The sequence below is a fragment of the Rossellomorea sp. DA94 genome (assembly GCF_029834455.1).
GTDB classification, from domain to species: Bacteria; Bacillota; Bacilli; order Bacillales; family Bacillaceae_B; genus Rossellomorea; species Rossellomorea vietnamensis.
This window is the reverse complement of sequence record NZ_CP122397.1, coordinates 3,988,780-4,046,450: the sequence shown is the minus strand read 5'-3', so window position 1 is coordinate 4,046,450 and position 57,671 is coordinate 3,988,780. Positions and strand designations below refer to the sequence as shown.

The following is a 57,671-nucleotide window of genomic DNA, read 5'->3' as shown; positions in this document are numbered from 1 at the left end:
TGTGGAATTTTTCGGGGATGAAATCGACAGGATCCGTGAAGTGGATGCCCTCACCGGCGAAATCATGGGTGACCGTGATCATATCGCGATTTTCCCGGCTTCCCACTTCGTAACCCGTGAAGAGAAATTACAGGTTGCCATCAAGAATATTGAAAAAGAGCTGGAAGAACAGCTGGCGATCATGAAGGAAGAGAACAAGCTACTGGAAGCTCAGCGGCTGGAACAGCGAACCCGGTATGACCTGGAAATGATGAGGGAAATGGGGTTCTGTTCTGGGATCGAGAACTATTCCCGCCATCTGACATTGCGACCGGCAGGATCGACACCCTATACGCTTCTGGACTATTTCCCGGATGACTTCCTGATCGTGGTGGATGAGTCCCATGTGACGCTTCCTCAGATCCGGGGGATGTTCAATGGGGACCAGGCCCGTAAAAAAGTGCTCGTGGACCATGGATTCCGTCTGCCTTCAGCAATGGACAATCGTCCCCTTCGCTTTGAAGAGTTCGAGAAGAAAACCCAGCAGCTCCTCTATGTTTCAGCAACTCCTGGACCATACGAGTTGGAGCATAGTCCTGAAATGGTCGAACAGATCATCCGGCCGACGGGACTTCTTGACCCCGTCATCGAGGTACGTCCGATCGAAGGCCAAATAGACGATCTTTTGGGTGAGATCAATGAACGGATCGAGAAAAACGAACGTGTCCTCGTGACGACTTTAACGAAGAAAATGTCAGAGGATCTCTCTGCCTATCTGAAGGAAATCGGGATCAAAGTCCAATACCTCCATTCTGAAATCAAGACGTTGGAGCGTATTGAAATCATCCGGGATCTTCGTTTAGGGAAATACGATGTTTTAGTCGGGATCAACTTACTCCGAGAAGGTCTGGATATACCTGAAGTATCGCTTGTTACCATATTGGATGCTGACAAGGAAGGCTTCCTGCGTTCGGAACGTTCCCTGATCCAGACAATCGGCCGTGCAGCCCGTAACAGTAACGGAAGAGTCATCATGTACGCAGATAAAATCACCGATTCGATGCAAAAGGCACTCGATGAAACCGAGCGTCGCCGGACGATACAGCAGGAGTACAATGAAAAGCACGGCGTGACCCCGACGACGATACAAAAAGAAATCAGGGATGTCATCAGGGCGACTCATGCCGCTGAAGAAGCAGGGGTTTATGAAGGAGAACAGACAAAAGTTTCGAAAATGTCTAAACCGGAGCGACAAAAACTTATTGCTAGCCTGGAAGTGGAAATGAAGGAAGCAGCCAAGGCACTGGACTTCGAACGTGCAGCACAGCTTCGTGATACCATTCTTGAGCTCAAGGCGGAAGGATGAACGAATTATGGCGCAGGATCAAATAATCGTACAAGGAGCAAGGGCTCATAATTTAAAAAATATAGATATCAACATCCCAAGGGATCAACTGGTGGTATTGACCGGACTATCTGGTTCGGGTAAATCCTCCCTTGCCTTTGATACCATTTATGCAGAGGGACAGAGACGATATGTCGAATCCCTTTCTGCTTATGCCCGTCAATTCCTCGGTCAGATGGATAAGCCCGATGTCGATGCCATCGAAGGGTTATCACCAGCGATTTCCATCGATCAAAAAACGACGAGCCGCAATCCCCGTTCAACAGTTGGGACCGTAACGGAGATTTATGATTATCTTCGTCTGCTGTTTGCGAGGGTCGGAAAACCGATCTGTCCGAATCACGGGATCGAAATCACCTCCCAGACGATCGAACAGATGGTGGACAGGGTCCTTGAGTATCCTGAAAGAACGAAGCTGCAAGTACTTGCACCCGTTGTTTCGGGCAGGAAAGGCACCCACGTAAAGACATTGGAAGACATCAAGAAGCAGGGGTTCGTACGTGTTCGCATCAATGGTGAGGTACAGGACCTTGGTGAAGAAATCTCTTTGGAGAAAAATAAAAAGCACTCCATCGAAGTGATCATCGATCGGATCGTTGTGAAGGAAGGAGTGGCAGCACGCCTCTCAGACTCCCTTGAAACGGCACTGAGACTGGCAGATGGTCAGGTGATCATCGATGTCATCGGGGAAGATGAGCTTCTATTCAGTGAACATCATGCCTGTCCATACTGTGGATTTTCCATCACGGAACTTGAACCAAGGATGTTCTCGTTCAATAGTCCATTCGGGGCTTGTCCAAGCTGTGACGGACTGGGGACCAAGCTTGAGGTGGATAAAGAACTCGTCATCCCCAATTGGGACCGTACCCTTGATGAGCATGCGATTGCCCCGTGGGAACCGACAAGTTCTCAATATTATCCATCCCTGCTGAAAGCGGTCTGTGATCATTATGAGATTCCCATGGACATCCCCGTAAAGGATATCCCGAAACATCAGATGGATAAGATCCTTTATGGATCCGGTAAGGATGAAATCTATTTCCGTTACGAGAACGATTTCGGCCAGGTCCGGGAGAACTATCTTCGTTTCGAAGGGGTCATTCCGAATGTGGAAAGACGCTACCGTGAAACGAGCTCGGATTATATCAGGGAGCAGATGGAAAAGTACATGGCGCAACAGGATTGTCCTGCCTGCAACGGCCATCGTTTGAAAGAAGAGAGCCTCGCCGTGAAGGTGGATTCCCTTCATATCGGCGAAGTGACGGCTTTTTCGATTGAAGAAGCAGAGCAGTTCTTCCAAAAACTCCAACTCTCCGAAAAAGATATGAAGATTGCCAACCTGATACTCAGGGAAATCCGTGAACGACTTGGTTTCCTTGTAAATGTAGGTCTTGAATACCTGACACTCAGCCGCGCGGCAGGGACGCTTTCTGGCGGGGAGGCACAGCGGATTCGCCTGGCTACTCAGATCGGTTCCCGTCTGACAGGGGTTCTTTATATCCTGGATGAACCGTCCATCGGATTGCATCAGCGGGATAATGATAGACTGATTGATACATTAAAGAATATGCGTGAAATCGGTAATACGTTGATCGTTGTAGAGCATGATGAAGATACGATGATGGCGGCAGATTATCTGATTGATATTGGTCCTGGAGCCGGGGTTCATGGTGGGGAAGTCGTTTCAGCCGGAACGCCACAGGAAGTGATGGATGATTCGAACTCTTTGACCGGTCAGTATTTATCAGGGAAGAAATTCATCCCCCTTCCTCAGGAAAGACGCAAGCCCGACGGCCGTTACCTGGAAATTGTGGGTGCGAAGGAAAATAATCTGAACAACGTCAAAGTCAAGCTTCCTTTAGGGATCTTCTCAGCTGTGACCGGGGTATCAGGATCAGGGAAGAGTACACTGATCAATGAAATCCTCCACAAGTCACTGGCTCAAAAGCTTCATAATGCGAAATCAAAGCCTGGTGAGCATAAAGAAGTGAAGGGCATAGAGCATCTGGATAAAGTCATTGATATCGATCAATCACCGATCGGCCGTACGCCGAGGTCCAACCCGGCTACGTACACAGGTGTGTTCGACGATATCCGCGATGTATTTGCCACTACAAATGAAGCAAAGGTCCGTGGTTATAAAAAAGGCCGCTTCAGCTTTAACGTCAAGGGTGGCCGCTGTGAAGCATGTCGCGGAGACGGGATCATCAAGATTGAAATGCACTTCCTGCCGGATGTTTACGTACCGTGTGAAGTTTGCCACGGAAAACGATATAACCGCGAAACCCTTGAAGTGAAATACAAAGATAAAAATATCTCCGATGTCCTTGAAATGACCGTCGAAGATGCAGTGAAATTCTTTGAAAATATCCCTAAGATCAAGCGTAAGCTGCAGACCATCTTTGATGTGGGTCTAGGCTACATCACATTGGGGCAGCCGGCCACCACGTTATCGGGTGGGGAAGCCCAGCGTGTGAAACTGGCGTCTGAATTGCATCGCCGTTCGACAGGGCGGTCTCTCTACATCCTTGATGAGCCGACGACTGGACTTCATGTCGATGACATCGCCCGTCTCCTTGTCGTCCTTCAACGACTAGTTGAAAATGGGGACACGGTCCTTGTCATCGAACACAATCTCGATGTCATCAAGGCAGCCGACTACCTTGTCGACCTTGGCCCGGAAGGCGGGGACAAAGGCGGCAAAATCGTCGCAACAGGCACCCCTGAAAAAGTGGCCGAAGTACAAGGCTCCTACACAGGTAAATACCTGAAACCCGTCCTCGAACGCGATCGGGAACGGATGAAAAAGAAAATCCGCGAAAAAGAAGAAGTCACAAATTAATTCAAAAAGAGAGATGCATCGAGCATCTCTCTTTTTTCTAAGAATGAATAAGGAAGTGAGTTTTCATTTCATCTTTATTTTAGTAGGGAAGGGGAGGGGTCTTGTTACATGATGGTTCATGGCTGAGTTTAGGTTAGAAAAACAAGCTTGGAAAATTGATTGAAGCGGAAGGTGCTCGACTCCTGTGGGAAAAGCGGGAAAGTTGAGACCCCGCAGGGCGAAGCCCGAGGAGGCTCAACTCACGCCCCACGGAAAGCGAGCACCTGCAGCGGAAATCAACTACCACTCACTTCATTAAGAGTGTCTGAGATTGTATCATCTAAAATAAACAAAACACCTCTCCATACCTACCCAAACTCAGCCTCCAGATGGAGTCTAGGCACACTTCCCATATGAGAAAATAAGATTATAACAAATGCATTGAAACTTTTTGCCCAGCGTATCGTAAATAATAGTAGAGGAGATGATGAAGATGGAGACCAATAAGGTACTGTCCGCTCTATGCTATTTTAGTATATTTTTTGCCGGCTTCCTTTTCCCCCTGATCGTCTATTTTGTATCAGACAATCCACACGTGAAAAAGGACGCCAAATCAGCGTTTTTATCTCATTTGTTACCGGTCATAGCGGTTCCCCTTGTGTTCGCAGGGTTGGTTATGGATATGGGGGTTTTCGCAAGTGGGGCAGGATTGCCTGTCTTTACCGTCATCATGATCGGTTTAGCCATATTACTTAGTGTTGTCGTGGTCATTTGGAATGTGTATAAGGGCATCAAAGTACTTTTATAATCAATAAAGGGGATGAAAGAGTATGAATGAAGAACGCAAACGCATTTTGGATATGTTGGAAAATGGAACGATATCGGCACAGGAAGCAGTGGCATTATTGGAAGCACTTGAAGAAAAGCCGCATACATCGAAACCGAAAAAAGAGAAGGATTTCCTTGATGAGTTTGTATCAATTTTTCAAGATGAAAAAAAAGATGAAAAAGAGCACTCATCCCATTCAGGAAATCCGAAAGATAAGCTCCTTGATTTCATGAATTCGGCCCTCTCTAAGATCAAGAATTTCGACTTCGACTTTCAATGGAATCAGTCGGTGGAATTGTCCCATGTCTATCAGCAGCCGAATACGGAGTTTGAAAAAATCGATATCGATGTGGCCAATGGGAAGGTGGAATTGATTCCTTGGGATGGTGAGGAAGTCCGGGTGGAATGTGAAGCCAAGGTGTATCGCACGGAAGACCATGAAGAAGCGAGAAAGCAGTTCATGGAGAATACGTCCTTTGTCATCGACGGGGATACGCTTTATTACTCGACGCAATTAAAGTGGATGAAGGTGGACTCCAAGCTATATATCCCGAAACACCAGTATAAAAGGATTTCTGTCCGTTTATTCAATGGTGGGTTAAAAGCGGGGGAATTAGAGGTTCAGGACCTCCGTGCCAAGGCAGCCAATGGGAAGATCCAGATCGATCGTCTGACTGCGAAGAAAGCGGAAGTCGAAACATCCAACGGTGCAATTTCCATTTTGAACGCGAAAGCGGATCACGTGGAGGCGGAATCCATTAACGGCAAGGTGCATGTTGAAGGGGATATCTCTTACTCAGACGTTCAATCCCTGAATGGAAATATCGTATGTGCCCTGACCGGAGAGAAATCCGATACGGTACATGCAAAAACAGTGACGGGGAATATCGATTTGTATGTTCCTGAAAACATCAACATTTCCGGAGAAGCTAAATCGAATTTCGGTAGTTTCAAGGTCGAACTGCAGGGTATTGATGTATTAGAGGAAAAAAATGAAGTGGTGCAAAAGTCGATCCGTTTCAGCCGTAAGACTGATTCAGCGGATAAGCTTCATCTTTTTGCGGAAACAAAAGCGGGATCTGTCCTCATAAAAAAACATGAACAGAAGAATGTTAATAAGGACAACGCATAAGATGAGAAAGAAGGAATAACGATGAAAAAACGATTAGCACGATCAAGGTCTGACCGTAAGCTTGCCGGGGTGATTGGTGGATTGTCCCGTTATGTAGGGATTGATTCAACGATCCTTAGGGTGATCTTCATCATCCTGCTCATTCCAACGGGGTTTTTCCCACTGGCTGTCGTATATGGTTTATTGGCCTTCGTGCTGCCACATGAGGAGGAAGCCATCAGATAATGAGATGGATTATTGGAATTTTAATCAATGCAGTGATCTTTATTGCATTAGCCGGCTTTTTTGACGGTTTTGAAGTGTCCGGGATCGGAGCGGCGATTGGAGCGAGCTTTATCCTGTCGATTCTGAATGTGCTCGTGAAACCGATTTTAATCATCCTGACATTGCCGGTCACGATTTTATCATTGGGACTGTTTTTATTTGTCATCAACGCCATCACGTTATTACTGACGGATGGACTGATGGGAAGCAGTTTTGAACTATCAGGTTTTGGCATGGCCTTCCTGGCATCGATCATTTTGTCACTTGCCAATCTGGTCATCCAGAAAGCGGTGCTCGACCCGATGAAGGAAAAATGAATACAAAAGGACTCCGGTTTTCTCTAGCCGGGGTTTTTTTATGTTCAAAAAAGGGTTTCTTATTTTAAAATAGAAATACTTGGAAAGGGAGTGAGGTTCTTATGAAAAAGACAACTGGTGTAATCAAGGGATATGGGGAAATCGATGTACCGTACACACGATTATCCCAGGGAGAAAACGCTGAAGGGATCGCCATCCTCTTGCCGGGACTCGGTTATACCGTGCAGGCACCTTTGCTTCATTATTCAACAGGCATATATCTGGAAAAGGGATTTGACGTGCTGCATGTTAACTATCAATATACTGGTGCGGACTACGAAAGATTTTCTGTGGAAGAGGTGGACGATGCCTTAAAGCACGATGTGAATAAGGTCATCGATGAAGTGTTGCAGGATCATACTTATCCACATATTCACATAGTGGCCAAGTCGTTCGGGACATTGGCTTTAGGGGCTGAATCAGCGAGGGAGTCCCTGCAGGAGGCCAAGTTCATCTGGTTGACCCCCTTACTGAAAGAGGATGAAATCTTTCAGGCCATGTTGGATAGTAAGCAGGAGGGACTTTGTATCATCGGGGATGGGGATCGTCATTATGATGAGGGGCGATTCAAAGAACTCAAAGCGAATCCCCGCCTGGAGATACATCTGATCAAAGGGGTCAATCACAGCCTTGAGCATGACTTCAATGTCCTCGATTCGATCTCCACACATAAAGAGATCATGTCCATCATCAAAGTATTTTCAGAAGCGTAGCCGGGGCTGCGCTTTTCTTCATTCGTTTGACTAAGCAAGCCTCCTTGCGCTTTTCTCCATTATTGCTAAAATAGGTTAGAGTACGCTTATAAATATGAAGCGAGTGTAATGTGAAGGAGGAGCTGCTTGTGGCTAAAGTTCGCACAAAAGATATCGTCGAGAAGTTTAAATTGGACCTTGTCGGCGGAGAAGAGGGTTTACATAGACCGATTACGACGAGTGATATTTCCCGTCCTGGACTTGAAATGGCCGGATATTTCAACTACTATCCCGCTGAACGCATTCAATTACTGGGAAAGACCGAATTATCCTTCCTGGAATTGTTGGATGAAGCAGAACGCAAGCGCAGGATGGAAGCGCTTTGTACAGACATCACCCCGGGTATCATTATTTCGAGAGATCTGGAGATTCCGGATGAGCTGGTGGAAGCGGCGAATCGTTATGATGTGCCTGTCATGCGTTCATCGATGAAAACGACACGTTTTTCTTCAAGACTGACGAATTACCTGGAAAGTAAGCTTGCTCCTACAACGGCCATTCACGGTGTATTGGTCGACATCTATGGGGTCGGTGTATTGATCACGGGTAAAAGCGGCGTCGGGAAAAGTGAGACCGCCTTAGAACTTGTGAAAAGAGGGCACCGCCTTGTGGCCGATGATTGTGTGGAAATCAGACAGGAAGACATGGATACGCTGATCGGCAGCTCTCCTGAGTTAATTGAACACCTCCTTGAGATCCGTGGACTCGGCATCATCAATGTGATGACGTTGTTCGGTGCCGGAGCAGTGCGAAGCTACAAACGGATCACCCTGTGCATCAATCTTGAACTGTGGGATAAAACGAAACAGTACGACCGTCTAGGACTGGAAGAAGAGAAAATGAGAATCATCGATACGGATATTACGAAATATACCGTGCCGGTCCGTCCGGGACGAAATCTTGCCGTCATCATCGAGGTGGCTGCCATGAACTTCCGCCTGAAACGAATGGGCGTCAATGCAGCCGAACAATTTACCAACCGTCTGGCTGATGTGATTGAAGACGGTGAGAATGAAGATATCTAAGCTTTACATATAATAAAAAAGGAGAGACACAATGAACGAGAATATTACGCCAATCGATCCCATTGCCATTTCCCTCGGTCCGATCCAGGTACACTGGTATGGAGTCATCATCGGACTTGGAATTGCACTGGGTCTATATTTAGTCATTCGTGAAAGCAAGCGATTAGGTCTTCATCCCGATACCTTCATCGATTTGCTCGTCTGGGCGATTCCCATCGCCATTATCTGTGCCAGGATTTATTATGTGGCTTTTGAATGGGACAATTATTATGCCGACCATCCGGGGGATATCATCAAAGTATGGAATGGCGGGATTGCCATCCATGGTGCGTTGATCGGATCGGTCATTACGACTCTTGTTTTTGCGAAAATCAAAGGTTTGTCTTTCTGGAAGCTGACGGATATCGCGGCACCAAGCATCATCCTCGGTCAAGCGATCGGACGCTGGGGGAACTTTGTGAACCAGGAGGCCCATGGTGGTGAAGTGTCACGCTCATTCCTTGAAAGTTTGAAGCTTCCTGAATTTATCATCAATCAAATGTACATCGACGGGGCGTATTACCAGCCTACCTTCTTATATGAATCTCTTTGGAGTTTCGCAGGGTTGATCCTGCTACTTGTCCTGAGAAGAAAAGCAGACTGGCTGCGTCGGGGAGAATTGTTCCTCGTCTATGTGATCTGGTATTCAATCGGGCGATTCTATGTAGAGGGGCTGAGGACTGATAGCCTGATGCTCGGATCTTTACGGTTCGCTCAAGTGATTTCCATCGTCCTGATCATTGCTGCGATTGCTGTGTTCTTTTACAGAAGAAAAGCGGGTCTTGCCCAAAAGGCATACGATGAAAAGACAGATACAGTGAACGCATAACAAAAAGGGAGAGGGAACTATGTGGATGTCATCTTTGAAAAATGGCGGACTTACGGGATTGAAAACAACGTGGTCCCTGGGGAAAGTCATTTTTCCTATCACGCTGATCGTCTTTTTGCTGCAATACACACCGGTCCTGCCGTGGATCATGGAGAAGATTTCGCCATTCATGAAGCTTCTCGGCCTTTCGGGTGATGCTGCGATTCCACTGGTCCTGGGGAATTTCCTTAACCTATATGCAGGGATCGGTGGGATTTTGTCCCTTGATTTAACGGTGAAGGAAGTCTTCATCATTGCGGTGATGCTGTCTTTCTCGCATAATCTGTTCATTGAATCGACGGTGGCGTCAAAAGTGGGCGTGAAGATCTGGCTAATTGTTACGGTAAGGATCGGACTTGCTCTCCTGTCTGCCATCATCATCAACCTCGTATGGAGCGGGGGATCTGATATTGCTAAGTACGGGATGATGCCCCCTCAGCAGGCGGAGCCCGATGGATGGGGAGAAATCGTCTTGCTTGGCCTTGAAAAAGCAGGATTCGGTGTCCTGCAATTGGCCCTTATCGTCATTCCTCTGATGATCATCATCCAGGTGATGAAAGACTTGAAATGGATGGACGCATTTTCCCGCTGGATGTCCCCAGCTACACGGGCCCTCGGGATGAATGAGAATACGTCGACGACGATGGTGGCTGGTCTCGTCATAGGTCTCGCCTACGGGGCGGGTGTCATGATCCAGGCGGTCAAGGAAGACGGGGTCAGTAAGAAAGATGTCACCATCGCTTTCCTCTTTTTAGTGGCATGTCACGCAGTGGTGGAGGATACAGTGATCTTCATCCCCCTTGGCATACCTGTACTGCCACTTCTTTTGATCAGGCTGGTGACCGCGATCCTGTTAACCATGCTGGTCGCTTATATCTGGAATAAAGTTGATGCCAAGAAAGAAAAGGAGCTGCATTATGAGCAGGATTACAACAATTCTATTTGACTTAGATGGGACATTGATCAATACGAATGATCTGATCATTTCATCCTTTATGCATACATTAAATCATTATTATCCCGGGCAATACGGGGAAGAAGACGTTCACCCATTTATGGGGCCGCCTCTTGAAGAGTCCTTCGGAGGGTTGGATCCCGATAAGATGGAAGAAATGTGCGCTCACTACCGCGCCTACAATCACGAGCATCATGATTCCCTCGTGACAGAGTTTGAGGGAGTCTATGAAACCGTGAAGACCCTTTACGACAATGGATACAAATTAGCGATCGTGTCGACGAAGGTCCGTGATGTGGTATTGAAGGGATTGGATCTGATGAATCTTCATCCGTTCTTTGAGGTCATCATCACCCTGGATGAAGTGGAGAACGCGAAGCCCCATCCGGAACCGATCGAAAAAGCATTGGTGGCATTGGGATCTTCCCCTGGTGAAGCCATCATGATCGGAGACAACCACCACGACATTTTAGCCGGAAAAAATGCAGGCGTCCTGTCGGCAGGCGTTGCCTGGAGTGCCAAGGGAAGAGAACATCTGGCCCATTATGAACCTGACTTCATGCTTGAAAACATGAGGGATTTATTAGCGATTGTGGGAGCCCCGACTGCATGAGACGGACGACCCGCTATCCTGTTGAAGGAGCAAATTCCCTCTGGCACGTCTACAAAACCGTACCATTCGGGAAGGTCGTCAAAAATTTCATCGTCATCCAACTCGCCCGTTACACCCCGTTTCTGGGGATGAAGAATTGGCTGTATAAAACGTTTCTCCGGATGAAGATCGGAGAACACACGTCATTCGCCCTGATGGTGATGCTGGATGTGATGTTTCCGGAGAAGATTTCCGTTGGGCGGAATACGGTGATCGGTTATAATACGACGATCCTTGCCCATGAGTATTTGATTAAAGAGTACCGACTGGGTGAGGTGGAGATCGGATCGGAAGTGATGATCGGTGCCAACACGACGGTTTTACCGGGAGTGAAGATCGGCGATGGTGCCATCGTGTCAGCAGGAACCCTCGTACATAAAGACGTGCCGGCAGGGGCCTTCGTCGGTGGGAACCCGATGAAAGTCATCTACACGAAAGACGAGCTGGCCGACCGATGGCGGGAAGATGCCATCTATGGGTTGAATAAAGAAGAATAAGGGAAAAGGCAAAGATAGAGTGGATTCTGTCTTTGCCTTTTTTTTTATTATGAAAATGGCAGATAAACCAGCAACCAATTCACCCCTCAAAAACGGTTGACGAATAAAAAAAGAAACGCTACACTACAAATAACTTTATTTTATTAGCACATTAGCGAACTAAAGGATTTCTGAATAATCGAGAAGTAGTAACAATCCCTCACTAAGGGAAAAATAGATGAATTAATACGCCAAAGGTGGTTCTTATGACTAAGTTATTTATGTTCGAGAAGCCATTGGGAATGAGAGATACATTTCCTGATTTATATGAGATCAAAGATCAGGCGAAGAAGAAAATGGAACAGGCCATGAAGCTGTGGGGGTACCGGTTCATCGAAACCCCGAGCCTGGAGTATTATGAAACCGTCGGGGAAGCATCGGCCATCCTCGATCAACAATTATTCAAGCTATTGGATCAACAGGGGCATACACTGGTGCTCAGGCCGGATATGACAGCCCCGATCGCGCGGGTTGCAGCGTCAAAGCTATTAAAAGAAGAAGCTCCTCTCAGACTTGCCTATTCGAATTCAGTCTTCAGGGCCCAGCAGCGGGAAGGCGGACGGCCGGCAGAATTTGAACAGGTGGGGATCGAATGCATCGGGGATGATTCCGTCAGTGCCGATGCCGAAGTGATTGCCCTTATGGTGTCGGTCCTCAAGGAAGCAGGCTTGGAGCATTTCAAGATTTCCATCGGGCATATCGGGTTCGTACAGGAACTGTTCACTCAAATCGTCGGAACCGAAGAACGGGCAGACACATTAAGACGATATTTATATGAAAAAAATTATGTCGGCTATCGTCAGCATGTGAACGAACTGGCCCTGTCATCCATCGATAAGGAGCGGCTGTTCAGGTTCCTGCAGTTACGGGGATCTGAAGACGTGCTAGGTGAAGCACATAGCCTCCTCGAAGGAGGAAAGGGACTCGGAGCACTTGAACAGCTGAAAGATCTGTGGAGTATTTTAAAAGATTATGAAGTGGAGAAATATGTGAAATTCGACTTGAGCCTTGTCAGCCATATGAGCTATTATTCCGGCATTTTATTTGAAGTGTACGGGGAGAATGTCGGGTTTGCCATCGGAAATGGCGGTAGATACAATAAGCTGCTTGAAAAGTTCGGTAAGAACTCCGGGGCGACAGGCTTCGGGTTACGCCTTGACTACGTACTGGAAGCCATGCAGGTTGAATTATCTTCCACCCTTCAGCAGTGTGTACTGTTCAGTGATGAGCGCAGGAAGGAAGCCATCGGCCTGGCGCGTGACTTGAGGAATGAAGGGGTAGAGGTTGTACTGCAGAACTGGAAGGGTGTAGGTGATGTGGACGAGTTCACGAAGGGGTTCAGCAACGTCCACTTCGTCGTGGGACAGGATCGGAAAGGCGGTGAGACATCATGAGTTCATTAACCATTGCCATGCCTAAAGGCAGGATATTTGAAGAAGCAGTGGAACTATTAAGGAAGGCCGATTACAACCTTCCACCTGAATTCGATGATTCACGAAAGCTTATCATCGAAGTGCCCGAAGAGGATCTGCGTTTCATCCTAGCGAAACCGATGGATGTCCCGACCTATGTGGAACATGGAGTCGCTGATCTGGGAATTGCGGGGAAGGACGTCATGCTTGAAGAAGAAAGGGACGTATACGAGCTCCTCGATTTGCGAATCAGCGGATGCTATCTGGCGGTAGCGGGACTGCCGAACACGAAGATGAGTGATGTAGCGCCGAAGATCGCGACAAAATATCCGAATGTCGCTTCATCCTATTTCCGGGAGCAGGGGGAGCAGGTGGAAATCATTAAATTGAACGGTTCCATCGAACTCGCCCCATTGATTGGGCTGGCCGACCGCATCGTCGATATCGTATCCACGGGGCGGACGCTGAAAGAAAACGGTCTGGTCGAATACGAAACCATCGTCGGCATCACCTCACGCCTCATCGTCAACCCCGTCAGCTACCGGATGAAAGACGAAAAAATCGAAGACCTCGTCACCCGGCTGACACGCATCATCGGGTGACGAGGGACGGACCTCATTTGTTCGAGTCCGGAATGTAGTGTTGGCAGCAATTAAGAAGCTTTTGGGACGGAATATCGGTGGAAAACGAGGTCCGTCCCTCTAAATAGAGATTACATAGGGAAGCTGGTCCTGATGACAGGTCCGTCCCTCTTGAAGGTTGGTGAATTCTGTGAAGATTATTAGGGATATTAGCAGGGCGTCGATTAAGCGCTCTGTGGATAGTGGTACGGAGGAGCAGCGCAGGGCGGTCCAGGGGATCATTGCTTCTGTGAAGCAGGATTTAGACAATGCCGTACGTGAGTATACAGAGAGATTCGATAGAGTCCATTTGGATAACTATAAGGTATCTGAGCGTGAGATAGAGGAAGCTTTCTCCGCTCTCGATCCGGAAATGGTCTCCATCATTGAAGAAGCGGCGGATAATATCCGTGCCTTCCATGAACAGCAAAAGAGGTCATCGTGGTTCACAACGGATGAAGATGGAACGATGTTAGGTCAAAAGCTCACACCCCTTGACTCAGTTGGTGTGTACGTTCCCGGTGGAACTGCAGCCTATCCATCATCGGTCTTGATGAATGTACTGCCGGCAAAAGTGGCCGGAGTAAAAAGAATTACAATGGTTTCACCCCCAGGCAAGGATGGGACATTATCTCCGGGGGTTCTCGTGGCCGCGAAGGTAGCAGGAGTGGAGGAAATCTTTAAGGTCGGTGGTGCTCAAGCCGTTGCCGCACTTGCATACGGGACGGAATCCATCTCGCCTGTGGATAAAATCACGGGACCGGGGAACATATACGTTGCCCTGGCGAAACGGGAAGTGTTCGGTGATGTGGATATCGATATGATCGCAGGACCGAGTGAAATCGTGATCCTGGCCGACGGAAATCAGCGGGCCCATGAAATCGCGGCAGACCTTCTTTCTCAGGTAGAGCATGATGCCCTTGCTTCAGCCGTCCTCGTGACCAATTCATCAGTTCTTGCGGAAGAGGTATCCGCAGAGGTTGAGCGTCAATTGGCTACTCTTCCTCGTGAGGAGATTGCCCGTCAATCCATCCTCGACCATGGTGCCATTTATGTGACGAGAGATTTAGAGGAAGGAATTGAGCTCGTCAATGAGCTCGCCGCCGAGCACCTGGAAATCTTGACGGATAAGCCCTTTGAAACGATGGCGAAAATCCGCCACGCCGGAGCGATCTTCCTCGGACGATACAGCTCAGAACCAGTCGGGGATTATTTTGCAGGACCGAATCATGTTCTTCCGACGAACGGGACAGCCCGTTTCTCAAGTCCGTTGAATGTGGATGAATTTATGAAGAAGACCAGTGTCATCTCCTATAGTGAAACGGCACTGAAGAAAAACTACGAAAAAATCGCGAAACTTGCCCGGTTAGAGGGCCTAGAAGCCCACGCGAGGGCAGTGGAGATTCGATTCGATAAAGAAAAATAGGGAAGAGGGACGGACCTTCCCGTGGGAGGTCCGTCCCTCCAAAAAAGGAGGACATCATGGTGAGAAGTGCAGAGATTGTGCGTAAGACGAATGAGACAGATATCCGGTTGAGTTTTGGCATCGATGGGGAAGGGAATTCGAGGATCGAGACAGGGGTCCCGTTCATGAGTCATATGATGGATCTGTTCACGAAGCATGGACAATTCGATTGTACGATTGAGGCAAACGGGGACACGGAGGTCGACGATCACCACACGACAGAGGATATCGGCATCTGCCTCGGACAGGCATTGCTTGAATCACTCGGAGACAAGAAAGGCATCAAGCGTTATGGATCGGCCATGGTCCCGATGGATGAAGCCCTGGCCCAGGTCGTGGTGGACCTGAGTAATCGCCCTCACCTTGAATTCCGTGCAGAACTTCCGAGTCAGAAAGTGGGGACATTCGATACTGAGCTAGTTCATGAATTCCTTTGGAAGCTGGCCCTTGAAGCAAGGATGAACCTTCATGTCATCGTGCATTACGGTCATAATACCCACCATATCATCGAAGCGATCTTCAAAGCACTGGGACGCGCCCTGGATGAAGCAACCACGATTGATCCCCGGGTAAAAGGGGTACCATCAACGAAAGGAATGTTATGATTCATGATCGGAATTGTGGATTATGGAATGGGAAATCTGTTCAGTGTCAGTAAAGCACTGGAACGATTGAACGTCCCTTACTTTATAAGTGATGTACAAGAAGAGCTATTGAGTGCCGATGGGTTGATACTGCCCGGGGTCGGGGCATTTAAGGATGCCATGAGTCTTCTTGAAACCACCCATCTGAAAGGAACCATCCTGACGTTTGCAGAAAGCGGCAAGCCGCTCCTTGGCATTTGTCTGGGCATGCAGCTCCTATTTGAGGAAAGCAAGGAAAATGGAACGACGAAGGGATTGGCTCTGCTGCCCGGGGAAGTGCTTCGCATCCCGAAAGAGGATAGGGAAGGGAATGCCTATAAAGTGCCTCACATGGGCTGGAATCTTCTCCGTTTCCAGAAAAACTCCACCCTTTTAGAAGGATTAACGGAAGGCTATGTATACTTTGTGCATTCTTATTATGTGCATGAAGGATCAGAAGACGTGATTGCGGCAAGCGCTGAGTATGCAGGAGTGGAAATCCCTGCCGTCGTGAGCCGTGCCAATATATACGGCATGCAGTTCCACCCTGAAAAAAGCGGCGGGCTTGGCATGCAGTTGTTAGAAAACTTTACAAAGCGAGTAAAGGAGAGGGTCTCATGAGTTTTACGATTTATCCAGCCATCGATATGCGGGGCGGGAAATGCGTACGATTGGTGCAAGGGGATTATAATCAGGAAACGGTTTACGGAGACTCCCCGTTCGATATGGCCAAGAAATTCGCCGATGAAGGCGCAGAGTGGATCCATATGGTGGACCTTGACGGGGCAAAGGAAGGCTCCCGGATCAATGATGAATTTGTGATTGCCGTTGCAGAAAAACTCGATGCCAAGGTTCAAATCGGGGGAGGCATCCGATCCAAAGAGGATATCGAACACTATTTAAGCAGGGGTGTCGATCGGGTCATCATTGGAAGCGTTGCTGTATCCAACACGAAATTAGTGAAAGAATGGCTACGGGAGTATGGTGATAAAATCGCCATCGGGCTTGACGCGAAGGATGGCTATGTGGCGACCCATGGCTGGTTGGAAACCTCTGCTCTTAAAGCCGTCGATCTTGGTAAGGAACTTGCTGATGCCGGTGCGGAAACATTCATTTTCACCGATATTGCCACAGACGGAATGCTATCTGGTCCCAATGTTGAAGCAGTTGTGGATCTTGCCCAACAAACGGGGAAATCAGTGATTGCGTCTGGAGGCATTAGCTCACTGGAAGATCTAAAGACGTTAAAGGAATATGAATCCCGGGGAGTATCAGGTGCCATTTGCGGGAAATCCCTTTACACAGGGAAATTCACTGTCAGTGAGGCTGTAAACGAGGTGAGGTCATGTTAACGAAACGTATCGTCCCATGCCTAGACGTAAAGGACGGCCGGGTGGTAAAAGGCATCCAGTTCGTGGAACTGCGGGATGCAGGGGACCCCGTTGAACTTGCCAAGGTATACGATGAGCAAGGTGCGGATGAACTGGTGTTCCTGGATATATCCGCATCACACGAAGGACGGAAAACCATGGTCGAGGTCGTTCAACATGTGGCAGCGGAATTGGCGATTCCTTTCACAGTGGGTGGAGGGATCAATTCGGTGGAAGATATGAAAGCGATCCTCCGGGCAGGGGCGGACAAGGTCTCCCTGAACACGGCAGCTGTGCTTAGGCCTGAGCTGGTCCGGGAAGGGTCCGATTACTTCGGCTCCCAATGTATCGTAGTGGCGATTGATGCCAAATATGACGAAGGAACCAACGGGTGGAAGGTTTACACCCACGGAGGCAGGAAGCTGAAAGACCTTGATGCCGTTGAATGGGCGAAGGAAGTAGAAGCCCTCGGAGCGGGGGAAATCCTACTGACGAGCATGGACAGCGATGGGGAGAAGAAAGGGTTTAACCTGGCTCTTACGAAGGCAGTCAGCGAAGCGGTATCGATTCCCGTGATTGCTTCCGGCGGTGCCGGGAATGCCGCCCACTTTAAAGACGTGTTCACAGAAGGGAAAGCCGATGCGGCCTTGGCAGCTTCCATTTTTCATTATAAAGAAACGAGTGTAGAAGAAGTAAAAAGCTACTTACGGAAAGAAGAGGTGCACGTACGATGACAAACACTGATTGGATTACATCCGTGAAGTATGACGACAAAGGCCTTGTGCCCGCCATCGTACAGGATGCTGCAACGAAGGATGTACTCACATTAGCCTATATGAATGAAACATCACTGAAAAAAACCGTTGAGACCGGGGAAACATGGTTCTATTCCCGGTCACGCCAAGAACTTTGGCATAAGGGTGAAACGAGCGGGAATACACAAACGGTCGAGAATATCACGTGGGATTGCGACCGGGATGCCCTTCTGGTCCTCGTCTCGAAGGAAGGTCCTGCCTGCCATAAGGGTGAGGACAGCTGTTTCCATGAAAAAGTCTTTGGTGAGGAGAAATCATCAAAAGAAAATATCCTTCTCACCCTTGAAAAACTGATCGGAAATCGTGAAATCGAGCGTCCGGAAGGAGCGTACACAACCTATCTTTTTGAAGAAGGTGTGGACAAAATCCTGAAAAAAGTAGGGGAAGAAGCTTCAGAAGTGATCATTGCCGCGAAAAACAGGGACAGTGAAGAGCTCAAATGGGAAGTCGCCGACCTCTTCTACCACGTCCTTGTCTTACTAAGGGAACAAAAACTTCCACTCGAAACGGTCTTGGATGTCCTCGTGGAACGTCATAATAAATAACACCCTTGAGGGACGGACCTTCGCGCCTGGCGCGAAGGTCCGTCCCTCAAAATATGGTAGTTTAGTACGGGTGTATTGTATGATATACTACTGTAGTTATACTATGAACGTTTCGGAGGACTTTGATGAGAAAAGGGTCAAAATTAAGTAGTCAAGAAGCGAAAGTGTTGTCTTTTGTCCCGACTGGTGAGTATTACTACAACAAAGGGATGAAAGCTTATCAACGTCGTGAACTTAAGAAATCGTTAAAATATTTAAATAGAGCATTTCAATTAGAACCGATTGAACCGATGATTGCCTGTCAATTATCGATTGTGTATACAGAACTTGGTGATTACAAGCGTTCCAATGATTTATTGCATAATATACTAGAGGATCTGGATCCCCATATGACGGAATGCCATTATTTCTTAGCCAATAATTACGCCCACCTGGGGTTATTTAAAGAGGCGTACGAACAGGTCTCCACTTACCTGGATAAAGAAGAATACGGTGAATTCGTCGAGGATGCCGAAGACCTGCTGGAGCTTTTGGAACTGGATTCCGACTTGATCGTGGATGATCTATATGAGCATGATGAGCTCATCGTCCAGCAGGAAAAAGCAAGGGAACTCCTCGAATCCGGTCACTTCCAGAAAGCCGTGGATACTTTACAGGGAGTCATCCGTGATTATCCGGAATTCTGGTCCGCTTATAATAATCTTGCCCTTGCCTATTTCTATCTGGGGGAAGTGGAAAAAGCGTCCGCCACCCTGGAAGAGGTGCTCGAGAAGAATCCTGGTAATCTTCATGCACTGTGCAATACGGCAGTCTTTTATTTCTATCAAAAGCGCCATGACGAGCTGGAGGAATTGATCCAAGGTCTCGAGAAGGTCCGTCCCCTGCTCCATGAACACCGTTACAAGCTTGGAGCGACGTTTGCCCTTGTGGGGCATTCAAAGCGTGCGTATGATTGGTTGAAGTCCCTTCAGAAGATCGGCTTCGAAGGCGACGCGAGCTTCTATTACTGGTTGTCCTATTCCGCTTATGAAACGGGTCATGATGATACGGCCCGCAATGCGTGGAAGAAAGTATTGGAGGTCAACCCGGAAAAAGAAGGGCTCGAGCCGTGGAACGACCAAAAACAGGCAGAAGGTTTTGAAAATCACGTCACATCCATCTTGAAAAAACTTCAAAGTGAGTATACGGAAGAGAAATTATTCGGCCTATTCCTGACATCCATCTCAGATAATCAGAGGGCCATCCTCACGCATGCAGATTTTTGTGATGTAGAGGATCTATCGATCGTCGAAAAGGTGTATTTGGCGCAGGTACTGAATAGTAACGGCAACAGCTCCATCAAAGTGAATCAGGAAATCCAGAATATGCATCAGGTCGCCCTTCATCTATATGGCGATCATCACCCGATTACGAGCGTGGAATCCGGCTTATTCCTTACGTGGTTCACGATTGCCTACCGGGGCATCAAAGAACGTGAAACCTTCAAGAATGCCAAAGCATTTGCAGCGGCAACGGAATTCGTCTGGAATCGTCTCAGGAATGAAAAGGTGACGAAGAAGCAGCTTTGCGACCGGTTTGACTTATCCACAAGCACCCTGACAAAATATATTGCGGTCGTGGAAAGTTACCTGCCCTGAGCATATTTTTGGACGATATGAACCTATTTTTTATAGGATAGGTGTAGGAAGTAAATACTATAGGTTGAAGGCTTCTGGACGCCATTCCAACCTTTGGCCATAGTATTGAATAAAGAATGCGCTTACGACTGTTTCGGAAGGAGAATGTCATTATGTCTGAAGAAAAAATATATGATGTAATCATTGTAGGTGCAGGCCCTGCAGGAATGACTGCAGCTGTTTATACGTCACGTGCAAGCCTTTCAACGCTTATGCTTGAAAGAGGAGTGCCGGGCGGACAAATGGCGAATACGGAAGAAGTGGAAAACTACCCTGGCTTCGACCATATTCTTGGACCTGATCTTTCAAATAAAATGTTCGACCATGCAAAAAAATTCGGTGCGGAATACGCATACGGAGACATCAAGGAAATCGTGGAAGGCGAGGATTTCAAAATCGTCAAAACCGGTTCCAAAGAATTCAAAGCCCGCGCCGTCATTATTACAACGGGTGCTGAATATAAGAAAATCGGTGTCCCAGGTGAAAAAGAGCTTGGCGGACGCGGAGTATCTTACTGTGCTGTGTGTGACGGAGCTTTCTTTAAAGGAAAAGACCTTGTAGTGGTTGGTGGAGGAGACTCTGCCGTTGAAGAAGGGGTTTACCTGACAAGATTTGCTAATAAAGTGACGATCGTTCATCGCCGTGACGAGCTTCGTGCTCAAAAGATCCTGCAACAGCGTGCATTTGATAACGAGAAAGTGGATTTCATCTGGAATCACACCGTGAAAGAAATCAACGACAAAGACGGTAAAGTTGGAAGCGTGACCCTTGTGTCCACTGAAAATGGAGAAGAAACAGACTTCCAGGCGGATGGTGTCTTCATCTATATCGGAATGCTTCCATTGACGAAGCCATTCGCGAACCTCGGGATCATCAACTCTGAAGGATACATCGAAACAAACGAACAAATGGAAACAAAGGTACCTGGTATCTTTGCAGCCGGCGATGTCCGTGAAAAACAACTTCGCCAAATCGTAACAGCAACAGGTGACGGCAGCATCGCCGCACAAACGGCTCAGCACTATATCGAAGAGCTGAAAGAAAAAGTCAAAAACGGTTAATGTAACGAAGCCTGACGAAAGGGGATCCCTCTCGTCAGGCTTTTTTTATTGTTCAATTCTTCTTATGCTTGTTAAACACATACACCAACTCCGACAGGGTCAATTTCTTCAATCCTTCATCACATGGCTTGTAAACACCAGCTTCTACCAACCGACGAATAAATTGCTGTCTCTGCTGTTCAACGGCTTCACGTAAAAATGGCATGCGTGTTCACTCCTTTTGGATTCTTAAGGTTAGTCTAAGGGGATCATTCGGGAAAGTCTTTTGGTTTGTTAAGTTTTCTACCAATTTAGAATTCTTTGTAAGGTTTTCTAACATAAAAACCCAAAACCCCTGGAAGGGCATGTATAATCAAGATATTCCCTGCTTAGGAGGATGAGGCAGCCGTGGATAATGAACCTTCCTATAAAGATAAGAAAGTGATTTCTATTGGAGTCGTGAGCGAATTGACGGGGTTGACCGAGAGGAAGATCCGATATTACGAAGAGAAGAATCTGATTTTCCCACAGCGCTCCAACAGGGGATATCGAAAATACTCCTTTTCCGATGTGGAACGATTGATGGATATCGCCGACCAGCGTGAAGAAGGGGTCACGACGAAAGAAATCAAACATGAACTCACCATAAAAGAGAGAAAAGAAGCGAAGAAAAAAATGATCAAAGGCCAGCTGAATGCACAGTTTGGGGTTCAGAAAAAGTGATGAGGGACGGACCTCTGGATGTCTGGAGAACTGTCCATGTGAATATCTCCGGCCGATCTTCCAAAAATAAACAGGGTTATAACCCCTCCAACAGGGAATAACGACTATTATGAAAGTCATCTCAGTTTATATCGGAAGGTCGGATCATGAATGAAAATGTTAAAAATCGCAGGGGTTGTCATACTGTTTGCTCTTATTCCCATCGTCTACTTCAGTTTTTTTGCAGATGAGACAGAGTCATCTTCAAAGAAGCGGGTGATTGCATTGGGGGATTCCCTCACTTACGGCTATGGTGATAAGAAGGAAGCAGGATACATTGGGCGGTTAGAAGAGAAAGTAAACAAAGAACAAACGAAAAAGGTGTATAACTTCCAAAACCTAGGAATACCGGGACAGCAGTCGGATCAATTACTCGCACAAATCGTAAAGCCCGAGGTTGCCGAGGATTTGAGTGAAGCGGATGTATATATCATCAATATTGGAACCAATGATTTAATAAAGAACAATGGTGGAGACTTGTTCCCTTTGCACCATGATGAGATCATGGATGCGAAAAAGGACTATCTCGATCATCTTGATAAGATCCTGAATATTACCGGGACAGCGAGCAAAAAAGCGGATATCATCGTGTTGGGGTTGTATAACCCGTACCCTGACAAAGACAGCGATAAAATTGAAGCATACGTGGATAATTGGAATAAGTCGATAAAGAAGGAAGCAGAAAAACATGAAAATGTGAAATTCGTATCAACCAATCCATTATTCAAAGGTAAGTCCAAGGATAACTATTTCCATGATTCCCTCCATCCTAATGGGAAAGGATACGAATTAATCGCAGGTCAAATCATGAAGAATTATGACTTTTAACCTTAGTTTTACAGGATTCGTGGGAATTCGGGATGATTTGCGAAACCACGTTTGTAACATTAACAATTCCGTAATACCGTTTTAAATCTGTTGTAACACTAGTGAAACAATTTTCGGGTAATATAGATAATAAGAAATTGACCCCCTTTTAAGTAATAAATCCCGTAGATGACACAGGAATCGCCTGTGTCTATTTTTTTTGCTTTTTTTTCTGTTATAGTGTGTGGGGTATACCTGTACCAATCATTTGCAGACTCCCCAACATGTCAAAACCTGTCCCAATATCTTTCGATGATAATCGACACGGTTTCCTGCAGGCGGAGACATTGTAGCTTGTCTGCAATCATAGTATAATGTAAGGAATGAAGTTGACTGTAATCGGGACTGATGCATCGCTCCCGAATCATCAAGATTGAGGTGAAGGTAGTGCAACGTGTCACAAATTGTTTATATCTGGATGGGGACAAAGTGCTCCTTCTCCAAAAGCCAAGAAGGAACTGGTGGGTCGCCCCGGGCGGGAAGATGGAGTCCGGTGAATCGATCAGGGATGCCGTCATCCGGGAATATCGTGAGGAAACGGGCATTTATTTAAAGAATCCTGATTTGAAAGGCGTCTTTACGTTCATTATTAAAGACGGTGATCAAATCGTTTCGGAGTGGATGATGTTTTCTTTTTTCGCAACAGAGGCGGATGGAGTCAATCTTCAGGAATCAGCAGAAGGTAAGATTAAATGGCATCCGATTGAAGACATCAAGAACTTGCCGATGGCTGAAGGAGATTATCATATTCTGGATTATCTATTGCACGGAAAGAATACGATTTATGGGACATTCACCTATACTCCTGATTTTACATTATTATCTTATCGACTGGATCCAAGTTAAACAACGAACTTTATATATAGAATATTACGATAAAAGCGGGGGAAGAGCATGAGTACAGGTTCGACAAACGATGTTCAATTGGTCATCATAACGGGTATGTCCGGAGCTGGCAAAACCGTTGCCATTCAAAGCTTTGAGGATTTAGGATTCTTCTGTGTGGACAATCTGCCGCCCACTCTTCTTCCAAAATTTTTGGAACTGATGAAAGAGTCCGGTAATAAAATGAATAAGGTCGCCCTTGTCATGGACCTCAGGGGAAGGGAATTCTTCGATCATCTATTTAAAGCATTGGATGAACTGGCGGAAACGTCATGGGTATCACCTCAGATCCTTTACCTTGACGCAGATGATTCATCCCTGGTCAGACGGTACAAGGAAACACGCCGTTCCCATCCATTGGCGCCATCAGGCCTGCCTCTTGAAGGCATCCGACAGGAAAGGGAGCTGCTCGAGGAATTAAAGGGGCGTGCCCAGCTGATCTACAATACTTCCACCATGAAGCCAAGAGAACTTAGGGAAAAGATTTTAACGGAATTCTCGGTGAACAAGAAAACGATCTTTACGGTGAACGTCGTATCCTTCGGTTTCAAACACGGTATTCCCATCGATGCCGATCTGGTGTTTGATGTGCGCTTCCTTCCAAACCCCCATTATATCGATCATATGAGACCGAAAACGGGATTGGATGAAGAGGTATCGACCTATGTGTTGAAATGGAATGAGACGAATAAATTCATCGAAAAGGTAACCGATTTACTCTCGTTCATGCTTCCCCAATACAAGCGTGAAGGCAAAAGTCAGCTTGTCGTGGCCATCGGATGTACAGGCGGACAGCATCGTTCCGTTGCGCTGGCAGAGTATCTTGGACATCATTTTGAAAAAGACTATCAAACAAAAATTTCTCATCGAGACATTCAGAAGAGAAAGGGTCTAACAACATGACACATACACCCAAGGTCGTCGTGATCGGGGGAGGGACCGGCCTGCCGGTCCTCCTCAGGGGATTGAAGCGACACCCGATTGATATATCGGCCATCGTCACCGTCGCAGATGACGGTGGCAGTTCCGGCCGTTTGCGGGACAGTTTGGATATTCCGCCTCCGGGAGATATACGGAATGTCCTTGCTGCCCTTTCTGAAGTAGAGCCACTGGTTGAACAAATGTTTCAGCATCGTTTTGAAACGACGAATGAACTTTCCGGTCATGCCCTCGGGAACTTGATCATTGCAGCCCTTGCTTCTATTACAGGGGACTTTGTCCATGCAATCCAGGAAATGAGCAGGGTGTTGAATGTGAAGGGCAAGGTGCTTCCGTCGGCGAATCAAAGTGTCATCCTGAAGGCTGAAATGGAAGATGGAACGATCGTGACGGGGGAATCCGCCATTCCGAAAGCCGGAAAGAAAATCAAGCGTGTCTTTCTGAAGCCGGACAGCATCAAGGCATTAGGTGAAACCTTGCGGGCCATCAAAGAAGCCGATTTAATTGTGATGGGACCGGGAAGCCTATATACTAGTATCTTACCGAATCTTCTTGTTCCCGGAATTGGCGAAGCCGTATGCCAAGCGGAAGCCAAAAAGATGTATATTTGCAATATCATGACCCAGGCAGGGGAGACCCTGGATTATTCAGCAAGCGACCACGTGAAGGCGTTATACGATCATCTGGAAACCCCGAGCATTGATTATATCTTGGTAAACAAGAAACAGGTGCCAAAAGAGGTACAGGAAAGATATAATGAAGAGCAGGCGAGCCCCGTTCATTTCGATGTGGATAAATTAAAATCCATGGGCTTGGAAGTGATTGCAGAAGAGATCCTTTCCTATGACAATCATCTCGTTCGTCATAACACAGAGAAGGTCGCGGATATTATTTATTCTTATTTGAAAGATTCAACCAACTGATATACAACGAAAATTTCTTGTGTATAAGGTTGTGCAAGCGTTTGCTAGGAGGTGATGGGGATGTCGTTTGCGTCTGAAACAAAAAAAGAACTGACCAATATTGAAGTCAAGGACTGCTGTGCAAGTGCAGAGCTTTCCGCATTGATTCGCATGAATGGTTCATTGTCCTTCTCGAATCAAATGCTCGTCGTCAATATTCAAACCGAAAACGCCGCCATTGCCAGAAGAATCTATACACTGATCAAAAAAGGGTACGACACCCCTGTAGAGCTTCTGGTACGGAAGAAAATGCGGCTGAAGAAAAACAATGTGTACATTGTACGAATCAAAGAAGATACAAAGATGATCCTCGAGGACTTGAAAATACTGGGTGAACATTTCACCTTTATCCATAATATAGCGGAAGACCTGATCAAGAAGAAATGCTGCAGGCGCTCGTACCTACGGGGAGCGTTCCTAGCTGGCGGATCGGTCAACAATCCGGAAACATCATCGTATCATTTAGAAATCTTTTCTCTTTATTCTGAACACAACGAGGCGTTGTCCGAGCTGATGAATTCCTTTGGCTTGAACAGTAAGACCCTTGAACGGAAAAAAGGCTTCATTACGTATTTGAAGGAAGCGGAGAAGATCACGGAGTTCCTGAATATCATAGGGGCACACAACGCCCTGCTCCGATTTGAGGATGTACGGATCGTCCGTGATATGAGGAATTCCGTTAATCGTCTGGTGAATTGCGAGACGGCTAACTTGAATAAAACCATCGGTGCTGCCTTGAGACAGGTAGAAAACATCAAGTTTATCGAAAGGCATGTAGGATTGCAGGTTTTACCCGATAAACTAAGGGAGATAGCAGAGCTTCGAGTGAACTATCAGGATGTCACGTTGAAAGAACTGGGGGAAATGGTGTCAGGGGGCACGATCAGTAAATCAGGAATCAATCACCGCTTGCGGAAAATCGATCAGCTGGCAGACAAGTTACGAGCGGGAGAAAAGCTCAATACCTAATTAAGGACAAAGGGGAGAGAAATGATTATGGTGGAAAAACAAGTAGAAGTGAAATTGAAGACGGGCCTTCAGGCGCGACCGGCGGCATTATTCGTACAGGAGGCCAACCGCTTCTCATCTGAAATTTTCTTAGAGAAGGACGGGAAGAAGGTCAATGCCAAAAGCATCATGGGCTTGATGAGTCTGGCGATCTCCACGGGCTCTGCCGTCACATTGGTTGCGGATGGAAGCGACGAAGAAGAAGCGCTTGTAGCCCTTGAAGGATTCGTTCAAAAAGAAGCGTAACACCAACTTCACAATAAGCCGATGACCAGGGAGTGGTCATCGGCTTATTTAATGGGGTTTTTCCGGTTCTAGTCATGATACAATCAACTAATTCTTTCGAACCTTTTTTCCATTTATTTCACATTGAAGATGGATGTCATCTTCTTTTTTTGTTACATTGAACTTTTCAGGATGCGTAAAAAATGGAGAAATAGACACATAATATTTCCATTCCTCACCTATTAAACGAGAGAATACGAGAGTATAATAAAATGAGTTTGTGAAAAATCATTACATGAATTTCGAGAAGTCCAACAAAGGAAGACGATGCCATATGGAAAAATACACAAAGCATTTCTTTAATAATATTCGAAAAAAATTGGAAGAGTGGGAGGCAGCAGCCTCCATCCCCCATGAAGAGGTGTACCGCTTTATTCACTCCATGGCGGGGTCTGCCTCAGTACTGGGCTTACATAACATCGGGGAGAGCGCCCGTGAACTGATGGACCACCATAATGAAGAAGATGAGCGTATGTGGACGATCTCAGAAGTGAAGGAAGAACTGTTTGAAATCATTCAATACTGCTACCACTATGAGGAGGAATCGATCGAGGTATTCCCGGGCAAGCAAAGCAGGGATGGGGAAGAACCTGTTGTGTTACTCATAGATGATGATACGTCTTTCCTCATGTACATGAAAGAGGAATTGGAGAAGATCGGGTGGTATGTCGTTCCTATCGCTAATCCCGAGAAGGCCATTATGTCGTACTATGATGTGAGGCCGGACTGTGCGATCATCGATATTCATATGGATGGGACGAGTGGATTCGAAGTACTGGACTTTTTTAAGAAAAAGCTGAAACAGCAGTTCATTCCAACGGTCATGGTAAGTGTGGAAAACAGTAAGGAAGTCCGGATGAAAAGCTATCAGATGGGGGCGGATGATTTCATAGCCAAGCCCTTTGAACTTGATGAGTTCACCGTGCGGGTGAAAAGGCAGATGGAACGGAAGAAGCAAATGGAAGAGCTTGTACTGATCGATGAATTGACACTGGTTTATAACCGTAAATACTTGGGTCAGGCGTATGCGCAGGTACAAAGCGACTGGGCTCGCAGGGGTGATTCCTATTGTGTAGCCGTCCTTGATCTGGACCATTTCAAAGGGGTGAACGACCGGTACGGACACCTGATGGGAGATCGGGTGCTGAAGGAATTTGCCTCACTCCTCAAGTCCGAAACGAGGATTCAGGACACGGTTTTTCGCTTTGGGGGCGAAGAGTTTGTCATCCTGTTCCCTCATACATCTATAAAAGAAGCGTGCTCATTTGCCGATGATATACGTAAGAGGTTCAGTCAAGTGGTGTTCCAGGAAAATCCCGCCTTTTCGTGTACCTTTTCGGCAGGCGTGGCAGAAATCGCTGATCCTACTAAGCCATTTGATACATGGCTTAAGCTTGCGGATAATGCCCTTTATGAGGCGAAAAGCAGCGGCAGGAATCTCGTGAAGATGGATGGGAAGGCAAGGGAGCATACCCCTCACAAAATCATGAAGATTTCGATTGTCGATGATGACCCGATCATTCGGACGGTGATGAAGGATATCGTGTCGAAACTGCCAGCAGAGGAGCATATTCAGTATGATATTCACACATTTAAAGACGGGGCTGCTTTTATAGGCTCGGATTGGCATGAGGGAAATCCTTGTCTCGTGATTTTGGACGGGGTGATGCCGAAGATGGACGGCCTGGAAGTACTGGAGCAGATTCGCTCAAGAAGTGATTCGGATCGCTACAAAGTACTCATGCTTACCTCCCGGAAAAGTGAAAGGGACATTTCCAGATCCCTTCAGCTCGGAGCCGATGACTATATGACGAAACCATTTAAACTACTGGAGCTTGAGGCCCGTTTAGGTCAAATGCTAAGAAGGATGAGATAAAGTGTACTCCCGGGAACTTTTTTATTTTACTGTTGTGCTGGTCGGTCTGCTGGTGGTATTATCGGGACTTTGTCTGTATTTGATGATCAAAAAAGTGAACGATAATAAAAATCGAAAGCAGATTGATCAATTGAAAGATAAATATCAGTTGCCACTCTTTCACTTCCTGCAAGAAGGAGGGGAGGCAGAGGGGTTAACGGTACGTTCTCCCCTGCAGACAAGGGCGCTTGTCGAGTTACTTGCAGGTTTTTCAAAAATGTTTGCCTCGGAAGACATACAGGAACGTTTACAAGGATTTGCAGAAGATCACTTTCAACCGTTTATCCTGTCTCAGCTTGGACACAGAAGATGGAGTATCCGGATGAACGCCCTTTACTGGATACAGGATTTTAAGATGAAGAGTATGGTGGAGCCGTTAAAAAAACTACACGGTTCAAAAAAGGTCAGCAAAGCAGAAGAATTGCAGCTGCTTAAAATCGCCGTGCTGTTTGGTGAGAAGAATCTGGTTGAAAGGCTGAAAGACACGAAGTATGAGTTGACGGAGTTTGAATACAGTCTCCTGTTTCATTCGTTCAGGGAAGATCAGTTCCGGCCATTGGTCTCTGCCTTTGAGGAACTGCCTGAGGTCATGAAGTTTGCCATCATCGATTCGATCGGGGTGAAAAACCGAATGGAACATGTTTCGTTCCTTAAGCGTTTACTGGACACGGGTGCTTCTGAACTCAGGATCCGTGCTTTAAAGGCAGTGGTGGGGATGGAGTTCTACCTTGATATACCGACCCTTTCCGTTCATTTACGCGCAGACTCATGGCAGGAGCGGCTGATGGCGATTAAAGCATGTGAATACATCCGTTCCACGGAGCTGAGTCCTGCCTTACAGGCACTTATGAGCGACCCGTCCTTTTATGTTCGCTCCCAGGCAGCTCAATCCCTTTTGAGGCTGGAAAATGGAGAAGCAGTGTTAAGGGAAATTGCCGTGTATGCGGAAGATGGGTATGCAAGGGATATGGCCGAACAGTGGCTGGAAAGGGAGGCGGTCTCATGAATGCGATAGATTGGGGGAGCATCTTGATTTCCATTGGATGGTTCGTTCTCCTTTATATGATTCTCGTCGTCTCGTTTTATACGATTCTCCTCGTGATCTCCCTTTTTCAATTAAGGAAAACCTATGGACTCGACGAGTGGGAGCCGTATGAAGAGCTTTTACACCTCCATCAGACGAAGCCGGTTTCCATACTGGTCCCCGCTTACAATGAATCTGTCGGCATCATGGCGACGGTAAGGTCATTATTGAGCATTGAATACCCCGAATACGAAATCATCATCGTGAACGATGGCTCCACGGATGATTCCATGGAGAAACTCGTAGAAACCTTTCAGTTGGTAAAAATCAAATGGGTGATTCGCCAGCAGCTGGAAACACAGCCGGTGAAGGGTGTGTATCAGTCGAAGCTTTATAAAAATTTATTGGTGATCGATAAGGAAAACGGCGGTAAGGCGGATGCTTTGAATGCCGGGATCAATGTATCGAACTTCCCTTATTTCTGCTCCATTGATGGAGACTCGGTTCTCGAACGGACCGCTTTCCTCAAAGTGATGAAACCGATCGTCGAATCCGATGGAGAGGTCATCGCCTCCGGAGGGAGTATCCGTATCGCAAATGGATGCGAAATCGAAAGCGGGGAAATCGTGAAGGTCGGTTTGTCTAGGTCCCCCCTTGTCATTATGCAGGTGATCGAATACTTAAGGGCATTCCTTATGGGAAGGATCGGCTTAAGCCGTCATAATCTTCTCCTGATCGTATCGGGTGCTTTCGGCGTATTCTCGAAACGCTGGGTCGTCGATGCGGGTGGATATTCTCATACAGTGGGAGAGGATATGGAGCTCGTTGTCAGGCTTCACCGTTATGTAAAAGAACAAAAAGCCGATAAAAAAATCGTCTATGTGCCGGATCCGGTAAGCTGGACAGAAGCACCGGAATCCTTGAAATATTTACGCCGTCAACGGAGCAGATGGCATCGGGGATTATTTGAAAGCCTCTGGATCCACCGGAAGCTCCTGTTCAACCCGAAGTACGGCTCGATCGGGATGGTTTCCATGCCCTATTTCTTGATCATTGAATTTTTTGGCCCGGTTGTTGAATTGATGGGGTACATCATCATGGTCCTCTCCATTTTCCTGGGCGGGGTGTATCTGGAATTTGCCATTCTATTATTCTTGTTATCCATCCTTTATGGGTCGGTGTTGTCCATGGCTGCTGTCCTCCTGGAAGAATGGTCCGTCCGGAAGTTCCCGAAAGCAACCGATATCGGAAGACTTTTCGTCTATTCATTGACCGAGACATTATGGTACCGTCCGTTGACCGTATTCTGGAGATGTGAAGGGATCTTGGACGTAATCCGTAAGAAGAGGGGTTGGGGAGAAATGGCGAGAAAAGGAGTATCGAAATGACAAAGCTGAAATCCTATTCGTTTCTCTTGTTCATCGTAAGCATCGTCCTTTTGGTGTCAGCCCCTTTTTGGCTGTGGCAGCTGAAAAAGGAACAGAAGTTGGATGTGTTGGTCATTGATAAAACAGTGCCGGATACTACTTATCGTGAACACAAAGGTCTTATGTGGCTGTTAAATCAACAGAAATATGTTCAATCAAACGGGAAACGGTATGATCTGAAGAAAGATTATATTGGGTTTGTTCCGAAAAAGGATCAAACCTTCGATGTGAAAAATATTCCCTCATCCACTGAGAAGTATGATGCGGTCTACATAGCCGATACATATGGGGTGTATGAAGAAGAGTTTCATAATAAAAATGTATCGGGCAAGCGCTCTACTAAACTATACGGAGGCTTGACCGATCAGGATATGGACGCATTAAAAGACATGGCGATGAAGGATGGGAAAACATTGATCGCCGAGTTCAATTCCATGGCCCAACCTACTGAGGAAGAAAACCAGAGGAAGTTCTATTCCCTATTCAATCTGGAATGGTCGGGCTGGATCGGAAGGTATTTCCCTGAACTGGAAAACAGCGAAGTGCCTCAATGGGTAAGGGACAACTACGAGAAGCAGTATGATAAAACCTATCACTTCAAAGGTCCAGGGTATGTATTGGTGGACGAAAATGATCGTCTGGTCGTGTTGGATAAGGAAGACATCGGGGAGAAGGGAGTGGTTTTTTCCACTACGCCTCGTGGTGAAGAGTTAATCGGCGAAGAAATCAACACCCCTTATTCTTACTGGTTTGATATCGTGGAAGCGATTAACCCGGATGAGGTCGTCGCCAACTATACGCTGTCACTGTCAAAGAGCGGAAAGGACATGTTGAAAGCCTTGGATCTTCCTGTTACGTTCCCGGCTGTCGTGCACGGACAAAACCGTCAATACGACACATACTATTTCAGTGGGGATTATGCAGATCAGGCAGATGTACCCGATTTGTATCAAACCGTCGGATTTCCTTCTTGGAGAAAGTGGACAGGGTCATCCAAACCGGATGACTCCTCCCAATTTTACTGGAAGGCTTATAATCCGATGATGAAGGCGATCCTTGAGGATATCCAAAAGGGTGGAGACGATAAGAAAAAGGAAACCGTCGAAGCCACGAAAGAAAATGGTGTGCAGCTTGCAGGGAAGACCGGCCGTGACTATATTCAAGTGAAGAAGGATGGAAAATGGGAAGACCTCCTTATTAAAGGGGTGAATATGGGAATCGCAAGGCCTGGTTCCTTTCCAGGTGAAACCGCCATTTCAAAAGAGGAATATATGAGATGGTTCAAGCAGATTGGAGCCATGAATGCCAATGCACTCCGGATTTACACGATCCATCCTCCAGCATTTTATGAAGCCTTTTACGAATACAATCAGATGGCAGATGAGCCTCTTTATTTATTCCACGGGGTATGGGTGAATGAAGAGATTTTCTTACAGTCTGAAGATGCCTTTGCAAAAGAAAACACAGACGAATTTGCGTCAGAAATTAAAAAGACCATCGATCTCGTTCACGGAAACGCTGAAATTCCCGAACGAAAAGGCCATGCGTCGGGATCTTACACCTACGATATATCCCCTTATGTTCTTGGGTGGGTCTTTGGGGTCGAGTGGGATCCCGAAGTGGTCCTTGCGACAAATGAAAAACATAAAGGACTCCAGGACTTCAAGGGTGAATACATTGAAACGGAAGAGGCGCAGCCGTTTGAAATATGGCTGACAGAGAGAATGGATGAAGGGATCAAGTATGAAACCGAAACGTATCAGTGGCAAAGGCCGGTCAGCTTCACAAACTGGGTGACCACCGATCTGTTGGATCATCCGAGTGAACCCCTGGAGAAGGAAGACATGGTATCGGTCGATCCGAACGTCATGAAGGGGACCGACAAACTGAAAACCGGTTTATTCGCTTCCTATCATATTTACCCGTATTACCCTGATTTTTTGAACTATGAACAGCGTTATATTGATTATATCGATCATCGCGGTGAAAAGAATAATTACGCCGGCTATTTACATGACATGAAAAAGGCGCACTCCATGCCATTAGTCGTAGCAGAATTCGGCGTCCCGGGATCAAGGGGACTGACACATAAAAACATTTACGGCATGGATCAGGGCCATCATTCAGAACAAGAACAAGGTGCAATCGACCGGAAGTTATTCGAGGATATCGTGGAAGAGAAAATGGCCGGGGGGATGGTCTTTGCCTGGCAGGATGAGTGGTTCAAGCGAACATGGAACACGATGGACTATGACAATCCGGACAGACGGCCGTTCTGGCAAAACGCCCAAACGAATGAGCAGCAGTTCGGAATGGTGAGCTTTGATCCTGGAACCAGTAAATCCAGCATGATCCATGTAGACGGAAGACCTGAGGATTGGGCCTTCAATGGGATCGAACCTGCTTTTGATGAGGATGGACACAGTATGTATGTAACGAGTGATGAACGTTTTGTGTATATCCGAATTGATTCGAACCGTATTTCAGAAGGGAAAGACACGTACCTTTTATTCGATACGATAGGGAATCAGGGTCAATCCACGATTCCGGATGTGAATGGTGTTTCCACAAAAGGGGTGGACTTTGCTCTTCACATAAAAGGAACAAAGGAAGCGCGTTTGTGGATCGACAGCTATTATGACACCCATCATTATCAATATGGGCATGTGCTCAACATGATAGAAGAAGAGACAAATGCCAACGTGAAAAACAACGGGACGTATCATCCAATCCGGTTGACGTTGAATAAATCACTGGACGTAGAAGGGGAAAAGATACCGTTTCAATCCTATGAAACCGGCATTCTCAAGTTCGGAACATCAAACCCACAGGATGAAGCGTATGATTCTTTAACGGATATCAGTGTCAATTCGGGTCGATATGAAATCCGTATACCTTGGCAGCTTCTTAACATAAAAGATCCAAGTCTCAAGGAAGCGATGGGGGATATCTGGTCAGGAAATGGCCTGCAAAGCTCAATCACTCTTGAATCCATTAAGATTGGTTTATATGAAACCGATGGAGAAAACGTATTTTCATATCCTTCACAGGGAGAGAACGGGTTCATCAATCCTGCACAATTTTATCCATACTCCTGGGATACATGGGATCTGCCAGCCTCTCATGAGAGATTGAAGCAGTCCTACTATGAAATGAAAGAAGCTTTTGAGAAAGAAGGGGAATAACCGATGGCGAGAATTCTAATAGCGGAAGATGAAGAAGTGCTCCGGATGCTGATGGTAGATACACTCGAAGACGAAGGACACGAACTTGATGAAGCAATAGACGGTCAGGAAGCAATCGATTCCATCATGGAAAATGACTATGATCTCATTCTTCTTGACTATATGATGCCTTTATACACAGGACTCGAAGTAATTGAAAAAGTCAGGAACTCCCCTGAAAAGGGTTCGGTAAAAATCATGATGGTATCTGCAAAGAGCCAGCAGGCGGATAGAGATCTCGTTTTGAAATCCGGTGCAGACTATTTCATTGCCAAACCATATAGTCCTGCAGAGCTTGTTCAGCGGATCGAGGACATATTGAATGAAGAGAATTAAAGAGTTTTTTCAAACGAGCTTACGTAATCAATTCATCGGATTGATGAGTGGTTTCATTGCCATCTTCTTCATCGGGGCAGCCTGTTTGTTTCTATATGATCAATCCATTACAAATGAATACCAGGTTAAGAGAAATTCCCTGAACCACAAAGAAGATCTGGCTGAGCAATTGGACAGAGGATTTCAAAAAGCGTTCTTCGATGCGAGGGGATACATTGCATTTGGTAGACAGGAATTTAAGGAAAGTATTTTTAAACAAGAGAAAAAAGTCGATGATACGTTAAAAAAATTAAAAGAGCTGGAAACAGAACCTGAAGATCAACGCTTCTACAAAGATGTGGAGGAGTTTTCCAACCTGTATTTTAAGGATATGGTCCCGCCGATCATCCAAGATTTCGAAGAGGGGAACATAGAGGCAGTGAAAGAAGCTTCGGCTGACGGGGCAACGGCCACAATCGAAACCTTTCAAACCCAGCTCAATGGGTATGCGGATTCCATTGAACAAAGCAAACGAAGTGCGTATGATGAGTTGAAACGAAAAGAGTCTTTAAGTCAATCAGCCTTTGTCATCTTTATTTTTCTTATGCTCGTGGTTCTGATGAGATTGATGAGAATGATTGCAAAACAAATCGGTCATCCCCTTGATCAAGTGGCGTCCGCAGCCGAACACATTGCTGAAAATGAAGCATACCAGCAATGGTCGTTTGAAAATAAGCGGAAAGATGAAATCGGTAAGATGTCCAGGGCATTCGAAAAGATGATTTATAAAATCCAGGAAAAGGAAGAGCATCTCCTGGCTCAGAATGAAGAACTGCAGGCTCAACAGGATGAGCTTGAATCCCAGCAGTCGGAACTCGAGCACCTGCTGAATATGACAAAGAACAGAGAGTCGCAACTGGAGAGACGGAATGAATTCATTCATGGGATTTCGAGCTCCCTTAACAAGCAGGAGGTACTGGAAAGTATCGTGAAAAGCATGAGTCACGTGATGGGGGCCTCAAGGGGGATGATCGTCCTCATGGATGACCAAAAGTCCAATGCGGCATATGGGATATCGAAAAATGGTGCTGAACAGTTCTTGACGTACATTTATAACGGTATCCATCAGCGATTATTTGATTCGAGGGAGCCTTTCACACTTAAAAGGGAAATGGTTCCGTCCGAGAAAGGGTATCATGACGAGACCCTCTACTCGTATGACTTATTCTTACCCGTCCTTTCCATCGATCAACAGGTGGAAGCCATCATGGTATTCAGCCGTTTCGGAAATGATTTCAATAAGCAGGAATTGGCTGAGTACACGAGTCTTACAAAGCAAATCTCCATCTCTTTACAAAAGATCACCCTTTTTGAAGAGTCCGAGACCAACCGTCAATTAACGCAGGACATCCTTAACAACATTCAAGAGGGGATACAACTCATCGATAAAGAGGGCAACAACTTATTAATGAATAAGAAATTGTCAGGTCTGATCAATGGTGAAATTGACGAACTTCAACAGGCATGCTATCAAACCTGGAAGCAGTCACTGATTGATCGGGTGGAAGACAAAGAGAAACTGGATGAGTATTATGAAACCATTGTGAAGGAAGGGAAGACAGGGAAACAGCTCCTTACCTATCACTTGGTGGATAGTAAAGAAGTATTCCAGGTGTATTCTGAATCCCTCTATCGTGGGGAAGATCAGATAGGCACGATCTTTGTTCATCGTGATATCACGAAAGAATTCGAAGTCGATCAAATGAAATCGGAGTTTGTCAGCACCGTCAGCCATGAACTTCGGACCCCTCTATCAAGCGTGCTTGGATTTACGGAACTGATGCTGACAAAAGACTTAAAGCCTGAACGGACGAAGAAATACTTAACGACGATCTATCAGGAAGCAAAGCGGTTAACATCCCTTATCAACGACTTCCTGGATGTGCAGCGCATGGAGTCCGGACGCCAGACTTTCGATAAAAAATTCGAAGATGTCGTCCCGCTCATTCAACAGGTGATCGATACCCAAAGGGTCAATGCGCCCCATCACTCTTTCAATATCGCAAGGGAGACGGACTGCACGATCGTCCTTGGGGACCGGGATAAGTTGTCACAGGCATTCACCAATCTTATCAGCAATGCCATCAAATATTCTCCTGATGGGGGTACCATAACCATCCGATTCCGCGAAGGAGAGGAGAGCATTCTCATCGATATCCGGGATGAGGGCCTCGGTATACCACAGGACGCAATTCCAAATCTCTTCACCAAGTTCTACCGGGTCGACAACTCCGATCAGAGGAGAATCGGTGGTACTGGATTGGGGCTGACGATCGTGAAGGAAATCATTGAAACCCATGAAGGAAACATCACCGTTTCTTCAGAAGAGGGGAAAGGGAGTCTATTCACCGTGCGGCTGCCGATCGTGACCATCGAAACCTTCAAAGAAGATGAACAATGCGGTGACGGGATGAACATCGTTGTCATTGAAGATGATATCAATCTTGCATCCTTGCTCAAAGCCGAACTTTCCGACAGTGGGTTCAAGGTGTTGCATAAAGCTTCAGGTGGTGAAGCTTTAACCAACATGCAGGAAGAGAAACCCGATGCCGTTGTTCTCGACATTATGCTTGAAGGAAGCATGTCGGGATGGGATGTACTTGAGAAAATGAAATCGGACCACGAACTTGCCCAAATACCCATCATCATTTCTTCCGCGCTGGATGAAAAAGAAAAAGGGCTCACGCTTGGAGCCAATGATTATTTAGTCAAACCCTATCATCCCAGCAGGCTGTCTAAAACGATTTTACATCTGCTGTTGAAAAAAGGGATGAACGGTGAAATTTTGGTGCCGGTTGAGGAAAAACGACTGAAATAGAATGAACAAAAAACCCCCTTCACGGAGTCCGTGAAGGGGGTTTTGTATACTTATTTATTATCCATTTCGTTACGAGTGATGATGCGGTCGATCAATCCGTATTCAAGCGCTCTTTCAGCTGTCATGAAGTTATCGCGGTCCGTATCTTTTGAAATCACTTCAAGAGGTTGACCAGTGCGATCAGCAAGGATTTGATTCAATTTTTCACGAAGGAATAGAATACGCTTTGCAGCGATTTCAATTTCCGTCGCCTGACCTTGAGCACCACCAAGTGGTTGGTGAATCATCACTTCAGCGTTAGGAAGGGCTAAACGCTTGCCTTTTGCACCTGCTGCAAGAAGGAACGCACCCATTGAAGCCGCCATACCGATACAGATTGTTTGCACATCAGGCTTGATGTATTGGATTGTATCGTAAATAGCCATACCTGCCGTGATGCTTCCGCCAGGAGAGTTTATGTAGATTGAGATATCCTTCTCCGGGTTTTCAGATTCAAGGAAAAGAAGCTGTGCTACAATGGAGTTCGCCACATTGTCGTCAATGCCGCTTCCAAGCATGATGACCCGGTCTTTCAATAAACGTGAATAAATGTCATATGCACGCTCACCGCGGTTTGTTTGTTCAATAACTGTAGGAATTAAATTCATCCTCGTTCCTCCTTAGATATCTTTTATTTTTTTAGAGTTACTTATTCACTTTGTACTGTTATCATACACCCATGGTCAATAAAGGTCAAACTTAATGCTTCCTTATTTACCCTGTATATAAATCCTTTCTACATGATACCCATTCATACCTTTTTTAAACGGGCGGGTGTTTGTAAAGTTTATGGTTGACAGCTGGGGTAAGTTCCATAATTAACATGATTAAAAGGGATTCTACTCTAAAAGGAGCATAAGGTGAAAATAATGACCGTTCCTTTTCGCTGCAGGCACTTGCTTTCCGCGGGGCGTGAGTTGAGCCTCCTCGGGCGCTGCCCTGTGGGGTCTCAACTTTCCCGCTTTTCCCGCAGGAGTCAAGTGCCTTCCGCTTCAATCCACTCTGTGGTTCTGTATTAGGATAGATAAAGATAAACAGACCCAAAATGAATTTAAGCTTTTCTGTAAAGAAATCCCCACACCACTTTTAAATGATATTAATGATGAAGCTAAAAAAGACATATACGATAATATCTATTGCAAACAAGTAATATCTGGCTTATAATATATATTCGTGACGGTTATTCATTTCTTGCCCTCGTGGTGCAACGGATAGCACGTAAGATTCCGGTTCTTAAAATGGGGGTTCGATTCCCTCCGAGGGCGTAGTTGAAAGAGAGATATGAAGGTGTTTCCACAAGTTTTTAATTTGTGGAAGCACCTTTTTTCGTTCCTGAGATTAAGGGTATTGTAGTGTATTGTATAATCATATAATATACCTGTTTTGAAGAAGTGCCGGATCAGTTTTGAATGAGATACATAGGAAAGTGGCAAGAAGATTTCGCCTTGCATCAGAAAGTTAGAGATAGCAAAGAAGAAAAATTTAAAACCGGGATGGTGGATTAGAATGAAAGATTTTGTAGCTTTTGACTTTGAAACGGCTAATCGTGCAAGACACAGTATATGCTCAGTCGGAATGGTATTTGTAGAAAATGGAGAAATTGTGGATTCCATTTACCAATTAATCGATCCAGAAGAAAAATTTGATCATTTTAATATCAAAATCCATGGAATTACACCACAAGATGTTAAAGGTGCGATGACGTTCGATGCTTTCTATCATTCTATCAAGGACAAAATAGAGAATAAGTTGATGATTGCTCATAATCTTTCCTTCGATGGTTACGCTTTGAGGGATAATTTAGCTCGTTATGAAATGAAGCCTGTGTACAACCAATTTCTCTGCACCTATCAAATGTCCAGAAAAATGGTGAAGGGTCTTCCTGCCTATCAGCTTTCCTCTCTTTGCACTTATTTTGGAATCGAATTAGATAACCACCACCATGCTGCAGATGATGCTAAAGCATGTGCTCAAATAATGCTAAAACTAGCAGAAGAGTACAAGATTACAGACTTTGATTCCCTCTACCATAAGACTCGAATCAAACCGGGAGAAATATCCGAAGGCATCTATCGCTCTTCATTAGTAAGTAAATCTGCTAAATAACTCAACTTTATAGTGATGTTCAATTGAGGCATTCTCCGTGGCTGCCTATTCATTCTATTAATTATAAAAAAGAATGGTGCTGTGATGGATGGGTACACACATGCTATGTTGATTGTAGCGGAAGGTGCTCGACTCCTGCGGGAAACGCGTGAAAGTTGAGACCCCACAGGGCAAAGCCCGAGGAGGCTTAACTCACGCCCCGCGGAAAGCGAGCACCTGCAGCGGAAATCAACCACTACTCTCTCCGGAAAGTTTTGAAGAAAACACTCATATATATAGTACAAACCCACCAACTACCAACGAATTCCCATTAACGAACAACCAATTTTATTGTAGAATAGACAAATGGGAGGTTAGTAATCATGAATTTGAAAGCAGGACTTTTTCAAAATCAACAACTGAAACTTCAAATGACTCAACAGCTTTCTCAAGCCATCACCATCCTCCAATATTCTACGATGGAACTGAATGCTTATTTAGAAGCTAAGCAATTAGAGAATCCCCTTATACAAGTAGAACCGCCTAAACAAGACTCCCTCTATCAACGAGAACCTTATACGTATAAACGAAATGCCGGCAATCCCGGGAATACGGTGGATTGGTATGAATATGTTTCCGTGCCGACGAGTACCCTTACGGATGCCTTATCTGTTCAAATAAATTTGAAATCGCTTACTTCTTTCGATCGGAAGATACTTGATGAATTAATATGCAGCTTGGATGACAACGGTTATTTAAGAGTGGATGAACCATCCTTCATGCAAAAACATGGTCTGGAATGGGCTCAACTGGAAACCTATATTAAGAAGATTCAGGAGTTGGAACCGGCTGGGATAGGGGCGAGATCCCTGCAGGAGTGCATTTCCCTTCAGTTGCAGAGAAAAGCAGATGTTCCCCCTTTGGTGAAGCAGATTGTAACCGATCATTTTCAAGCCTTCGGGGAAAAGAAGTGGAAAGCGATCAGCAAGGAGCTTGGGGTTGAACTGAAAGACATCCAGCAGGCTGCTGATTTCATCCAACACTGTAACCCGAGGCCGGGATCGAAATACTCCCAGCATATCGCTGAATACATTACGCCTGAGCTTGTGGTGAACGTGATCGGCGGGCATACCGTGGCCGTATCGTTATATGATGGGACAACCGTTAACGTCACGTATAATGAAGAGTACACCGATTTCATGAAAGATCACCCGGATAAGGAAGTCCAAACCTATATTCAAGAGAAGGAGCAGGATTTCCGGTGGCTCCTGCAAAGTTTACGACAGCGGAAACAGACGATCCTAAAAGTGGGGAAGATACTTGCTGAGAAACAGAAGTCGTTCTTTTTGGAAGGGCCACCTGCGATCCAGCCCCTGACGTTAAAGCAGGTGGCGGATGAAATCGATGTACACGAATCGACGATCAGCCGCGCCGTGAAGGGGAAGTATATGCAAACTCCTTTTGGAATCTTCGAGTTGAAGTACTTCTTTACCTCAGCGATTAAATCGGTCAAACTGGAGGATTCAGAAGCGGCGTCTGCCCGGACCGTGAAAAATGAGCTTCAAAAACTGATTGATGAAGAAGACAAGAAAAAGCCTCTATCAGACCAGAAGATTGTCAATCTACTATTGGATAAAGGCTATGATGTTTCCAGAAGGACCATCGCCAAATACCGTGATCAAATGGGGATCACTTCTTCTACGATGAGGAAGAGATATGAATAGAAGATAGAATGTAGAGTGTACCAGGTACACAATGGTTGGTTTGTACCTGGTACTCGGAAGCTGTTTTGTACCGTACAACAATCAACAAATGTACCAGGTACAAAAACAACATCCCAACCTGACCCAACCTACAACTAAAACAAAGCGAGGCAACAATATGAAGCAAGTCATTTTCTACACACGCACACAATGCGGACTTTGCGAAGACGCAAAGATCACCCTGAAACTTCTTCAGGATGAGATGGGCTTTTCCATTGAAGAAGAGGATATCGATAAAAGCGATGACCTCACAGAACGTTTCGGACTGATGATCCCGGTCGTGGAACTGGACGGGGAAATCCTTCAATATGGGCAGATTGATTATTTTACGCTTAGCAAGCGTTTACATGAAAAAACCCGATAGTTTCTAGTTGAATTACGATTCATACCCTGATAAAATGAAACTTGTAAGCAGGGATGAATTTTTTTTGGAGGTAGTGGGACATAATATGTCTATGTGGGACGAAAAGAGTCCAATGCATCCACGGACTTCATTTGAAGGAGCTTTTAACTATGGAATCTTTAATTGACATACAAAAGCGATTATTACCTGACCTGCTTGAAATTATGCAAAAAAGGCATCAAATTCTACGTTCCATCCGGTTCATGCAGCCTGTCGGACGCAGAAGTCTTGCTCAGAATATGGGCCTGACGGAACGCGTACTGAGAAGTGAAGTGGAGTTCCTGAATAATCAAGATCTCATTGATATCAAAACTTCCGGGATGATCATGACGGAAGATGGTATCCAGCTTTTAGAGAACCTTGAAAGCATGATGAGGGAGATTTCCGGGATCAACGTAATGGAACAGGAATTAAAATCGTTACTTAATCTTCATGAAATTGTAATCGTTCCGGGGAATAGTGATGAGTCACCTTGGGTAAAAGAAGAATTAGGGCGTGCTTCAGCTGCTAGTATGAAACGCCGACTTAAGGGAAATACTATCATCGCTGTGACTGGAGGTTCGACGATGGCAGCCGTAGCAGAAAGGCTGACACCTGATTTCTCTGACGAAACCTTGTTCGTTCCTGCTCGGGGTGGAATCGGGGAAGATGTGAAGAACCAGGCCAATACCATCTGTGCCAAGATGGCCGAGCACACAGGGACGCGTCATCGTGTTTTATATGTGCCGGATCAGGTTAGTAAAGAAGTATATAAGTCCTTCTTGAAAGAACCGATGATCAAAGAGGTCCTTAATTTGATCAAATCCGCCAACATGGTTCTCCATGGAATTGGGGATGCTATCACAATGGCAGAAAGACGGAAGACCACGGAAGAAGATTTTGAGAAAATCACCGAGGGTCACGCCGTCGGGGAAGCATTTGGTTACTATTTTGACGAAGCAGGTGAAGTGGTACATAAGGTGCCAACGATCGGCCTGCAATTAGAAGATTTAAGTCACATCGAGAACGTCATCGCCGTCGCTGGCGGCAGCTCGAAGGCGAAAGCGATTCGGGCGTATATGAAAGGTGCTCCACACAAGACCGTGCTCATCACGGATGAAGGAGCAGCGAGAGAGCTTTTAAAAGGGTAAGCCCTTTTGAAATATAAAAAAATCATCCTTAACTATCTAAAGGAGGAAATTATTCATGGCAACAAAAATTGGTATTAACGGATTTGGACGTATCGGACGTAATGTATTCCGTGCAGCACTTAAAAATAACGACGTAGAGGTAGTAGCAGTTAATGACTTAACTGATGCAAACATGCTTGCTCACCTTTTACAATATGATACAGTTCACGGAACTCTTCAAGAGAAAGTAACTGTTGACGGTGACTACCTTGTAGTTGGCGGTAAAAAAGTAAAAGTATTGGCAGAGCGCGATCCTGCTCAACTTGGTTGGGGAGATCTTGGCGTAGATATCGTTGTTGAATCTACTGGCCGTTTCACAAAGCGTGCTGACGCTGCGAAACACATCGAAGCCGGCGCGAAGAAAGTCATCATTTCTGCTCCTGCATCTGATGAAGATATCACAGTGGTTATGGGTGTTAACGAAGATAAATACGACGCGGCTAGCCACGACGTTATCTCTAACGCATCTTGTACAACAAACTGCTTAGCGCCATTCGCGAAAGTTCTTAACGATAAATTCGGAATCAAGCGTGGAATGATGACAACCATCCACTCTTACACAAACGACCAACAAATCTTAGACTTACCACATAAAGATTACCGTCGTGCACGTGCAGCTGCTGAGAACATGATTCCAACAACTACAGGTGCTGCGAAGGCTGTATCTCTAGTTCTTCCTGAGCTTAAAGGGAAACTGAACGGTGGAGCGGTTCGTGTTCCAACTCCAAACGTTTCTCTAGTAGACTTAGTTGCTGAACTTGATAAGAACGTAACGGCTGAAGATGTAAATGCAGCTCTTAAAGAAGCTGCTGAAGGCGATCTTAAAGGAATCCTTGCTTACAGCGAAGAGCCTTTAGTATCAACTGACTACAACGGTAGCCCGGCTTCTTCTACAATCGATGCACTTTCTACAATGGTTCTAGAAGACAACATGGTTAAAGTCATCTCTTGGTACGATAACGAGAGCGGATACTCTAACCGTGTAGTAGACTTAGCTGGTTATATCGCTTCAAAAGGACTTTAATCCTTAAAGTTTTGTAAATTGACATCATTAGCATGGTGATTGATGGATAAATTTTGTCCCACCATCTATAATGAAGATGTGATGAAGGGGAGCGGGGAAGATTCCCCTCTCCCTTTTCTTGTTGTTGTTTCTATTTTTTTGAAAAAGATGTAGAAATTGAAAACCAAAGGAGGCCTTTTACAATGAACAAAAAGTCGATTAAAGATGTCGATGTAAGAGGGAAACGCGTATTTTGCCGTGTAGACTTTAACGTACCGATGTCTGAAGGCAAGATTACAGACGAAACCCGTATCCAAGCTGCTCTTCCTACTATTAAGTATTTAGTGGATGGCGGAGCAAAGGTCATTCTGGCTAGTCACTTAGGCCGTCCGAAAGGTGAAATGGTGGAAGAACTGCGTTTAACACCTGTGGCTGAAAGACTTTCCGAACTTCTTGGTAAAGATGTAGCCAAAGCGGATGAAGCTTATGGTGAAGCTGTTCAATCAAAGATCAGTGACATGTCTGAAGGTGACGTTCTTGTACTGGAAAACGTTCGCTTCTACCCTGGGGAAACAAAGAATGATCCTGAGCTTGCGAAAGAATTCGCAGCGCTTGCTGACCTTTATGTGAACGATGCATTCGGTGCTGCTCACCGTGCACATGCTTCCACTGAAGGAGTAGCGAAGCACCTTTCAGCTGTTGCAGGCCTTCTGATGGAGAAAGAGCTTGACGTCTTAGGAAAAGCTTTATCTAATCCTGAACGCCCATTTACAGCCATCGTTGGTGGTGCAAAGGTAAAAGACAAAATCGGTGTTATTGACAACCTGTTAGATAAAGTGGACAACCTGATCATCGGCGGAGGACTTGCTTACACATTCGTGAAAGCCCAAGGCCATGAGGTAGGGAAATCCCTTCTTGAAGAAGATAAAATTGATTTAGCGAAGCAATTCATGAAAAAAGCAGAGGACAAGGGTGTTAAATTCCTTATGCCTGTTGATGTAGTCGTTGCTGATGACTTCTCAAATGATGCAAATACGAAAGAAGTGGACATCGATTCGATCCCTTCAGATTGGGAAGCACTTGATATCGGACCTAAGACGAGAGCTCTATTCCAAGATACGATCAAAGATTCTAAGCTTGTGATCTGGAACGGACCGATGGGTGTATTCGAATTAGAAACATTTGCAAATGGAACGAAAGCCGTAGCGGAGGCGTTAGCCGATGCAACAGATACATATTCTGTTATCGGTGGCGGTGACTCTGCAGCAGCCGTGGAAAAGTTCGGCTATGCTGACAAGATGAGTCATATTTCTACAGGTGGTGGAGCATCACTCGAGTTCATGGAAGGAAAAGAACTTCCTGGAGTCGTGGCTCTTAACGATAAATAATCGCTTCATCAAAGACCAACATCTTGCTGAACCGATATGAAAAACAGAAAGGATGAGGACAATGCGTAAACCAATTATTGCAGGTAACTGGAAAATGAACAAAACGCTTGGAGAAGCTAAATCCTTCACTGAAGAAGTAAAAGGTCTTGTGCCTGATCAGGAAGTAGTGGACTCTGTCATTTGTTCACCAGCCCTATTTTTAGAAAGCTTGGTAAACCTAACAAAGGATACTAAAGTGGCTGTAGGTGCTCAAAACATGCACTTTGAAGAAAACGGAGCATTCACAGGAGAAGTGAGTCCTGTAGCCCTTTCTGACTTAGGTGTACAATATGTCATCCTTGGACACTCAGAACGTCGTGAAATGTTCAATGAAACAGATGAGTCAGTAAACAAGAAGACTCTTGCTGCATTCAAACACGGTTTAACACCGATCGTTTGTGTAGGTGAAACACTTGAACAACGCGAAAACAACGAAACAAAAGAACTTGTCGGAACTCAAGTGAAAAAAGCACTTGCAGGTCTTTCTGAAGATCAAGTGAAACAAACGGTCATTGCATATGAGCCAATCTGGGCAATCGGTACTGGTAAATCTTCTACAGCGGAAGACGCGAACGAAGTATGTGCCCACATTCGTCAAGTGGTTGCAGGAGAATTCTCTGAAACAGCTGCAGATGCCGTGCGCATTCAATACGGCGGTAGTGTGAAACCGGCTAACATCAAGGAATACATGGCTCAATCGGATATCGATGGTGCCCTTGTAGGTGGAGCGAGCCTTGAACCACAAAGCTTCCTTCAATTGTTAGAAGGTGCTAGTAACAATGAGTAAGTCACCAGTAGCATTAATCATCCTGGACGGCTTTGCCTTCCGTGATGTGAAAGAAGGAAATGCGGTCGCTCAGGCAAACAAGCCGAATTTTGACCGCCTGTGGAATCAATATCCACATAATCAACTGACAGCATGTGGCGAAGCGGTGGGACTGCCTGAAGGACAAATGGGGAATTCCGAAGTGGGTCACTTGAATATCGGTGCAGGACGTATCGTATACCAAAGCTTGACGCGTGTGAACCTGGCCATCCGTGAAGGGGAATTCGAACAGAATACCACATTCCTGGATGCCATCAATCATGCAAAAGAAAAAGGCACGAATCTTCATATCTTCGGACTGCTTTCGGATGGCGGAGTGCACAGCCATATCGAGCATCTTTATGCCCTTCTAGGTTTAGCGGCCAAAGAAGGAATGAAAGATGTCTATGTCCATGCCTTCCTTGACGGTCGAGACGTCGGCCCTCAAACGGCGAAGAAGTACATTGAAGACGCTGAAGCGAAGATGAAAGAAATCGGCGTTGGTCAATTTGCGACGATTTCAGGTCGTTACTATTCAATGGACCGCGATAACCGTTGGGAACGAGTGGAGAAATCCTACCGTGCCATGGTATATGGTGAAGGCCCAAGCTATCAGGATCCAATCGAACTTGTAAACGATTCGTATGAAAATGGAATCTATGATGAGTTCGTGATTCCATCTGTTATTACAAAAGAAAACGGAGAGCCGGTAGCAACAATCAAAGACGAAGATGCAGTCATTTTCTACAACTTCCGTCCGGACCGTGCCATCCAAATCTCGAATACATTTGCGAATGCAGATTTCCGTTCATTCGATCGCGGAGACAAGTTCCCGAAAGATCTTCACTTTGTCTGCCTGACACGATTCAGTGAAACGGTTGACGGCTTTGTTGCATTCAAACCGACGAACCTTGATAACACCCTTGGTGAAGTCCTTTCTCAAAACGGACTGAAGCAATTGCGCATCGCTGAAACGGAGAAATACCCTCATGTCACGTTCTTTATGAGCGGTGGACGTGAAGAGGAATTCCCAGGTGAAAAACGGATCCTGATTGATTCTCCAAAAGTGGCAACGTATGACTTGAAGCCTGAAATGAGTGCATATGAAGTGACGGATGCACTACTTGAAGAGATTCGTGAAGATCGTCAGGATGCGATCATCCTGAATTTTGCCAACCCTGATATGGTCGGTCACTCAGGTAAGCTTGAGCCAACGATCAAAGCAATCGAAACAGTGGATGAGTGTCTAGGGAAGATCATCGACCTCATCACGGAAAAAGGCGGTACAGCCATCATCACGGCAGACCATGGGAATGCTGATGAAGTGGTGACGGAAGAAGGCACTCCTATGACGGCTCACACAACGAACCCAGTTCCTGTCATCGTGACAAAAGAGGGCGTGGAGCTTCGTGACGGTGGGATCCTTGGGGACCTAGCCCCGACCATGTTAGATCTATTAAATGTAAACCAACCAGACGAAATGACTGGAAAATCATTAATTAAAAAATAAGGAGAGATTCTAAATGCCATTTATTACAGACGTATACGCACGTGAAGTATTGGATTCACGCGGAAACCCAACAATCGAAGTAGAAGTTTACACACAATCAGGTGCTTTCGGACGCGCACTTGTTCCATCTGGAGCATCAACTGGTGAATACGAAGCAGTAGAACTTCGTGACGGAGAAAAAGACCGCTACCTTGGTAAAGGGGTACAAAAAGCAGTCGATAACGTAAACAACGAAATCGCTGAAGAAATCATCGGTTACGACGTTACTGAACAAGTAGCCATTGACCAGGCGATGATCGCTCTTGACGGTACAGAAAACAAAGGTAAATTAGGTGCCAACGCAATCCTTGGTGTATCCATGGCTGTTGCACGCGCTGCTGCTGACTTCTTCGGAGTGGAATTATACCAATACCTTGGTGGATTCAACGCGAAGCAGCTTCCAGTACCAATGATGAACATTGTTAACGGCGGAGAACACGCTGACAACAACGTAGACATCCAGGAATTCATGGTTATGCCTGTAGGAGCTCCTACTTTCAAAGAAGGTCTTCGCATGGGTGCTGAAATCTTCCACAGCCTGAAATCAGTTCTTAAATCAAAAGGCTACAACACTGCAGTTGGTGACGAAGGTGGATTCGCTCCAAACCTTAAATCAAATGAAGAAGCTCTATCTACGATCATCGAAGCAATCGAAAAAGCTGGATACAAGCCAGGAGAAGAAGTTCTTCTTGCAATGGACGTTGCAGCTTCTGAAATCTACAACAAAGAAGACGGTAAATATCATCTTTCTGGAGAAGGCGTTGTTCGTACTTCCGCAGAAATGGTTGATTGGTACGAAGAAATGTGTAACAAATACCCAATCATCTCAATTGAAGATGGTCTTGACGAAAACGACTGGGATGGTTTCAAACTACTGACTGACCGTATCGGTAACAAGGTTCAATTAGTTGGGGATGACTTATTCGTTACTAACACGACGAAGCTTTCTCAAGGTATCGAACAAGGTATCGGTAACTCGATCCTGATCAAAGTGAACCAAATCGGTACACTGACTGAAACATTCGACGCGATCGAAATGGCGAAACGCGCTGGTTACACAGCCGTCATCTCTCACCGTTCTGGTGAAACAGAAGACAGCACAATCGCTGACATCGCTGTTGCAACAAACGCTGGTCAAATCAAGACAGGTGCTCCATCACGTACAGACCGCGTAGCAAAATACAACCAACTACTTCGCATCGAAGATCAATTGGCTCACACAGCTCAATATCTTGGAGCGAAAACATTCTATAACGTTAATCGCTAAAAGCGATTGAAGAGAGGCAGCCCCGTCTTAGGACGGGGCTGTTTTTTTTGGGAAATCATATCCGGTACCAACTCTTTCCACAATTCAAACAATATTACCTTGTCCACTTCATCTTCCCTATGGTAAACTAGAGATAATGTTATGTTCGTATCAGGAGGTGGGACTCATGCACACAATACTCGTCACTTTACTTATTATTGTATCAATTGCACTTATTGCTCTTGTATTACTTCAGTCAGGTAAAAGTGCTGGACTTTCAGGGGCCATCTCTGGTGGTGCAGAACAACTTTTCGGGAAACAAAAAGCTCGTGGGATTGACTTGGTACTGCACAGAATCACAATCGTATTATCGGTACTATTCTTCGTACTAACCATCGCCATCGTAGCTATCTAATACGAATCAAAACCTGATCATTAAGGTCAGGTTTTTTTATTTAGACAGACAGATTTTCAAGCGAAATATTGGATTGTCTGACCAATGTTTGCTAAAAATAGAGAAGAAGAGTGGACTAAACGATCGTTTAATAGAACGAAGCCTGTCATAACAAGCTTCCTGGATACTAATCAAACGTTTGTTTAACAAAAATTCACGTAAAATCAAAGTACATAACTAAATCGTTTAAACAACTGCTTAATAGAATGGAGCTTGTTAAATCAAGGTTTCTGCCGACTAATCAAACGTTTGTTTAAATTGAGTTAAAAAGGAGTCATAAAGATGAAAACAGTATTACCAAAACCATTCACATTCGAAGCGGGTCCAAGAGCAGTATTGCTGCTTCATGGCTTCACAGGAAATTCTGCTGACGTCAGAATGCTTGGACGCTACTTAGAAAAGAAGGGCTATTCATCCCATGCCCCTCACTATAAAGGACACGGTGTTCCACCTGAAGAATTGGTCCATACAGGGCCAGAAGATTGGTGGAAGGATGTCATGGAGGGTTATGAGCATTTAAAGAGCAAGGGATACGAAGAGATTGCGGTCGCCGGCCTTTCTCTGGGAGGGGTATTTTCTCTTAAATTAGGTTACACTGTACCTGTAAAGGGTATTGTCCCTATGTGTGCGCCAATGTATATAAAAAGTGAAGAAGTCATGTATCAGGGGGTAGTCGATTACGCCCGTGAATTTAAAAAGTTTGAAGGAAAACAGGAAGACCAAATTGAAAAAGAAATAGAAGAGTTTAAGAAAACGCCGATGAATACGTTGAAGTCCCTGCAGGAATTGATTGCAGATGTGCGTGAAAACGTGGACATGATCTATTCACCGACGTTCGTCGTGCAGGCAAGGCATGACCATATGATCAATACGGATTCTGCGAATATCATTTACGACAACGTGGAGTCGGATGAGAAAGAGATCAAGTGGTACGAAGAGTCCGGTCATGTCATTACATTGGATAAAGAAAAAGAACAGCTTCATGAAGACGTCTACAATTTCCTGGAGAAATTGGATTGGACGGTTTGATGAATTCGATGATCAGGAGGGATTGTCATGGACGAAAATATTAAAGTGCATGTGGATAGGCTCCTTTCTTATATGAAGGAAGAAGCATACAAACCATTGACGGTACAGGAGCTTGAAGAAGCATTCGGAATTGAAGGGTCCACGAACTTCAAGGATTTTGTCAAAGCACTTGTCGTAATGGAAGAAAAGGGGCTCGTCGTACGTACAAGAAGCAACCGCTACGGCCTGCCTGAAAAAATGAATCTGGTAAGAGGGAAAGTATCCGCTCATGCAAAAGGATTTGCGTTTGTGATACCTGAAGAATCCGGTATGGATGATATCTTCATCCCTCCGAATGAAACGAATAACGCCATGCATGGCGATATTGTATTAGTCAGGGTTTCAACCTCTTCTTCAGGTTCAAGAAGGGAAGGGACCGTCGTCCGGATCGTCGAGCGCGGTGTCGATCAAATGGTCGGTACGTTCACGGAAAGCAAGCATTTCGGTTTTGTCATCCCTGATGATAAAAAGTTTGCCAGTGACATCTTCATTCCTAAGTCTGCCCAAATGGGAGCGGCTGAAGGACATAAGGTCGTCGTAAAGTTGACGTCATATCCTGAGGGACGCAAGAGTGCTGAAGGGGAAGTCATCGAAATCCTCGGTCATAAAAATGATCCGGGAGTCGATATACTCTCCATCATCCATAAGCACGGGATTGACGTTGAATTTCCTGAAGAGGTCATGGATCAGGCGAACAAGGTGCCGAGTGAAATCGACGAATCGGAAATTCCGAACCGGAAAGATCTCCGCGATCAAACCATCGTCACGATTGATGGCGCGGACGCCAAGGATTTGGATGACGCTGTAACCGTGACGAAACTCGACAACGGGAATTACAAGCTTGGAGTACATATTGCAGACGTGACGTACTATGTCAAAGAGAGCTCACCGATCGATCAGGAAGCATTTGATAGAGGGACGTCGGTCTATCTCGTAGACCGGGTCATCCCGATGATTCCGCATCGTTTATCCAACGGGATTTGTTCCCTTAATCCGAAAGTGGATCGTCTAACATTATCATGTGATATGGAAATTTCACCTGAAGGCGATGTCGTCAAACACGAAATCTTCCAGAGTGTCATTAAGACAACCGAGCGAATGACCTATTCAGATGTAAACAAGATTCTTGTGGATAAAGACGAAGAGCTCCGCACGAAATATGAGCCTCTGGTTCCGATGTTCGAGGAGATGGAGGACCTGGCTCAGGTTCTACGTACAAAAAGGATGAAGCGTGGAGCCATCGACTTTGATTTCAAAGAAGCGAAAGTGCTGGTGAATGAAGAAGGGGAACCGACAGATGTCGTCCTTCGTGAGCGTTCAGTGGCAGAGAAGCTGATCGAAGAATTCATGTTAGTGGCCAATGAGACGGTTGCCGAGCATTTCCACTGGATGGAAGTGCCGTTCATCTACCGAATCCATGAAGATCCGAAAGAAGATAAGCTTCAGCGCTTCTTCGAGTTCATCACCAATTTCGGTTTGATCGTAAAAGGAACAGCGAATAGCATCCATCCCCGTGCCCTTCAGGAAATAGTCGAAGACGTACAGGGCGAACCGGAAGAAATGGTCGTTTCGACGATGATGCTCCGTTCCATGCAGCAGGCGAAATACGATCCTGAAAGCCTCGGGCACTTCGGGCTCGCAACTGAGTTCTACACTCATTTCACATCTCCGATCCGCCGTTACCCTGACTTGATTGTTCACCGTTTAATCAGAACGTATTTGATTGAAGGGAAAATCGATCAGGCCACCCGTGAAAAATGGGGTGCGCAAATGGGTCATATCGCTGAGCATACATCCAGCCGTGAGCGCCGTGCAGTGGACGCAGAGCGTGAAACCGATGAATTGAAAAAAGCAGAGTATATGGAAGACAAGGTGGGAGAGGAATACGATGGAATCATCAGCTCCGTTACGAATTTCGGTCTGTTCGTCGAATTGCCGAACACCATTGAGGGTCTTGTCCATGTAAGCTATATGACGGATGATTACTACCGGTTTGATGAACGCCATCTTGCCATGATCGGTGAAAGGACTGCCAATGTATTCAGGATTGGGGATGAAATCACGGTTCGTGTCGTAAGCGTCAATAAAGATGAGCGTGCCATCGATTTCGAAATTGTTGGGATGAAAGGGAAGCGCAAAGAGCGTGAAGGCCGTGTCCGTTCGATTTCGTCAGATCAAGGGAAATCAAACCGAGGGAAATCGGATCGTTCTTCTTCCCGTAAAAAGGACGGGGAATGGTCAACGCGTAAACCGAACAATAAGAAGAAAAAAACCAATAAGAAGCACTTTGAAAATGCACCAAGAAGCAAACGTAAAAAGAAGAAATAACAGTCTGGGAGCAACGGGACAACCTTTGCTCCTTTGCTTTTCAGACGGTAACGATACAATTTTCATTGAAAATATGAGATAATAATGAGTAAACTGACGGAAATGACTAGGGGGATTCCAATGCCAAAGGGAGAAGGCAAGCTTATTGCCCAAAATAAAAAAGCGAGGCATGACTATGCCGTAGAAGAAACATATGAAGCGGGTCTGGTGCTCCAGGGGACAGAGATCAAAGCGATCCGCGGAGGACGGGTGAATCTGAAGGATTCCTTTGCCCGTGTTCAGAACGGCGAAATCTTTATTCACAATATGCATATCAGTCCATATGAGCAGGGTAATCGTTTTAATCATGAACCACTTAGAACACGTAAATTATTGCTGCATCGCAAACAGATCAATAAGCTGATTGGCGATTCAAAAGAAGCGGGTTATTCCATCGTCCCGTTGAAGCTATACATCAAAAATGGTGTAGCGAAACTTTTGATCGGGCTGGCACGTGGTAAGAAGAAGTACGATAAACGTGAAGACTTGAAGCGTAAAGAAGCGAATCGTTCTATCCAGAGAGAATTGGCTCAGCGTCAAAAAGGAATGTAACACTACAGATTTCCGGAATATGGCATTTGCAATTATCTCAGGATTTGTTATACTAGTATATGTCGCAAGGTAATCAAGCGGCAGTAAGAACAATTGAATAAGTGACTTACACGCTTAACTTATTCTTTCCCGTTCTTCCCTTTCTATCATGGGGACGTTACGGATTCGACAGGGATAGTTCGAGCTTAGGTCGCGAGCCGTAGGGGTCGTCTACGTTAAAACGCCAAAGCCAATAATAACTGGCAAAACTAACAATAACCTAGCTTTAGCTGCGTAATAGCACTTTAGCTGTTCCTCCCTCCATCGCCTATGTGGTAGGGTAAGGGACTCACTCTTAGTAGGCTACGCCGGAGTCCACCGTCTGAGGACAAAGGAAGAGATTAATCAGACTAGCTGCACGGACGCCCGTCGATAGGCAGAAGCTGTAGCGAACTTGCGAATATATCGACTACGCTCGTAGACGCTTAAGTGGCGATGTTTCTGGACGTGGGTTCGATTAGTTCATAGTCGCCTTATGTGGTAACACATAAGTGAAAATTTGGCTTTATCGGTGAAACCTAAGTCACACCCAGTGTGATATGGCAATGCCGAGCGGTATGTGGAGCAATCCAACAGCCGTGTATCGACTTATAGGCTGCCGAAGTTCGGTAGTACTAGGATGCGGAATCCTATCTCTCAGCAGATAAATTTACATTTCGCATAATACGCCAAAGGACCTGAAACTACAAGGTTCAAGATATAGTCAGTGCCATGTCGAAAGCATGGAATTGCACGTCCCACCGTCTCCACCAAATACATATTTGGTGGTTTTTTATTTGTGGTTTTATTGATATTCCTTAGTTTCATATACTTTAGTTAAGTTAGCCATGTTCCTGTTTTAAAAGGAACATGGCTTTTTTTGGACGTTTCAGATTGATTTGGATATAAAAATAACCTAAATCCGTTTAAACGTATTCTAACAGGATATAGTAAATGTGTATCCATTAACCAAACGAAACGGGAGGAATGAAAAAATGTCACACGAAAAGTATCAATCAGCCATCAAAGCACTACACGATTGTATGGAAGCCTGTAACCACTGTTTCGATTCCTGCTTAAAAGAAGAAGATATTAACATGATGAAAGGATGCATCCGGTTAGATCGTGAATGCGCGGATATTTGTTCATACTTAGAGCAGTCCTTAGTGAGAGGGACACCATTTGCAGCGGAACTCGCCCAGGTGTGTGCGAAGATTTGTGAAGCATGTGGCGAAGAGTGTAAGAAACATGATCATGATCATTGTCAAAAATGTGCGGATGCCTGCTTTAACTGTGCAGAAGAGTGTAAAAAAATCGCCTAACACCAATAATGGTCGCCGAGAGAGTGTGGTCATCAGCTAAATAAACATAAAGGGATGATCCTATATCGGGATCATTTTTTTTTGACTCATTTACGAAAGGGTCTTTTACTAAGAGAAATGAGTTTGTAGAATACCGCCAGTGGTACAGAATAAAAACACAGATAAAAAGCAACAGCCCATTTTTACAAGTAGACAAATCAATTCTGTTGACTAAATTCGATTACAGTTGTAAACTAAAAATATAAATCGATTACAAATGTAAACATAAAAGGGGGGATCATCTTGCCCAAAGAAGAAAAACCGGAAATCACGGATTCTGAGTGGGAAGTGATGAGAGTTGTCTGGACGCTCAAAGAAGTGACCAGTAAGGAAATAAGTTCCGTCCTGCAGGAAAAGAAAGAGTGGAAACCGGCAACGACCAAAACCTTTATTGGGCGCCTGGTCAAAAAAGGGATGCTGACGACTGAGAAAATTGGCAACCGGTTCATTTACAGGCCGGGAGTCAGTGAGGAAGAAAGCCTCAAAACACTGAAGGCAGGGTTATTTACTCACATATGCAGCCGGGCGGTGGGGAAGACGATTGCCGACTTGATTGGAGAGGCAAAGCTGAGCCATGATGATATCGCCCTTCTTGAACAAGTTTTACAAACCAAGAAAAGGGATGCTGTCGATGAGATCGCATGTAATTGCGTACCAGGACAGTGTACCTGTAAAAAGGATCACGGCATGAACTGCCATCATTAAAAATTAAAGGAGTGTTTTATTCAATGGAAAAGACATTATTAAACGTATCTGGAATGACATGTGGGAATTGTGTGAAAAAAGTAGAGACGGTTCTGAATGAACTGGACGGAGTAGAAAAAGCCAAAGTTGATCTCGAGAATGGTGCGGCTAAGGTGAAGTTTGACGAATCGAAGCAATCACCAGACAGTTTAAGTAAAGCGGTGTCTGATGCGGGATATCAAACAGAACCTGCAAAATAAAAGGTGGTTAGCACAATGGCGGAAAAAACATTGAACATCGAAGGAATGACATGTGCCTCTTGTTCACAGGCTGTTGAGAAAGCAACGAAGAAACTGGCTGGTGTTCAACAAGCAAGCGTAAATCTTGCAACGGAGAAATTGAATATTACCTATGATGAAAATGAGCTCTCACTTGAAGAAATCAAGCAAGCCGTGGATGATGCAGGTTATAGAGCAGTTACAGAAATGGAGAAAAAGACATTCAGCGTGACAGGCATGACGTGCGCTTCCTGTGTGCAATCGGTCGAAAAGGCAACAAGGAGGCTCGATGGCGTCAAGGATTCGACGGTCAATATGGCTACAGAGAAAATGGTCATTGAGTACGATCCCGCCGTCGTTACCGTGTCTGATATCAAGGGAGCGGTTTCCGACGCCGGATATGAAGCAGATGAGGACACTGATGTGGAACAATCAGTGGACGAAGACAGGGATAAGAAAGAGGAGCACATCAAGACCATGTGGAAACGCTTCTGGGTTTCAGCCGTCTTCACCGTTCCCTTGCTCCTGGTTTCCATGGGGCATATGTTCGGCATGCCGCTGTCCGATGCAATCGATCCGATGGTGAACCCATCTGGATTTGCGTTGATACAACTTGTGCTTACCATTCCTGTCGTAGCGATGGGGAAACCATTTTTCACCGTAGGATTTAAGACGCTTTCCAAACGCCATCCGAATATGGATTCATTGGTGGCGCTCGGAACGGGAGCAGCGTTTTTCTATAGTTTGTTTGCAAGCATCATGATCATAGCAGGCAGTGAACGGTATGCGCAGAACCTTTATTTTGAATCGGCAGCCGTCATCCTCACCCTCATTACATTAGGGAAATATTTCGAGGCCCTTTCGAAAGGGAAAACGTCTGAAGCCATCAAGAAGCTGATGGGTCTTGCCCCTAAAACGGCTACTGTCGTAAGAGATGGAGAAGAAGTAGAGATCTCAGTGGACGAAGTGGCAGTGGGAGAGATCATCATCGTGAAACCCGGTGAGAAGATACCGGTGGATGGAGTGGTGCTGGAAGGAAAAACATCCGTCGATGAAGCGATGCTGACAGGGGAAAGCATCCCTGTAGAGAAGACCAGTGGCTCAAACGTCATCGGTGCGAGCATCAATAAAAATGGAACCATCCGATACGAGGCTACGAAAGTCGGAAAAGATACGGCACTATCCCAGATCATCAAGCTGGTCGAAGATGCCCAGGGGTCAAAAGCACCAATCGCCAAAATGGCCGATATCATTTCAGGTTATTTTGTTCCGATCGTCATCGTCCTTTCCATCCTATCCGGTCTCGCCTGGTATATAGCAGGTGAGTCAGGTCTCTTCGCCTTTACGATCACGATTTCGATTCTTGTCATCGCCTGTCCTTGTGCGCTGGGGCTCGCAACACCTACGGCCATTATGGTCGGTACGGGGAAAGGCGCGGAAAATGGCGTATTGATTAAAAGCGGTGGTGCCCTTGAAACAACTCATAAGATCGAAACCATCGTATTTGATAAAACCGGTACCATCACGGAAGGAAAGCCTGTGGTGACGGATATCGTGACCTCGGAATCCATTTCAGAAGAAGAACTCCTGGTACTTGCCGCTTCAGCTGAAAAGGGATCTGAACATCCTCTTGGCGAAGCGATTGTCAGAGAGGCGGAAGAAAGAGGGCTCACCCTGCGTAAGACCGACTTCTTTGACGCCATTACGGGACAGGGAATTGAAGTGACGGT

54 protein-coding genes, 1 tRNA gene and 1 other RNA gene (2 of these 56 only partly in view) are annotated in these 57,671 nt (G+C 45.6%); 54 read left to right on the top strand and 2 right to left on the bottom strand.

Annotation, left to right across the window (positions count from 1 at the left end; genetic code table 11):
• From uvrB to trxB, 22 genes are all read left to right on the top strand, one after another.
• Positions 1-1,345 carry the 3' portion of an excinuclease ABC subunit UvrB gene (uvrB, locus tag P8596_RS21035; protein WP_224521925.1) on the top strand. 638 nt of this gene lie to the left of the window's left edge, so the window shows 1,345 of its 1,983 coding nt (coding positions 639-1,983); its start codon lies off the left edge, out of view; it ends in the stop codon at positions 1,343-1,345.
• A 7-nt stretch (positions 1,346-1,352) separates the two neighbouring features.
• Positions 1,353-4,226, top strand: coding sequence for an excinuclease ABC subunit UvrA (uvrA, locus tag P8596_RS21030; RefSeq protein WP_061810169.1), 2,874 nt, complete (start codon positions 1,353-1,355; stop codon positions 4,224-4,226).
• A 472-nt stretch (positions 4,227-4,698) separates the two neighbouring features.
• Complete coding sequence (locus tag P8596_RS21025) at positions 4,699-5,013, top strand: magnetosome magnetite crystal formation protein family (RefSeq protein WP_034764310.1); 315 nt, start codon at positions 4,699-4,701, stop codon at positions 5,011-5,013.
• 22 nt (positions 5,014-5,035) lie between these two features.
• Positions 5,036-6,166 (top strand): DUF4097 family beta strand repeat-containing protein, encoded by a 1,131-nt coding sequence (locus P8596_RS21020; protein WP_279724953.1) that lies wholly within the window; start codon positions 5,036-5,038, stop codon positions 6,164-6,166.
• 21 nt (positions 6,167-6,187) lie between these two features.
• Positions 6,188-6,391, top strand: coding sequence for a PspC domain-containing protein (locus P8596_RS21015; RefSeq protein ID WP_061810172.1), 204 nt, complete (start codon positions 6,188-6,190; stop codon positions 6,389-6,391).
• A complete protein-coding gene (locus P8596_RS21010; protein WP_034764302.1) occupies positions 6,391-6,747 on the top strand; it encodes a phage holin family protein in 357 nt (118 codons plus the stop codon). The genes P8596_RS21015 and P8596_RS21010 overlap by 1 nt, the downstream gene beginning before the upstream one ends.
• Before the next feature lie 101 nt (positions 6,748-6,848).
• The gene (locus P8596_RS21005; RefSeq protein WP_279724951.1) at positions 6,849-7,499 is read left to right on the top strand and encodes an alpha/beta hydrolase; all 651 of its coding nucleotides are present in this window, start codon (positions 6,849-6,851) and stop codon (positions 7,497-7,499) included.
• A 128-nt stretch (positions 7,500-7,627) separates the two neighbouring features.
• Positions 7,628-8,563: an HPr(Ser) kinase/phosphatase gene (hprK, locus tag P8596_RS21000; protein WP_079532270.1), complete on the top strand. Its 936-nt coding sequence runs from the start codon at positions 7,628-7,630 to the stop codon at positions 8,561-8,563.
• A gap of 31 nt (positions 8,564-8,594) precedes the next feature.
• Entirely contained in the window at positions 8,595-9,431 is an 837-nt protein-coding gene (lgt, locus tag P8596_RS20995; protein WP_224521930.1) for a prolipoprotein diacylglyceryl transferase, read from the top strand.
• 19 nt (positions 9,432-9,450) lie between these two features.
• Complete coding sequence (locus P8596_RS20990; RefSeq protein WP_279724948.1) at positions 9,451-10,416, top strand: nucleoside recognition domain-containing protein; 966 nt, start codon at positions 9,451-9,453, stop codon at positions 10,414-10,416.
• Positions 10,388-11,038 carry a pyrophosphatase PpaX gene (gene ppaX / locus P8596_RS20985; RefSeq protein WP_279724947.1) on the top strand — a complete coding sequence of 217 codons (651 nt, stop codon included), beginning with the start codon at positions 10,388-10,390 and terminating at the stop codon, positions 11,036-11,038. The genes P8596_RS20990 and ppaX overlap by 29 nt, the downstream gene beginning before the upstream one ends.
• Positions 11,035-11,574 carry an acyltransferase gene (locus P8596_RS20980; protein WP_279724946.1) on the top strand — a complete coding sequence of 180 codons (540 nt, stop codon included), beginning with the start codon at positions 11,035-11,037 and terminating at the stop codon, positions 11,572-11,574. The genes ppaX and P8596_RS20980 overlap by 4 nt, the downstream gene beginning before the upstream one ends.
• A gap of 245 nt (positions 11,575-11,819) precedes the next feature.
• On the top strand, positions 11,820-13,007 hold the full coding sequence (locus P8596_RS20975; protein WP_279724945.1) for an ATP phosphoribosyltransferase regulatory subunit: 1,188 nt from the start codon (positions 11,820-11,822) through the stop codon (positions 13,005-13,007).
• On the top strand, positions 13,004-13,627 hold the full coding sequence (hisG, locus tag P8596_RS20970; RefSeq protein WP_034764282.1) for an ATP phosphoribosyltransferase: 624 nt from the start codon (positions 13,004-13,006) through the stop codon (positions 13,625-13,627). The genes P8596_RS20975 and hisG overlap by 4 nt, the downstream gene beginning before the upstream one ends.
• A gap of 169 nt (positions 13,628-13,796) precedes the next feature.
• Positions 13,797-15,071, top strand: coding sequence for a histidinol dehydrogenase (gene hisD / locus P8596_RS20965; RefSeq protein WP_279724943.1), 1,275 nt, complete (start codon positions 13,797-13,799; stop codon positions 15,069-15,071).
• Between the two features lie 59 nt (positions 15,072-15,130).
• A complete protein-coding gene (hisB, locus tag P8596_RS20960) occupies positions 15,131-15,715 on the top strand; it encodes an imidazoleglycerol-phosphate dehydratase HisB (RefSeq protein WP_197035372.1) in 585 nt (194 codons plus the stop codon).
• Between the two features lie 3 nt (positions 15,716-15,718).
• Positions 15,719-16,354 carry an imidazole glycerol phosphate synthase subunit HisH gene (gene hisH, locus P8596_RS20955; protein ID WP_279724941.1) on the top strand — a complete coding sequence of 212 codons (636 nt, stop codon included), beginning with the start codon at positions 15,719-15,721 and terminating at the stop codon, positions 16,352-16,354.
• Complete coding sequence (hisA, locus tag P8596_RS20950) at positions 16,351-17,085, top strand: 1-(5-phosphoribosyl)-5-[(5-phosphoribosylamino)methylideneamino]imidazole-4-carboxamide isomerase (protein ID WP_279724940.1); 735 nt, start codon at positions 16,351-16,353, stop codon at positions 17,083-17,085. The genes hisH and hisA overlap by 4 nt, the downstream gene beginning before the upstream one ends.
• Positions 17,079-17,837 carry an imidazole glycerol phosphate synthase subunit HisF gene (gene hisF, locus P8596_RS20945; protein ID WP_279724939.1) on the top strand — a complete coding sequence of 253 codons (759 nt, stop codon included), beginning with the start codon at positions 17,079-17,081 and terminating at the stop codon, positions 17,835-17,837. Before hisA ends, hisF begins: the two co-directional genes overlap by 7 nt.
• The gene (gene hisIE, locus P8596_RS20940) at positions 17,834-18,463 is read left to right on the top strand and encodes a bifunctional phosphoribosyl-AMP cyclohydrolase/phosphoribosyl-ATP diphosphatase HisIE (protein ID WP_254652343.1); all 630 of its coding nucleotides are present in this window, start codon (positions 17,834-17,836) and stop codon (positions 18,461-18,463) included. Before hisF ends, hisIE begins: the two co-directional genes overlap by 4 nt.
• A gap of 125 nt (positions 18,464-18,588) precedes the next feature.
• Positions 18,589-20,100 (top strand): tetratricopeptide repeat protein, encoded by a 1,512-nt coding sequence (locus P8596_RS20935; protein ID WP_279724938.1) that lies wholly within the window; start codon positions 18,589-18,591, stop codon positions 20,098-20,100.
• A gap of 152 nt (positions 20,101-20,252) precedes the next feature.
• Complete coding sequence (gene trxB, locus P8596_RS20930; protein ID WP_279724937.1) at positions 20,253-21,200, top strand: thioredoxin-disulfide reductase; 948 nt, start codon at positions 20,253-20,255, stop codon at positions 21,198-21,200.
• Between the two features lie 52 nt (positions 21,201-21,252).
• On the opposite strand, the gene P8596_RS20925 is transcribed toward trxB, so the two are convergent.
• On the bottom strand, positions 21,253-21,405 hold the full coding sequence (locus P8596_RS20925; protein WP_079532243.1) for a Fur-regulated basic protein FbpA: 153 nt from the start codon (positions 21,403-21,405) through the stop codon (positions 21,253-21,255).
• A gap of 182 nt (positions 21,406-21,587) precedes the next feature.
• On the opposite strand from P8596_RS20925, the gene P8596_RS20920 reads away from it, so the two are divergent.
• From P8596_RS20920 to P8596_RS20860, 13 genes are all read left to right on the top strand, one after another.
• Positions 21,588-21,902, top strand: coding sequence for a MerR family transcriptional regulator (locus P8596_RS20920; protein ID WP_034764248.1), 315 nt, complete (start codon positions 21,588-21,590; stop codon positions 21,900-21,902).
• A gap of 150 nt (positions 21,903-22,052) precedes the next feature.
• Positions 22,053-22,769 carry a GDSL-type esterase/lipase family protein gene (locus P8596_RS20915; protein WP_279724936.1) on the top strand — a complete coding sequence of 239 codons (717 nt, stop codon included), beginning with the start codon at positions 22,053-22,055 and terminating at the stop codon, positions 22,767-22,769.
• A 426-nt stretch (positions 22,770-23,195) separates the two neighbouring features.
• On the top strand, positions 23,196-23,654 hold the full coding sequence (locus P8596_RS20910; RefSeq protein ID WP_229594805.1) for an 8-oxo-dGTP diphosphatase: 459 nt from the start codon (positions 23,196-23,198) through the stop codon (positions 23,652-23,654).
• Positions 23,655-23,702: 48 nt separating this feature from the next.
• Complete coding sequence (gene rapZ, locus P8596_RS20905; RefSeq protein WP_034764245.1) at positions 23,703-24,596, top strand: RNase adapter RapZ; 894 nt, start codon at positions 23,703-23,705, stop codon at positions 24,594-24,596.
• Positions 24,593-25,555, top strand: coding sequence for a gluconeogenesis factor YvcK family protein (locus tag P8596_RS20900; RefSeq protein WP_034764243.1), 963 nt, complete (start codon positions 24,593-24,595; stop codon positions 25,553-25,555). The genes rapZ and P8596_RS20900 overlap by 4 nt, the downstream gene beginning before the upstream one ends.
• Before the next feature lie 60 nt (positions 25,556-25,615).
• Complete coding sequence (gene whiA, locus P8596_RS20895) at positions 25,616-26,563, top strand: DNA-binding protein WhiA (RefSeq protein ID WP_034764240.1); 948 nt, start codon at positions 25,616-25,618, stop codon at positions 26,561-26,563.
• A gap of 27 nt (positions 26,564-26,590) precedes the next feature.
• Positions 26,591-26,848: an HPr family phosphocarrier protein gene (locus P8596_RS20890; protein ID WP_034764237.1), complete on the top strand. Its 258-nt coding sequence runs from the start codon at positions 26,591-26,593 to the stop codon at positions 26,846-26,848.
• Between the two features lie 313 nt (positions 26,849-27,161).
• Positions 27,162-28,763, top strand: coding sequence for a GGDEF domain-containing response regulator (locus P8596_RS20885; protein WP_279724935.1), 1,602 nt, complete (start codon positions 27,162-27,164; stop codon positions 28,761-28,763).
• Position 28,764: 1 nt separating this feature from the next.
• Positions 28,765-29,808, top strand: coding sequence for a HEAT repeat domain-containing protein (locus P8596_RS20880; RefSeq protein WP_279724934.1), 1,044 nt, complete (start codon positions 28,765-28,767; stop codon positions 29,806-29,808).
• Complete coding sequence (locus P8596_RS20875; protein ID WP_279724933.1) at positions 29,805-31,214, top strand: glycosyltransferase family 2 protein; 1,410 nt, start codon at positions 29,805-29,807, stop codon at positions 31,212-31,214. Before P8596_RS20880 ends, P8596_RS20875 begins: the two co-directional genes overlap by 4 nt.
• A complete protein-coding gene (locus P8596_RS20870) occupies positions 31,211-34,438 on the top strand; it encodes a hypothetical protein (RefSeq protein WP_279724932.1) in 3,228 nt (1,075 codons plus the stop codon). Before P8596_RS20875 ends, P8596_RS20870 begins: the two co-directional genes overlap by 4 nt.
• A 3-nt stretch (positions 34,439-34,441) precedes the next feature.
• A complete protein-coding gene (locus tag P8596_RS20865) occupies positions 34,442-34,813 on the top strand; it encodes a response regulator transcription factor (RefSeq protein WP_279724930.1) in 372 nt (123 codons plus the stop codon).
• Positions 34,800-37,670 (top strand): ATP-binding protein, encoded by a 2,871-nt coding sequence (locus tag P8596_RS20860; RefSeq protein WP_279724928.1) that lies wholly within the window; start codon positions 34,800-34,802, stop codon positions 37,668-37,670. Before P8596_RS20865 ends, P8596_RS20860 begins: the two co-directional genes overlap by 14 nt.
• Positions 37,671-37,720: 50 nt before the next feature.
• On the opposite strand, the gene clpP is transcribed toward P8596_RS20860, so the two are convergent.
• Positions 37,721-38,317 (bottom strand): ATP-dependent Clp endopeptidase proteolytic subunit ClpP, encoded by a 597-nt coding sequence (gene clpP, locus P8596_RS20855; RefSeq protein ID WP_098439082.1) that lies wholly within the window; start codon positions 38,315-38,317, stop codon positions 37,721-37,723.
• A gap of 585 nt (positions 38,318-38,902) precedes the next feature.
• Between clpP and P8596_RS20850 the strand changes: the two genes are divergently transcribed.
• From P8596_RS20850 to P8596_RS20760, 19 genes are all read left to right on the top strand, one after another.
• Positions 38,903-38,974: transfer RNA gene (locus P8596_RS20850), tRNA-Arg, on the top strand.
• A 241-nt stretch (positions 38,975-39,215) separates the two neighbouring features.
• Positions 39,216-39,815, top strand: coding sequence for a 3'-5' exonuclease (locus tag P8596_RS20845; RefSeq protein WP_279724926.1), 600 nt, complete (start codon positions 39,216-39,218; stop codon positions 39,813-39,815).
• Positions 39,816-40,177: 362 nt separating this feature from the next.
• Complete coding sequence (gene rpoN, locus P8596_RS20840) at positions 40,178-41,518, top strand: RNA polymerase factor sigma-54 (RefSeq protein WP_279724925.1); 1,341 nt, start codon at positions 40,178-40,180, stop codon at positions 41,516-41,518.
• Between the two features lie 157 nt (positions 41,519-41,675).
• Complete coding sequence (locus tag P8596_RS20835) at positions 41,676-41,921, top strand: glutaredoxin family protein (RefSeq protein ID WP_061809793.1); 246 nt, start codon at positions 41,676-41,678, stop codon at positions 41,919-41,921.
• 149 nt (positions 41,922-42,070) lie between these two features.
• Positions 42,071-43,090, top strand: a complete 1,020-nt coding sequence (locus tag P8596_RS20830) for a sugar-binding transcriptional regulator (RefSeq protein ID WP_061809792.1) — start codon at positions 42,071-42,073, stop codon at positions 43,088-43,090.
• Positions 43,091-43,145: 55 nt separating this feature from the next.
• On the top strand, positions 43,146-44,153 hold the full coding sequence (gene gap, locus P8596_RS20825; RefSeq protein ID WP_044338275.1) for a type I glyceraldehyde-3-phosphate dehydrogenase: 1,008 nt from the start codon (positions 43,146-43,148) through the stop codon (positions 44,151-44,153).
• 182 nt (positions 44,154-44,335) lie between these two features.
• Positions 44,336-45,520, top strand: coding sequence for a phosphoglycerate kinase (locus P8596_RS20820; protein WP_279724924.1), 1,185 nt, complete (start codon positions 44,336-44,338; stop codon positions 45,518-45,520).
• 61 nt (positions 45,521-45,581) lie between these two features.
• The gene (gene tpiA, locus P8596_RS20815) at positions 45,582-46,346 is read left to right on the top strand and encodes a triose-phosphate isomerase (protein ID WP_224521950.1); all 765 of its coding nucleotides are present in this window, start codon (positions 45,582-45,584) and stop codon (positions 46,344-46,346) included.
• Positions 46,339-47,874, top strand: coding sequence for a 2,3-bisphosphoglycerate-independent phosphoglycerate mutase (gene gpmI / locus P8596_RS20810; RefSeq protein ID WP_254652316.1), 1,536 nt, complete (start codon positions 46,339-46,341; stop codon positions 47,872-47,874). The genes tpiA and gpmI overlap by 8 nt, the downstream gene beginning before the upstream one ends.
• Before the next feature lie 13 nt (positions 47,875-47,887).
• Entirely contained in the window at positions 47,888-49,180 is a 1,293-nt protein-coding gene (eno, locus tag P8596_RS20805; RefSeq protein WP_034764211.1) for a phosphopyruvate hydratase, read from the top strand.
• A 166-nt stretch (positions 49,181-49,346) separates the two neighbouring features.
• Positions 49,347-49,574 (top strand): preprotein translocase subunit SecG, encoded by a 228-nt coding sequence (gene secG, locus P8596_RS20800; RefSeq protein ID WP_060672588.1) that lies wholly within the window; start codon positions 49,347-49,349, stop codon positions 49,572-49,574.
• 321 nt (positions 49,575-49,895) lie between these two features.
• Positions 49,896-50,642, top strand: a complete 747-nt coding sequence (locus P8596_RS20795) for an alpha/beta hydrolase (protein WP_224521953.1) — start codon at positions 49,896-49,898, stop codon at positions 50,640-50,642.
• Between the two features lie 27 nt (positions 50,643-50,669).
• Positions 50,670-53,009, top strand: coding sequence for a ribonuclease R (gene rnr, locus P8596_RS20790; RefSeq protein WP_279724923.1), 2,340 nt, complete (start codon positions 50,670-50,672; stop codon positions 53,007-53,009).
• 120 nt (positions 53,010-53,129) lie between these two features.
• Entirely contained in the window at positions 53,130-53,600 is a 471-nt protein-coding gene (smpB, locus tag P8596_RS20785; protein WP_034764201.1) for an SsrA-binding protein SmpB, read from the top strand.
• A 158-nt stretch (positions 53,601-53,758) separates the two neighbouring features.
• Positions 53,759-54,099: a transfer-messenger RNA gene (ssrA, locus tag P8596_RS20780) on the top strand.
• 514 nt (positions 54,100-54,613) lie between these two features.
• Entirely contained in the window at positions 54,614-54,940 is a 327-nt protein-coding gene (locus tag P8596_RS20775; RefSeq protein ID WP_224521955.1) for a four-helix bundle copper-binding protein, read from the top strand.
• Between the two features lie 282 nt (positions 54,941-55,222).
• On the top strand, positions 55,223-55,684 hold the full coding sequence (locus P8596_RS20770) for a CopY/TcrY family copper transport repressor (protein WP_224521956.1): 462 nt from the start codon (positions 55,223-55,225) through the stop codon (positions 55,682-55,684).
• Between the two features lie 23 nt (positions 55,685-55,707).
• The gene (locus tag P8596_RS20765) at positions 55,708-55,923 is read left to right on the top strand and encodes a heavy-metal-associated domain-containing protein (protein ID WP_034764185.1); all 216 of its coding nucleotides are present in this window, start codon (positions 55,708-55,710) and stop codon (positions 55,921-55,923) included.
• Positions 55,924-55,938: 15 nt separating this feature from the next.
• Positions 55,939-57,671 carry the 5' portion of a heavy metal translocating P-type ATPase gene (locus P8596_RS20760; RefSeq protein ID WP_254652314.1) on the top strand. Its footprint extends 724 nt past the window's final position, so 1,733 of the gene's 2,457 nt are visible here — the first part of the coding sequence; the start codon lies at positions 55,939-55,941; the stop codon falls past the right edge of the window.

What these genes read in the sequence shown, in the direction of transcription:
- uvrA (WP_061810169.1), top strand. Translation starts at nt 1,353, where the DNA reads ATGGCGCAGGATCAAATAATCGTACAAGGAGCAAGGGCTCATAATTTA.
- P8596_RS21025 (WP_034764310.1), top strand. Translation starts at nt 4,699, where the DNA reads ATGGAGACCAATAAGGTACTGTCCGCTCTATGCTATTTTAGTATATTT.
- P8596_RS21020 (WP_279724953.1), top strand. Translation starts at nt 5,036, where the DNA reads ATGAATGAAGAACGCAAACGCATTTTGGATATGTTGGAAAATGGAACG.
- P8596_RS21015 (WP_061810172.1), top strand. Translation starts at nt 6,188, where the DNA reads ATGAAAAAACGATTAGCACGATCAAGGTCTGACCGTAAGCTTGCCGGG.
- P8596_RS21010 (WP_034764302.1), top strand. Translation starts at nt 6,391, where the DNA reads ATGAGATGGATTATTGGAATTTTAATCAATGCAGTGATCTTTATTGCA.
- P8596_RS21005 (WP_279724951.1), top strand. Translation starts at nt 6,849, where the DNA reads ATGAAAAAGACAACTGGTGTAATCAAGGGATATGGGGAAATCGATGTA.
- lgt (WP_224521930.1), top strand. Translation starts at nt 8,595, where the DNA reads ATGAACGAGAATATTACGCCAATCGATCCCATTGCCATTTCCCTCGGT.
- P8596_RS20990 (WP_279724948.1), top strand. Translation starts at nt 9,451, where the DNA reads ATGTGGATGTCATCTTTGAAAAATGGCGGACTTACGGGATTGAAAACA.
- ppaX (WP_279724947.1), top strand. Translation starts at nt 10,388, where the DNA reads ATGAGCAGGATTACAACAATTCTATTTGACTTAGATGGGACATTGATC.
- P8596_RS20980 (WP_279724946.1), top strand. Translation starts at nt 11,035, where the DNA reads ATGAGACGGACGACCCGCTATCCTGTTGAAGGAGCAAATTCCCTCTGG.
- P8596_RS20975 (WP_279724945.1), top strand. Translation starts at nt 11,820, where the DNA reads ATGACTAAGTTATTTATGTTCGAGAAGCCATTGGGAATGAGAGATACA.
- hisG (WP_034764282.1), top strand. Translation starts at nt 13,004, where the DNA reads ATGAGTTCATTAACCATTGCCATGCCTAAAGGCAGGATATTTGAAGAA.
- hisH (WP_279724941.1), top strand. Translation starts at nt 15,719, where the DNA reads ATGATCGGAATTGTGGATTATGGAATGGGAAATCTGTTCAGTGTCAGT.
- hisA (WP_279724940.1), top strand. Translation starts at nt 16,351, where the DNA reads ATGAGTTTTACGATTTATCCAGCCATCGATATGCGGGGCGGGAAATGC.
- hisF (WP_279724939.1), top strand. Translation starts at nt 17,079, where the DNA reads ATGTTAACGAAACGTATCGTCCCATGCCTAGACGTAAAGGACGGCCGG.
- hisIE (WP_254652343.1), top strand. Translation starts at nt 17,834, where the DNA reads ATGACAAACACTGATTGGATTACATCCGTGAAGTATGACGACAAAGGC.
- P8596_RS20935 (WP_279724938.1), top strand. Translation starts at nt 18,589, where the DNA reads ATGAGAAAAGGGTCAAAATTAAGTAGTCAAGAAGCGAAAGTGTTGTCT.
- trxB (WP_279724937.1), top strand. Translation starts at nt 20,253, where the DNA reads ATGTCTGAAGAAAAAATATATGATGTAATCATTGTAGGTGCAGGCCCT.
- P8596_RS20925 (WP_079532243.1), bottom strand. Translation starts at nt 21,405, where the DNA reads ATGCCATTTTTACGTGAAGCCGTTGAACAGCAGAGACAGCAATTTATT.
- P8596_RS20915 (WP_279724936.1), top strand. Translation starts at nt 22,053, where the DNA reads ATGAAAATGTTAAAAATCGCAGGGGTTGTCATACTGTTTGCTCTTATT.
- rapZ (WP_034764245.1), top strand. Translation starts at nt 23,703, where the DNA reads ATGAGTACAGGTTCGACAAACGATGTTCAATTGGTCATCATAACGGGT.
- P8596_RS20900 (WP_034764243.1), top strand. Translation starts at nt 24,593, where the DNA reads ATGACACATACACCCAAGGTCGTCGTGATCGGGGGAGGGACCGGCCTG.
- whiA (WP_034764240.1), top strand. Translation starts at nt 25,616, where the DNA reads ATGTCGTTTGCGTCTGAAACAAAAAAAGAACTGACCAATATTGAAGTC.
- P8596_RS20890 (WP_034764237.1), top strand. Translation starts at nt 26,591, where the DNA reads ATGGTGGAAAAACAAGTAGAAGTGAAATTGAAGACGGGCCTTCAGGCG.
- P8596_RS20885 (WP_279724935.1), top strand. Translation starts at nt 27,162, where the DNA reads ATGGAAAAATACACAAAGCATTTCTTTAATAATATTCGAAAAAAATTG.
- P8596_RS20875 (WP_279724933.1), top strand. Translation starts at nt 29,805, where the DNA reads ATGAATGCGATAGATTGGGGGAGCATCTTGATTTCCATTGGATGGTTC.
- P8596_RS20870 (WP_279724932.1), top strand. Translation starts at nt 31,211, where the DNA reads ATGACAAAGCTGAAATCCTATTCGTTTCTCTTGTTCATCGTAAGCATC.
- P8596_RS20865 (WP_279724930.1), top strand. Translation starts at nt 34,442, where the DNA reads ATGGCGAGAATTCTAATAGCGGAAGATGAAGAAGTGCTCCGGATGCTG.
- P8596_RS20860 (WP_279724928.1), top strand. Translation starts at nt 34,800, where the DNA reads ATGAAGAGAATTAAAGAGTTTTTTCAAACGAGCTTACGTAATCAATTC.
- clpP (WP_098439082.1), bottom strand. Translation starts at nt 38,317, where the DNA reads ATGAATTTAATTCCTACAGTTATTGAACAAACAAACCGCGGTGAGCGT.
- P8596_RS20845 (WP_279724926.1), top strand. Translation starts at nt 39,216, where the DNA reads ATGAAAGATTTTGTAGCTTTTGACTTTGAAACGGCTAATCGTGCAAGA.
- rpoN (WP_279724925.1), top strand. Translation starts at nt 40,178, where the DNA reads ATGAATTTGAAAGCAGGACTTTTTCAAAATCAACAACTGAAACTTCAA.
- P8596_RS20835 (WP_061809793.1), top strand. Translation starts at nt 41,676, where the DNA reads ATGAAGCAAGTCATTTTCTACACACGCACACAATGCGGACTTTGCGAA.
- P8596_RS20830 (WP_061809792.1), top strand. Translation starts at nt 42,071, where the DNA reads ATGGAATCTTTAATTGACATACAAAAGCGATTATTACCTGACCTGCTT.
- gap (WP_044338275.1), top strand. Translation starts at nt 43,146, where the DNA reads ATGGCAACAAAAATTGGTATTAACGGATTTGGACGTATCGGACGTAAT.
- P8596_RS20820 (WP_279724924.1), top strand. Translation starts at nt 44,336, where the DNA reads ATGAACAAAAAGTCGATTAAAGATGTCGATGTAAGAGGGAAACGCGTA.
- tpiA (WP_224521950.1), top strand. Translation starts at nt 45,582, where the DNA reads ATGCGTAAACCAATTATTGCAGGTAACTGGAAAATGAACAAAACGCTT.
- gpmI (WP_254652316.1), top strand. Translation starts at nt 46,339, where the DNA reads ATGAGTAAGTCACCAGTAGCATTAATCATCCTGGACGGCTTTGCCTTC.
- eno (WP_034764211.1), top strand. Translation starts at nt 47,888, where the DNA reads ATGCCATTTATTACAGACGTATACGCACGTGAAGTATTGGATTCACGC.
- secG (WP_060672588.1), top strand. Translation starts at nt 49,347, where the DNA reads ATGCACACAATACTCGTCACTTTACTTATTATTGTATCAATTGCACTT.
- P8596_RS20795 (WP_224521953.1), top strand. Translation starts at nt 49,896, where the DNA reads ATGAAAACAGTATTACCAAAACCATTCACATTCGAAGCGGGTCCAAGA.
- rnr (WP_279724923.1), top strand. Translation starts at nt 50,670, where the DNA reads ATGGACGAAAATATTAAAGTGCATGTGGATAGGCTCCTTTCTTATATG.
- smpB (WP_034764201.1), top strand. Translation starts at nt 53,130, where the DNA reads ATGCCAAAGGGAGAAGGCAAGCTTATTGCCCAAAATAAAAAAGCGAGG.
- P8596_RS20775 (WP_224521955.1), top strand. Translation starts at nt 54,614, where the DNA reads ATGTCACACGAAAAGTATCAATCAGCCATCAAAGCACTACACGATTGT.
- P8596_RS20765 (WP_034764185.1), top strand. Translation starts at nt 55,708, where the DNA reads ATGGAAAAGACATTATTAAACGTATCTGGAATGACATGTGGGAATTGT.